Below are 57,671 nucleotides of genomic sequence, written 5' to 3'. Positions count from 1 at the left end.
ATGTTTACGCTTCATATGTTGATTGGAGCGAAAGATGTGGAAAATTCCTGCGGGAACAGCGGGCAGACGCAGGAACTGCAAGTGGCTTAGTTTTTCTGAACCTTTACCCCCTAATCATTTTATGCTTTTGAATGTATAAAGAAATCGCCTCCCGGGTGCTGAAGCACACCTGTAAGAAGGCGATACCTGTTTCAATCTTTTTGTATTTCCTGCTTACTTATCCTCACGCTTTCTCATTAGAGGGAAAAGCAGTACATCACGGATTGATGATGAATCGGTCAGCAGCATAACCAGACGGTCGATACCTATCCCGAGACCACCGGTCGGCGGCATACCATACTCCATTGCTTCCAGGAAATCCTCATCAATAACCTGTGTTTCATCAAGGCCGGCTTTGCGGTCACGCATCTGATCTTCAAAACGATGACGCTGATCAATCGGATCGTTCAGTTCACTGAAGGCATTCGCGTATTCACGACCAACAATATACAACTCAAAGCGGTCACTGAAACGCTGATCTTTCGGATCCTTTTTCGCAAGGGGCGAGATCACAATCGGATGACCAAAAACAAAGGTTGGCTGAACGAGTGTGTTTTCTACTTTCTGTTCAAAGAATTCATTGACTACATGTCCATAAGTCATGTTTTCCTGAACCTTGACACCATTATCTGCAGCCAGTCTGCGTGCCTCTTCATCTGACATCTTCGGCCAGAGATCTACACCGGTTGCTTCTTTGATTGCATCGACCATGTGCACTCTCCGCCATTTTGGCTTAAGGTCTATCTCGTGACCTTCATAAGTAATGACTGTGCTGCCAAGTACTCTACTGGCAACTGACGATATCAAATTCTCCGTCAGTGTCATGATATCACGAAGATCATCATATGCGGCATAGAGCTCAAGCATGGTAAACTCCGGATTATGTTTTGTATCAATACCCTCGTTGCGGTAAACACGGCCAATTTCATACACCTTTTCAAATCCGCCGATGATCAGTCGCTTTAAATGCAGTTCAATGGCAATCCGCATATACAGATCCATATTCAGTGCATTATGGTGTGTAACAAAGGGCCTTGCTGCCGCTCCGCCCGGTATGTCGTGCATCGTCGGCGTCTCTACTTCGAGATAATCCAGTTCGTTCAGATAATCACGGATAGTCTGAACAATTTTACTTCTGAGTACAAAGGTCTTTCTTACATCCGGATTGACAATCAGATCCAGATATCTCTGACGGTAGCGCTGTTCAACATCCTTCAGTCCGTGAAACTTGTCCGGAAGCGGGCGCAGCGATTTAGTCAGGATGGAGAAATGGGTTACCTTAACTGAAAGTTCACCGACGCGGGTTTTAAATACCGTTCCCTCAACCCCTACAAAATCACCGATGTCTATATGTTTAAAAAGATCATATTGCTCATCACCGACATTGTCCTTACGGATATAAAGCTGTATTTTCCCTTCGAAATCTCTGATATCTGCAAATCCTGCTTTTCCTTTACGCCTTTTTGCCATCAGCCTGCCGGCAGTGACAACATGTACTGCTTTTTCCTCCAGCTCTTCTTCGCTGAAAGTATCGTAAAGTTTGTGGATTTTTTCCGTATTATGCGTCCGTTCAAATCGTCCGCCAAAGGGATTAATCCCTTTTTCAATTAAAATCTTCAGCTTTTCCCGTCTGGCCTGAAGCTGATCAGTCAGATCCACTTCCTGACTCATATGTTATTCAACCTCCAGTCGATTCTCGTGTCATGTCATGATTTCTGATGCGGATTAGAAAATGACTTCCCGCCGGATCCATTACCCGCAGATTCGTCCCGTCGCGTCATATTCCCGATTCATAAAGAAAACTGCCAGCGAACACCGGCAGTCTGTTATCTATCCGAATTATAGAGAATTTAAGAAATACTGTCAACTTTGTCCGACAAGTGCAGATTCCCGGACGTATGTTTCCAGCAGTTCGCGGAATTCCCCGGCAGTATTGCAGACATTGATCTTTTTCCCGACTTCGTTACCGCTCCGTAATCCCTTAACATGCCAGGCCGCATGTTTACGCATTTCGAGAACAGCCGGATGCTCTCCCTCAGTTGGTGAACAAAGAGCCTGTTCATCGTCCTTTTATTATAATGGATCATGCCGTGGCCGGCTACCCTTTCTGCACAGACCAGGCCGATACCAAAACGCCCGGCAATCAGGCGGAAAAAGCGTTGCGTGCTCCTGCCATCGGAGAGAGAACTACCCTGTTTTTCAATTCAACTCGTCCAATTTAAACATCCGTCCACCTCTTATAACTCTTTCATTTCAGAAACCGTTACGCCAAGTTTATCACATATTCGCTGAATCAGTTCAGCCTCAGGCACTCTGTTTTCCCTTTCAATTTCTCCCAGCAGCGTCAGAGAAATACCAAGTTCTTTTGCCAGCGCTGTCTGAGTGTATCCCTTCAGTTTACGGAATGCCCGTATTCTCCTTCCCCATTGCCCGTCCTTAATCATCAAATCGAACTCCTTCTTATTTCTTCGTCCACAAATCCGGAGTGTAAACGCGCAACTTGCCATCCCGACAGAGCCTCTCATGCACGGCCCTGATCCGATAAAAACAGTATAGCACAGACTTCTCTCTCATACGTTATCCGGCACCGGACAGAGAAAACGGGGGGGACAGATGATCGTTTCTGTCCTCCCCCGTATTTTTTCGCTTTTTCAGCAAATGTCAGTTAATCCTCGGTCTGATAAAGCGGTGTACTCAGATATCTTTCTCCATTATCCGGTACGATAACTACAACTTTTTTACCCTTACCGAGTTTCTTTGCTACCTGAATGCCGGCATAGATCGCAGCGCCTCCTGAGATACCCGCCAGAACGCCTTCTTTTCTTCCGGCCTGACGGGCGTACTCGAACGCCTGTTCATTGGAGACATCAATGACTTCATCATAGACCTTCGTATCCAGAGTATCCGGAACAAATCCTGTACCAATACCCTGAATTTTATGCGGTCCGCCCTTGCCGCCATTCAAAATAGCCGAATCTTTCGGCTCAACAGCATAGACCTTAATGTCTTTAAACCGCTCTTTCAGCGCTTTACCTGCACCGCTTAATGTTCCTCCGGTACCTACACCGGCAACGAAAGCATCCAGTGAATCAAAGGCCTCAGCCAGCTCCTTGCCTGTTGTCCGGTAATGCACTTCAGGATTTGCCGGATTCTTGAATTGCTGCGGCAGAAAATAGCCTTTTTCCTGAGCCAGTTCCTGAGCCCTGGCAATAGATCCCTTGATCGCCTGGGCACCCGGTGTAAGGATCACTTCTGCTCCATAAGCCTTAAACAGCTTACGCCGTTCGATACTCATCGTCTCAGGCATCACGAGGATAGCCCGGTACCCTTTGACTGCAGCTACAAGTGCCAGACCAATTCCGGTATTCCCGCTTGTTGGTTCGATAATGGTATCATTCGGCTTCAGTTTGCCATCCCTTTCGGCAGCTTCAATCATCGACAGAGCAATACGATCTTTCACACTGCTTCCGGGATTGAAGTATTCGAGTTTGGCATATAATTCAGCGTCATTTTCCCCGGTCAGGTGGTTTAAACGTACGACAGGCGTATTTCCAATCAGTTCTGTTACTGAGTTAGCTACAGTCATCTTTATCTCTCTCCCTTGTCCTAAATTCGTAGTAATCATGTATGATTTATATACTATATTATCAACCCTGCACCGTGAGGTCAACTAATTAGATATAAGTTGAATAAGAAATCATTTTTTCATCCCTGGCTGGGGTGAAGCATGGCTTTTAATTCTGCTTCGGTGTAGTGATAACTGTTCTGGCAGAACCGGCATGTCGCATCCGCTCCATGATCCTCTTCAATCATTTGCCTGATCTCCGCTTCACCCAGGTGGGCTATGGAGGTACCGAACTTTTCTTTAGAACAGTCACAATGGAATCTGACCGGCATCTTTTCAAGAATTTTGTAGTCTTTTTCAGGGAAAAGATCCTGCAGAAGATCTTCCGGCGTTCGGCCACTGTCAATCCGTTTCGATATGGGGGGAATTACCTTCAGCCGATCCTCAACCTGAGTGATCACATGATCCTCTGCCCCGGGGAGAACCTGGATCAGGAAGCCGCCGGATGCCCGGACGGTATGATCCGGATTGACAAGGACACCTGCTCCGACTGCGGAAGGTATCTGTTCTGAACGGGCGAAATAGTATGTAAAATCCTCACTGATTTCACCGGACACCATCGGAACACGTCCTGTAAAATTATCTTTAAGACCCAGATCCCTGACGACGCTCAGAAATCCATTTTTACCAACTGCCCGGGCCACATCCAGTTTGCCGTGCGGATTCAGTTCGAAGTGGACCCTGGGATTGGTCACATACCCCCGGACGTTACCGGCGGTGTCTGCATCGGCGACAATGACACCGATCGGACCGCCCCCCTGAATAGTGACTGTCAGTTTTTCATCACCTTTCATTTGGGCCCCCATCAACAGGGTTGCCGTTATCGTTCTTCCGAGCGCTGCCGATGCGGTCGGCCATGTGCCGTGACGATGTTGCGCCTCCCGGACGGTATCTGTCGTCACTGTGGTCATGACCCGTAATCTACCCTTACAGGCCAGCGCTTTAATCAAATAATCGCTCATCTTATGAACCCCTTTCCATCTGACGATTGCGCTGATAAATAAAATTAAGGCCCCTGAGAGTCAGCAGCTTGTCTACATGATCAATCACCTTCGTCTCACCGGAGATCAGGGTGCACAATCCACCTGTAGCAATAACGACAGGCTTCTTTTTCGCCTGCATTTTCATCCGTGAAACAATACCTTCAACCTGCCCGACATAACCGAACAGGACGCCGGATTGCATCGCATGAACGGTATTTCGCCCGACAATATGCGGCGGCTTGGCAATTTCTATTCTTGGCAGTTTTGATGCCTTTTGATACAGAGCTTCTGTCGAAATATTAATCCCGGGTGCAATAGCACCACCGATATAATTGGCATGTTCATCAATATAGGAGTAAGTGGTCGCTGTGCCAAAATCAATGACAATCATAGGGGCCTGATAATCATGAACAGCGGCAACTGCATTGACAATCAGATCGGCACCAATCTCCCTTGGATTCTCATATTTCAGATTCAATCCTGTTTTTATCCCCGGCCCGACGATCAAAGGGGTGAGGTGAAAATACTTTTCACACAGGCGTTCCAGAGCAAACAACACCGATGGAACGACCGTTGATACGGCCACGCCGTCAAAATCCTGAAAAGAAAGTCCGCTGTATTGAAGCATATTGTTTATGAGCATGGCAAACTCATCTTCCGTTTTCTCCGTATGTGTTGAAATTCTCCAGTGATTGATCAGTTCACCCTCATTAAAAGCGCCCATAACGATATTTGTATTACCCACATCACATACAAAAAGCATTTTCTCCACCCCGCATCCGTATCATTCTTCGCTTTCTAAAAAAAAGAAGGCACCTCCTGTTTGGAAATGCCCTCTTTATCTTATTTTCCATTATCCCCGATCAAATCTTCTTATCATCCGGAGTATCCGGAGCGTCTGTCTTTCTCGGTTTGTTCTTGTCCGGCGTCTCCTGATCACGGGAATGAATATTCACTTTCATATCCCCATCCCCAGGGTCTGTGGATTCAGAGCTTTTATCGGGCTTTGTCTTTTCCTGGTCTTCATCCTGAGAAGCATAACGGTTCTTGCTCGGCTCGATGTATTTACCTGTTTCATACAGCGATTTAATCTGACCTTCATCCAGCGTCTCATATTTAAGCAGATTCTGGGCAATACTTTCGAGTTGATCACGATGCTCAGTAAGCAGCCGTTTGCAGCGCTCATGCTGTTCCTTGATGATTTGCTGCACTTCAGAGTCAATCTCAAAAGCAATGGTGTCGCTGTAATTCTGGTCGTTCTGCAGGTCACGTCCGAGGAAGATCTGACCGTTGTTATTATTTCCGAACTGCATCGGACCAAGTTTCTCACTCATGCCAAATTCGGTCACCATACGGCGGGCCAGATTGGACACACGCTGCAGGTCATTACTTGCCCCTGTCGATACTTCACCGAAAGTGACCTCTTCAGCCACACGGCCGCCGAGCAGACCGCATATTTTTTCCAGAAGTTCCGGTTTCGTGAGCATGCCCCGGTCTTCTTTCGGCAGGGATACGGTATATCCGCCTGCCTGACCACGCGGAATAACCGTGACTTTATGCACTTCATCCGCGCCGTTCAGGGCAAGACCGATAATGGTATGGCCGGATTCATGATAGGCCACAATCCTCTGTTCCTTTTTGGAAATGACGCGGGATTTTTTAGCCACACCGGCGATGACGCGTTCAACCGCTTCATCGATATCTTCCATATTGATGACTTTCTTATTTGCCCTTGCGGCAACAAGGGCTGCCTCATTAAGCAGGTTTTCCAGATCGGCACCGGAAAATCCAGGGGTCATTCTGGCCACTGTTTTTAAATCAATATCTTTTGCCAGTGGTTTATTCCGTGCATGTACATGCAGCACGGCTTCCCGGCCTCTTAAATCCGGACGCCCGACCGGTATCTGACGGTCGAAACGGCCCGGACGCAGAAGTGCAGGGTCAAGAATATCCGGACGGTTAGTTGCTGCAATAATAATAATGCCCTCATTAGCACCAAATCCATCCATTTCAACAAGCAGCTGGTTCAGTGTCTGTTCGCGTTCATCATGCCCGCCGCCAAGCCCGGCACCTCTTTGACGGCCCACGGCATCAATTTCATCGATGAAAATGATACAGGGCGAATTCTTCTTCGCCTGTTCAAAAAGGTCACGGACACGGGAAGCACCGACCCCGACGAACATTTCCACAAAATCCGAACCGCTGATTGAGAAGAACGGCACGCCGGATTCACCGGCAACGGCTCTTGCAAGTAATGTTTTACCAGTCCCCGGAGGTCCCTCAAGCAAGACCCCTTTGGGAATTCGTGCGCCCAGGGCAACAAATTTTCTCGGATCCTTCAGAAAATCAACGATCTCCACCAGTTCCTGTTTTTCTTCATCTGCACCCGCAACATCTTTAAAAGTGACTTTCTTCTTATCCTGTGAATAAAGTTTTGCTTTACTTTTTCCAAAATTCATGACACGGCCGCCGCCGCCCTGCGCCTGATTCAGCATGAAAAAGATCAGGAAAAAGATAATGATCAGAGGAAGCAGCGAGGTGGCCAGAGTAATCCACCCGTTCGTCCGTTCCTCCGGTTTTACATCGAGATTGGTTTTCACCATATCAGTAATCTGGTTAACCGCTTTTTCGCTTGCCGGAATATAAGCCTTAAAAGTTGTATTTTCATCATAACTTTTCAGGCGGCCGGTTACTGAATAAACACTGCCTTCAGGCTGCAGTGTTGCACGTTCCACATTGCCGTCCGCAAGATTCTGCTGGAGGGCGGTGAAAGTCATCGGCTTTACGCTTTTGTTGGACCCTGTCAGCCAGCTGACAATGCCAATGATCACGACGAAAATAAATAAGTATATCAGGATATTCTTAAAAAGTCGATTCATGCCTTACCTCCTCCCGCTCTAACCAAACCATAGATAATAGTACCACAGACCGATAATTTCCCTCAACAAATTAAACTTTTTCGAAAATGTCCCGCGGCCCTCCCGAAATGAACCGGCAATCTGGAAGGGTCAGTCAACTTTCTCGTGGCGGAACATCTGTCACTCATTCACGGATTTATAAATTTCCGGTTTCAAAATACCAATAAAAGGAAGATTGCGGTACTTTTCCGCATAGTCGAGCCCGTAGCCGACCAAAAAGGCATCGGGGACGGTAAATCCGGATAAATCGGGCCTGATATTATTTTTTCTGCCTGATGGCTTGTCCAGGAGCGTCACTATTTTTATGCTTTTCGCCTTTCTTGTTTTAAACAGTTTCACCAGATAGCTCAGCGTCAGGCCGCTGTCTATTATATCCTCTACGATGAGAATGTCACGATTCTCCACCGATGTATCAAGGTCCTTAAGAATCTTGACTTCACCTGAAGAGACCGTGGAATTACCATAGCTGGATACATCCATAAAATCAATCTCAATCTGTATGGGCATGTGCTTCATCAGATCCGCCATAAAAGGAAGAGCACCTTTAAGTACACCGACGACAAGCGGAAAACGTCCCTCATATTCTTTTGAGAGCATCTCGCCGAACTCATGCACTTTTTTCTGGATTTCCTCTTCTGTAATTAATATTTCCCTGACATCTTCCTTCATCCATCTGTCCTCCCAAAATCTTCAGCCGGTACAAAAGTCAGCTTCAGATATCTTTTCCTGTTTCCGGGAGTTCCAGGCTCCAGATCCCTTGCCCGTTTCAGTAAGGGCATCCAGATTATGGAACCCTTCCCGTCAACGACCAGCGGCCAAATCGAACGCTGCCTTCGATCAATCTTTTCATTAATAAAGATCCGCCGGACTTTCTGAGCATGCTCCATCCCATTGGGAATCATACGATCTCCCTGGCGCGGGGACCGGGCGGTCAGTGGAGCATCGCTCTCTGACCAGTTCAGAATCATATCTGCAGGTCCCGGCACACTTTTCCCGTACTGCTCCTGATTGAGAAATTGTGCACGGATCGTTCCCGCCGGAATTTCTGTTCGTCCGGGAATATTCAGAACAGTCTCATAACTATCCTCCTTGACAGGAGGGATAAGACCGACCAAACAGGTCGTGTAAGATTTTCTCGCAGTAAGCTGATGAGGAAAATAAGTGCTGCCCGAAGGCTGACTGGAACGCAGCAGCTGAAGTAAATGCTCAATATGTATAGATTGATGCAATGGCTTACTATGCTGGTTCATGTAAAGGTAATTTAATATTAGATGAATTAGCCTCCTTTGTAAAGGAGATGGCAACGACAGTAAAACAGGAATGGACAGTTTTATGGAGTCATCCGACTTCTGAAGAATGACTTTCTGAAGATGCGCTGCAGCCTGTTGGTTCAGATAGGTTTCATCCTCTGATATACATTCGCTCTCATATTGAAATTTCAGGTGTACCAGTGGATTTTCCCTTTTCAGAAAGGGAAGCACATGCTTCCTGAACCGGTTTCTTGTATGATGTTCCGACTCATTGGTCGTATCGTACCGCGGGTGAATGCCCTTTTCTCTGCAGTAAGCTTCCAGTCCTGCCTTCGTCTGCGTCAGAAAAGGACGGATAATCTCTGCTCCGGCAAATGGCCGGCGGACAGGTATGCCGGCCCGTGCTCTTCCCGCACTCCCCCTGACGGCACGCATCAGCATGGTCTCCACCTGATCGTCTCCATGATGGGCAAGGACGAGCGCGTCTGCGTGAAATTCGCGGATCACTTCGGCAAAGGCCCGGTATCTGAGTGCCCGTGCCGCGGCTTCCGTACTTAATCTTTTCCTCTGGCTGTATGAACGGACATCGACTGTTTTCCCACGGAAAATAATACCGTTTTCCCGGCAAAAAGCAGCCACATATTCAAGATCCGCCCGGCTCGCTGCACCTCTGAGTCCATGGTCGACAGAACAGACGGCCAGCCGGAGCGACCAGGCTTTTCTTCTGCTCAAAAGATAACAGAGCAAAGCCATGGAATCCGCACCGCCACTGACTCCGGCGACCAGACTTTCACCGGGCGCGATCAGATGACGGGCACGTATAAATTGTGTCACACTTTCCTGTACATCCATGATGCCGTGTACTCCTCATTCCGTCGTTTTCTCATGTTTTGCTGATCACTTATAATACGTACAGAATGACACAAATCACATAAATTGTCACCATTAAAGCGGCAGAAAATCCCGCACTGATCCATTCACCTGCCGGACTCTCCTTCTTTTTTCTCTGCAGCTTCCGCGGCTGCCCGGCACGGCTGATCTCCATTATTTGCTGCATCAGCTCACTTCGCATCCGGCCGGCTGAATCATATCGGCTGTTCAACGCGGAATAAAGAACTTTTTTAAACGGAAACAGCTTCGGGTTACTTTCTATAAGCCTGAAAAGCTGTCGATCCGGCTGCCCGTTTCTGTTTATTCGCCGGCCGAGGGCAGCGTAAATCATGATCATGGCGCAGGCAAATAGGTCGTAACCGGGATCCGCTTTGCGGGTGCCGAGGCCCCAATAACCGCGATCATAAAACTCAGTATATTCCCTGACTGACCGCCCCAGACGTGTGGCTCCTCCGAAATCGAGACAGCGGAGCGAGTAACCGGGATCAGTCAATATCAGATTTTCCGGCTTGAGATCTCCAAATATATAACCGCGGCTGTGCAGGTTCTGAAGCTGGCCAAGCAGTTGAACAAGAAAAACCGTCACCCATTCAAAGGATTTCCTTTTTAATGCCCTGTCCAGAGGTTCACCCGATAAATATTCCATGACGCAGAAAGCGATCGTCTCTCTCCCCGGTATCACCCAGTCATCGCTGTCATACAGTTCCGGCCCCGGTGGCGTTCCCGGAAAACTCTGAAACGTTTTCAGTACATTGATCTCAGAAATCAGGGAAGCTCGATCCCTGGCCAGTTTCACAGCAACCTTCTTCTGCTTCCCGGAAACAGCCAGATAAACCGTGCCCTGTGCTCCACTGCCCAATTTTCGAAGCAAATGATAAGTCTTCCCGTGCCATTTTCCGATCATGCGGGTACCCGCTGTAAAATTCAGGTCAGCGCGGTCCATCGTCATACAGTTCGTCACGGAATAATTGATTCTTCTTCGACAGGACGTTGAAACTTTTCATCGCCTCTTTAATAGCCGGTCCCGTCGGCGTGATACCGTGAGTAGTGATTTTGTCGAAAACTTTTTCGATATGATCCAGCTGGGGCGTCCAGGAAATGACCTTATTGACCACTTTTCTTTTCCCGGGAAATAAATAAAGACAGAATTGATTTGCTCCCATACGTGCTGAAAGGCTCAGTGACAGGTCGGTCAGGGCTTCCCGCACCGTCGGCAGTTTCATCTTCATACTCGCACTTGTATCTACAAGCAGGCACACCTCAAGACTGACCGTTTCACCCAGTTCTTCCACAACTTCCATGACTTTTCCTCTTTTTTCGGGAGGCAGATCCTCCATCGTCCCTGAATCCCCGAGGATTTCCTGCAGCTCTTGATTGACAACACCCTGAATCGTCTGTGTCATGGCCTGTTTCGTGACCATCTGGACAGTCTGAACAAGCTGCCGGGTCTGTACAATACGGCTGATCCCTCCCCCGGCACGCGCAATGCCCTCAATTTCCTGAGATCCTCTGCTGTCCTCGCTGTCAAAACGGTCCAGAACACCAATGACGTTGACAACAAGTCCATGTTCCCTTGCAAGAGCGGCCATTGCAATCGGATCTTCGCCCTGATTGGAGCAGCCGTCCGTGATTAATAGAACTTGTCTGATTGTCGCTTTTTTCATTTGCTCTGCTCCTTCCCTGAATCTAGCATTATCATAGACAGGAAAGAGAGTTTCTATACCGCCCGCCGTAAAAGAATGGAGCTTCCCGATTACTCTGCACGGCTGAGCCTTTGTTTGTTTCCACCCGCCGGAATGGAACTCCATTTTGGCAGATAGTGACGGATCCTGGCCACGATGACGGTCATATCATCATCGATCCGCCCGCCCGTCAGCCGGATCACTTCTTCAAGAATCAGATCGGCGACTTCCTGGGGATGATCGGTCTGTAATTCCCTTATCTTTCTTTTCAGCCAGAGTTCTTTGTTTTCAATGTGCTTGGGTGCATCAAAAATGCCATCACTCATCATAATCAGCAGATCTCCGGACTTCAGCTGCTCTGTTTTAACATCGACATCAAAGTCTTCAATCATGCCGATTGGCAGGTTGCCGCTGTCCTGAATCCAGATCTTGTTTCCCCGTTTAATAAAACTCGGATTTGAGCCGATCTTCAGGAACTTCGATTTGGCATTCTGCAAATCAATCAGTGCAAGGTCAAGGGTCGCATAAATCTCTTCTGTCGAGCGCAGAGACAGGATAGAATTAATAGATTTGATCGCCAGTGTTTCGTGGATTCCCGATTTCAGAACCTTGGCCAGAAGCTGCAAGGTATCTTTACTCTCCACACCCGCCCGCTCGCCGCTGCCCATTCCGTCGCTGATTGCAAGGGCATATTTTCCCGCACCCGCTTCGAACAGTGCATAATTGTCTCCCGAGACCAGCCCGCCGCCCCGTGCCGCGGTTGCCACTCCGGTTTCTATCTCAAAAGCCCGGGCAGATGTGAACACGGCACTAAACGGGGCACCTGTGATTTCGCCTTCCTGTTTTTTTGATACAACAATATTTTCGCCGAGAATATCTGACAGAAGCGGTGCAATAACCTTTTCACAGGCACCATAATCGTCATGCTGGAGGACCACCTCTATATCGATCGACCCGGACTCCAGATTGTAGATTTCCACACTTTCTGCGCGCAGACCGACAGCATGAAGCCTGGCGAGAATTATCTCCTCCTGCCGGTCATGGAGCCCGCGTTCACGTTTCATCTCACTTGCAAAATCCCCCATGACGCGTGAGACGCCATGAAGCTGGTCTGCCACAAGGCGCTGGCTTTCCTTGACCTTATGCCTCATCAGTTCCTGAATCTCCGATACACGCTGTTCTCTTGCAATTGCACCAAGGGTCTGATCCGGGATAGAACAATACGCCCGCCATTTTCGTTCTGCCGACGAATGGACCCCTTTCCGGTCTGACCGGGTTTCTTCTCTCAGCTGAAGCATCATTTTATGGGTCTGATCAAAATTTTTAACCCAGCAGTATTCCTTTTTATAGCAGTTCTGGCAGGTATTCGCCGTCACCTTGCTTAAAAAGAGATCATCTTCATGTTCCGTATCCGGATCCGGTGCATGAAAGCTGCGGGCAAGGGTCTGAAACAGGCTGGAAAACTGTTCCACCCGGCTGACCGTCACATCTCTGAGTTTCCGGACATACTGTTGCTGCTCTTTCTGATACTCCCTGGTACCGGGAATGAGAGAGGCAAGCCTGTCCATCAGCCCTTTTGGGGTCAGCATGAAGAGAGAAACGGCAATCAGCGAATCCAGCATTTCCGGAACCAGACCACTGTAACCTCCTCCATAAAGCCCGATAAGAAGCGTCGCGATGAACAGGCCTGCCGCGACGCCGGCTTTTCCTGTTTCTTTCAGGAGACCGCCAAGTACGCCCGAAAAAGCGAGGAGACTCATCTGGTACAGACTGGAGCTGCTCGACATACCGAGTACTAGACCCATGATAACACCCACCGTTGATCCAATGGCTGCTCCTCCAGCCAGTGCGAACAGGAGAACGACATATCGGGCCAGAACATGCTCAATCGAAACATCCATGATCGCCCATCCGGTTGTTCCCGCAAGAATCGAAGATAAAAGGATAACAAAACAAATAATCTCTTCATTTTTATATAACCTGCGACCCATTCTGCTGGACAGAAGTGGCACACTCTGGATGAAAATTAATGTCACCAGGATGGCAAGCGAAGCTTCAACAGCAGCGGTCATCAGGTCGGTCCAGACAAGGTTCAGTGTAAACGCAGCCTGATAGAGGAGCCGGACAGACAAGGCGGAGATAAACACCATAACAGGCAGCCATCTGACTTCATTTTTTTTACTGATCAGTCTCGCAATATGTCTGACAAAAAGAAATACCATCAAAGCCATCAGACTGTAGAAGGCCAGTCCGACCGAAACAGTCAGTGCACCGAATATCGCCATCATGGAGGCCTGCCATCTTTTTTTCCTGTTCAGCCAGAACACTGTTGCAAAAAATGGCAGAATAAACGGGGTCAGACTGGACAGGATCACAGCGCGTCCCAGCAGAAACCCGGCGATCAGAAAGAATAGATCCGTCTTCAGAATGGTTTTGATTATGGCTTTCCGTATCGACCGGCCGATCTGCATCTGTTTTGAGGAAATGCCGGCTCCTTCAGCCAGCGGATCTGTACCACGTGCAGCAATACTGCCAATTCTCTGAATCATACCTTTCGCCACCTTTAACCTGATAGTGTATGATTCATTAAATCACAACAGAAGCCCATAATTTGTCATAATAAAGGATCGTGGTTAAAAAAAACTTCGACGGAATTCACCGGCCTCAGTCATAAGAAGTGAAGATCCGGCGACGGGTGACCCGGCGCCGCTGCCCGGTGGCTCAATAAATTAGACGGAAAAATTCCGCTTAATTTAGTAAAAGAGATAAAGGCGCGCTTTAATAGACGGAGGGATTTCGCCTATTGACTCAAAAAACATGAAAAGGGGGGATTTTTCATTGCCTGATCGGAATTTCTCCGCTTATTAGATTCTGAAGCCCGTTCTATTTTGCATTTAAGCGGAAAAGCTCCGCTTATTAAGCCAGAACGACCATATTTAAAAATAATGGAAGGCATTTATCCCCTGCCTGAAGGCACAAGATTTCTGCCGAATATTTTCATTAAAACAAATAAAAAAGAGCACCGGTCCTGTTCCGGATGCTCTTCTGAACTTTATCTTATCGATGAACGGGGGATCAGCCTCTTCGTGCACCTCTGCCGCCCCGTTTTGATTCTGTCTGACGTTTAAGTGTGGACAGGCGGTCTTCACTGTCTTTCAGATAGCGGGAAATTTTATCTTCAAAGCTCGGCTCCCGGGTAAAACGTCGGTTGCCTCCTCTTGGTCCTCGGTATGAGGTCGCCTTCGGTTTATCGACAGCTTTGCGAATGGACAGCCCGATTTTTCCGTCAGGTGCCACCTGCAGTACCTTTACCGTTACTTCATCTCCAACCGACAGAACGTCGTGAATATCTTTAACATACCGATCTGCAACTTCACTAATGTGAACCAATCCTGTTTTGCCGCCCGGCAAATCAACAAAAGCCCCGAAGTTGGTTATACCTGACACTTTACCCTTCAGCTTGCTGCCCGCTTCAATTGACATAAAAAAAGGCTTCCTCCTAGTTTAGTATCTCTCAACATCTTATTATACATAGCAAAAAAAGAGCCTGTCAATGTTCTTCCTGTCCAGGCCGGGAAAAAATGATTTCATTTTTATCCTGATCAGACATCAGATAATCACGTCGCGCGATTTGACCAATGTAATCGTCATCATGAAGGAGCGTAATCTCCTTCTTCAACTGACTGATATGTTTATCGGAAGTATCAATCTGTTTTTCCAGTGCCGCTTTATGCGCAAGGGCCTGATCCATCTGATGCCCCTGGGCAACAAGGGAGGCAGCCATCACCGTACAGATCACAGTAAACACAACGGCAAACGCCGCCAGCCGGCGTATCAGTCCTCTGCGGCGTTTCTTCTTTCGTTTTTCGGCAATCTCCCGGGTCTGAACATATTCTGTCCGGAGCCGCGTCACACGCTGTGATACCATTTGATCCATAGGTTGTCCTCCTTTATTTGCCGACTTTCCCCTTCAGGAATGCCAGGCCTTTCATTAAAATACGGGAAAAACGAACCCACTCTGTCCTGAAACGAATCAGCCACTTGTCCGGCAGAATAAGATAGAGGAGACCGCGGATGATCTTCAGAGGAACATTCAGCAGTAAGAGCAGAATGCGCAAAATGGTGTTCAACGTCATTTTACACAATTTACAGACAACCTTCAATAGGAAAAAGAGCGGACGCAGCAATAAAAGACGGACAGTCTTTGCGGTAAATTGCCACAATTGGACAATTTGAGCAACCAGACGGATGAACCCGTGCATAAACGGCCCTTCCAGCAACGCTTTATAAACTGAATACCCAAGCAGAATGCCCAGGAAAAGATAAAGACGAAGCTGTCCATCATTGACCGGGAGCAGCAGGGAAAACAGCAAAAGAGCCTGCATGATCCAGAACAGGGGGTCTGCGATCAGGAGCAGTATCCGGCGCTGTTTCCCTTCAGGTCGGATAAAAAAGTGATAAACCGAAAAGGAGGCGCCGATCCAGATCCCCATCAGAACCATCAGGCCAAGAGATTGAAACTGATCTTCCAGTGTCATCGAAACAGTTTGCCGAAAAAGCCTTTGGACGCTGCCCCATTCTGATCGTCCAGATAACTGATTTCAAAAATCCGTCCTTCGATCACGACTACGCCCTGTTCCACATTCAGATTCTGCATCTTCAGTGAGGAACCTTTAACTGCAAGAAATCCCATAACAGTCTCCAGAAGGAACTCTTCATGATCGAAACTTTCGACATGTTTAACCCCTGTTATTTCAATCGTCTTCCGGCTTTTCAGAATAAGATCATGATTTTGTACCGGCTTGTCCTTATTCGGAAGCTGATTTCCATAAAATTGAACCATCGGACTCCCTCCCTCTTCCACTAGATTATGAGGGGGTCGTCCGGGTTAGAACCGACTTATTCCGATCTGCTGCTTCTTTCAGGCTGAAGGCTTTTCATCAATAATTTCGTACAATGAAGCGGCTTCTTCCTTCTTTACCGTTTCTTTCAAAAGGGTAATCCGTATAGTCAGCTTTTTCTGGCCGAAATGCAGGACCAGCACATCACCGGTCTGGACATCACTGCTCGCTTTCCCCGGCCGACCGTTGATATCCACGCGGCCCTGATCCGCCATCTCCTTTGCAACCGTCCGTCTCTTAATCAGGCGAGAAATCTTCAGAAATTTATCCAGTCTCATTTTTTTACAGCATCCTTCAATTTATTACCTGCCCGGAATCCGGGTACCTTTGTTGCCGGGATCGTGATCGACTCCCCGGTTTGCGGATTCCTGCCGGTTCTGCTTGCCCGCCTGCGCACTTCAAATGTCCCGAATCCGACAAACTGTACTTTTTCCTCATGATCCAAAGCTGAAATGATCTCATCAAGCAGACTGTTTACAATCGTTTCAGTTTCTTTTCGGGTAAAACCGGTCCGGCCGGCAACCCTCTGAATCACTTCATTTTTATTCATCTTCTATTCCTCCAATTACGGCTTTCATTCCAGTTTTACGCGTACAGGAATGCTTTTTCGTTCATTTTATCATATCCGCGGGAAGGATCACAGTATAGCCACCCTGAGAAGTGGCACAGGTCATCAGCAATGTTTCCTTCTGTTCTGAAAATGTTTACCGGCCAGCGGGAGACGGATCAGATCAGTGGGACTGAAGTACCTGAAAAGAAGCAGCAGAACCAGAAACAGGAGTCCTCCTGCTATGCTGCCGCTCACAGCTACAACAGCCGCCGATCCACGCGTCTGCGGCATCAGCCCGCCGATGCCGCTTTTCCAGAGCCACACGGTCAGCACCATGATAAAAACAGCCCCAACCAGTCTGGCCAGACGGGTGACCGGAAGGTTGTCCAGAAGCGCAAAGCGACGCAACGCCCAAATGTTCAGCCATGCCGTGAGCGCTGTAGCAAGCAGGGTCGCGACGGCTGCACCGGAAACAGAGAACAGGGGAACGAGCAGCAGATTACTGCCGCATTTTACGATCGCCCCGGTCAGCAAATGCCAGAACGGCAGCCACGGCCGGCCGGACGCCTCCAGAATTCCTGAACTCGTCAGAACAACGGACAGGGTCATCATGACAAAAGCAATCAGCATAAAGGTCGGCGTTCCTTCAGCATTTCGGAACAGCATGATATTGACTTCTTTACCTAAGGAAGCGAGTCCTGCGGCGGCTGCCAGTCCGAAAGCAAGACTGAGCCGCAGCGCAAGACCCGCCTGTCGCTGCATTTCTTTCCGGCTTTTCAGGGCAGTCAGCCGGGCGAGTCCGGGAATCATCGTTGCCGTCAGCGAAGCGGCAGCAATCAGCCCAAACTGAGTGAGCAGGTACCCCCGGTCATAAACCCCCTTCGCAACCCGTGGATCCGGGACGCCGGCTTCTCCAAGCAGCGGGATCAGCGTCAGCGCATCAGCCAGCTGGAATGCGATGAGAGGCATCGCCAGAATAGAGAACAGGCAGCCCGTTTCAAGTATTTCTCTCAGTAGTTTCCCGTCGAATGTTTCTCGCGTGCTGCGCCGGATCACCAGGCGTGACAATGGCCGTGTACCGGCAAAACACATCAGAATGACCAGCGCCGAAACAGGTGCAATGACCGAACCGGCCGTCGCCGCCAGTCCGAATTGATAAGGCGTCCCGTGATGCAGAAACAGGTACCAGGACAGGCCGATGATCAGCAGCACACGAACCATTTGTTCGCTGATCTGTGAAACCGCTGTAGGCAGCATATTTTCATGTCTGCCCTGAAAATAGCCGCGTAAAACGGCAATCAGCGGAACAAACAGATAGACGGTTGACGTGAACCGGATCAGCGGTTCAAGACTTTTATCACCCATCGCCTTTGTCAGAGGCCCGGCAACAAAAAAAAGCAGAAAAAACAGCAAACTGCACAATATAAGAAGCGCAATGAGGGCATGATGCAGAATCTGCTGTTTTCTCCACCCGCCTGCTTCAGACTCGGCCAGATACTTTGCGATGACAATGGGAAATCCAGTCCCGCCAATAGCTACCGCAATCGCATAGAACGGATAAATTTGCTGATAGACGTAAAAACCGACATCCCCGGCAAAATTCTGATACAGGAGCCGGTAGGTCACACTCATGACCTTGACCAATAGAGCGGCGGCGGTCAGAGTCATCGCTCCGCGCCAGATCCGGCTCCCTTTATTCCTGACTTCACGCACAAATGCGTCCACCTTTATCGATCCTTCTTAAAGTGGATTATATCATAGTCCGCTTACTCGCTGCATGAATAAAAGAGGGCGACAACGTGCCTCCCTCTTACGATCATATTACAGTCGCCGCACAGCATGCAGGCGGCTCTAGTGTTCCATTTGCCTGCCGAGAAACCCGGCGGCTGTTTCCGCCAGTTTTATTTCCACGTCGGTAAGCGTTCCGTCATTTTTTTCGATCAGCATCACGGTTCCAATCGGATCTCCGCCGGCAATAATCGGGGCGATGACATAGGGCCCCTTATACTCATCCTGACCATCGATCAGCTGCTCGCCCCTGTTTTTTTCATGTAGGGTCTGCCTGAGCTCCATTGCATGTTCGGGAGCCGATGCGATCCTTTTATCCATCAACGCTTTCTTCGGTCCGCCTGACACGGCGATGACTGCATCACGGTCGCTGATGACTGCCAGTTTACCCGAGTGCTCTGCCAGCGATTCCGTAAATTCTTTGGCAAAATCCCCAAGCTCACTCATCGGGGAATACTTCTTCAAGATCACTTCACCGTCATGATCGACAAAGATCTCCAATGGATCCCCTTCCCGGATGCGCAGTGTGCGGCGTATTTCCTTTGGAATGACAACCCGCCCGAGATCATCAATACGGCGGACAATGCCAGTTGCTTTCATACAAGGATGTCCTCACTTTCGTTATAGAGGTCGTTCAACTCCTCCCCGAATGAATGGCAGCGGATCACTCCGCCCCAACTCGCCCGTTCCGGTCTGAACGCACAGGATAAATCATGTATTCCTTGCGTTATTATTCGCGCCGGAGTCCAAAGTATACATGCCACGCCCAAATTATCCGGCTTTTTCCGGGGTCCTCTGAAGGGGCAGCATCTCCTTCAGAAATTTGAGAGCATCATCAAGAAACTGATTTTGCCTTCGTACATGCTCCCTTAACGTTAATTTCATTTTTGCCCCTTCAGAAGCAAAGCCGATATCCAGATTCATTTTACTGATCGACTTGAACAGTTCTTCTCTGTCCAGCCTTCTCCAGCCCATTTCCGAAAAAATGACCGTCAGGCCGGTATCCTTCCTGCTGACTTCTTCGATCATCAGCCTGTCGGCCATCACGCGAAGCGATGCAATCCGGAAAAGATCGGCAACTTCATGCGGGTAATCCCCAAAGCGGTCGATCATCTCATCCTTAAGGTCGTCCAGATCCTGGAGACTTTCTGCCCCTTTAAATCGCTTGTACATATCAATTTTCTGAATGGAATCCTCAATATAGGCATCAGGAATATACGCATCCGCTTCAATATCGATGGTGGCTTTTGGAGGAAGCGCCTCGCGTTTCTGACCGCTTTTCTGGCCGCTTTTCCGCTCCTCGACAGCTTCTTTAAGCATTTGCGAATACAGATCGTAACCCACAGAATCAATAAATCCGTGCTGCTCGGCCCCAAGCAGATTCCCGGCACCGCGGATGGACAGATCCCTCATCGCAATTTTGAACCCGGATCCCAGTTCAGTGAACTCCTTAATCGCCTGAAGCCGTTTCTCTGCGGCCTCGTTCATGACCTTATCGCGCTGATAAGTAAAATAGGCATAAGCCACACGGTTAGATCGGCCGACACGGCCACGCAGCTGGTAAAGCTGTGCCAGCCCCATCTTATCGGCATCATAAACAATCAGCGTATTCACATTCGGAATATCGACACCGGTCTCAATAATTGTTGTACTGACAAGCACATCATCTGTTCCATCGAGAAAATCGATCATGGAAGCTTCAAGCTCCGATTCCTTCATTTGTCCATGAGCATAGGTCACGTTGGCATCCGGAACAAGCTGTGAAATGATCTCAGTCATCCGCTGTATGGTTTCAACTCGGTTGTACAGAAAATAGATTTGCCCGCCACGGGCCATCTCACGCTCAATCGCCTCGCGAATCAAGGCCTCATTGTATTCCATAACATAGGTCTGCACAGGAAATCGGTTTTCCGGCGGCGTCTCAATGATTGACAGGTCGCGTACGCCGAGCATCGACATATGCAGTGTCCGCGGAATAGGCGTCGCTGTCAGGGTCAGGACATCAATATTTGCCTTAAGTCGCTTGATTTTCTCTTTATGCGTGACCCCAAAACGCTGCTCTTCATCGACAATCAAAAGACCCAGATCTTTAAAACGGACATCCTTCGACAGCAGACGGTGTGTACCGATCACCATATCAGTGGTCCCGTTTTTCAGCCCTTTAATCGTCTCCGTTTGTTCCTTGCGCGAACGAAAACGACTCATGACGCCAAGCGACACGGGAAAATCTTCAAATCGCTCACGTGCTGTCTCATAATGCTGCTGGGCAAGTATCGTTGTAGGGACAAGAAAGGCCACCTGTTTACCGCCTTCAATAGCCTTAAAGGCAGCTCTCAGCGCCACTTCGGTCTTTCCATAACCGACGTCACCGCACAGGAGGCGGTCCATAGGCTTCTCACTTTCCATATCTTTCTTAATTTCTTCAATCGCCTGAAGCTGATCGGCAGTTTCCTGGTAGGGAAAAGCGGCTTCAAATGCTTTCTGGGCCGCCCCGTCTTTCGGAAAGGCAAACCCCCTGCTTGCTTCGCGCTTTGCATACAGCTTAATCAGATCATCGGCTATGTTCTGAATGGACGATTTTGCTCTGCTTTTAACCTTCTTCCATTCCCCGCCGCCCAGAGAATAGATTTTCGGTTCTTTTCCTTCCGAACTGACATATTTCTGTACCTGGTCAATATGTTCAACAGGGACATATAACTTGTCGTTCCCTTTATAGATAATCTGAAGATAATCTTTATGCGTTCCATTGACTTCAAGGGTTTCCGTTCCTGCGTAACGCCCGATACCGTGATCGACATGAACCACATAGTCGCCGACTTTCAGCTCATTGTAATTTTTCAAACGTTCCGCATTGGACAGCTTACGGCCTTTATGACGTTTTTTCCCTGCTTTTCTGGTAAAAACTTCTTTTTCTGTAATCACAGCCAGTTTCTGAAGCGGCATTTCAAACCCATTATCAAAATTGCCAATCATAATCTGGTTCCGTCCGAACTCCGGCAGTGCCTTATCCGATGCCTGTTCCGCATCGATTCCATAATCCTCCAGCACTTGTTCCAGCCGCTCAGCACGTTCCCTGCCGGAAGCAAGAAACACAACGGCAAAATCACTGTTCATCCACCGGTCGACTTCCGTTTTCAGCAGATTGATCTGTCCATGAAAATTCTGCATGGACCGGCACGTTAAGTGGATGACATTCTGGGGCTGAAACGGCCCGTGATAACGCAAAAACAGGGACAGAAGCAGAATCGGCTGCTTCAGTTGTTCCTCAAGTGACGTCCAGTCACGGGTAATCAGTAAATCGGCTACAATAGCCCCTTTTTGCAGCATATCGACCTGCCACTCTGCCTCTTCATGATCAAGCCGGGCAGCCATTTCCTGAATCCTGCTGACCTCATCAAACACGACCAGCGCATCAGACGGCAGATAATCGGTCAGTGTCTCGGCCTTGATATAGAAAAGCCGGGTGTATTTGGCGATATCCGGAAAGGTCTCATGCTGTTTCAGTGCTTCCAGATCGGCTCCGATCCTTTCACTTAAAAGCGCTTTCACCGAAGAATCCGTGACCTTATTCAATGTTTTTGCCAGCATTTTCTCAAGAGCCGCTGCCGCACGTTCATAACTTTCATCATACAGAAGAAGCTCCCGGGCCGGGCCGATCACCGGGCTTTTTTGCACGGTCTCAAGGGAACGCTGCGTCTCACTGTCGAAGTAGCGAATGGAGTCGACTTCATCATCAAACAACTCAATACGCAGAGGGTGCTCCTCGGTCAGTGGAAAAATATCGATAATGCCGCCTCTGAGGCTGAATTGCCCAGGGCCAGTGACCATCGGCTCGCGCTCATATCCGATTTCCTCAAATCTCTTGAGCGTTTGATCAAGATCAACCTGCGCCCCTGCCTCAAAACGCATCATCCCTTTTTTCCAGACGTGCGGAGGAGCCAGAAGTTTTTTCAGTCCGGCTGCAGGTACCACAATCAAACACTTTTTCCCAAGGACCAGATGATTCAGTACATCAATCCTCTGTGCCAGAAGTTCCGGGCTTGCCGTGGCAAACTCCGAGGCAATCAGATCATTGGCCGGATACATGAACAATTCCTCTGAATCTATCAGTTCAGACAAATCATTAAACAGCTTCTGGCCCTGGTACAGATTATGGGTCACAGCAACAACCGTTCCAGGTCGCTGCCGGTAAAGTGATGCTATCCAGAGCGCTTTCGCCCCTCCGGACAATCCGGATACGAGCTGCCGCGTCATGCCCTCTGCATATCCTTCAAGTACGGTACGAATTTCACTTACTTTTTGATTATAGAGTGTGCTCAGGCCAAGCATGGGCCAACCTCTCTTTCTTTAAACCGAAAAACGCTTTGACGCCCGGCCAAAGCTCCCGCAAACATTCTCCCCTCCGCCGGTTAAGCGTTGGATCATTGTAGCTGGAAAAACCCGGAAAAATGAGGAGGAAGTCAGGATGTATTATTCCCCCATCCGGGTCCCGTTATTCGCATTATACTTATTCATCAACTGCTGAAAAGGGGTGTCCACCCAGTCTGCCGCCGCGTCTGCCGCCCGTTCAATGCTTGCGGCGATCCATTCTTTTTCTTCACCTGAAAATCCGTTCAGTACATAGTTCACCACAGCCCGTCGTGATCGTTCGGGATGCCCGATGCCGACCTTTATCCGGGCAAAGTCCTCAGTATGGAGATGATGAATCAGCGATTTGATGCCATTATGTCCGCCTGCACTTCCCCTCTGCCTCAACCTGATTCTGCCGACAGGAAGGTCCATGTCATCCTGAATGACCAGCAGATTATCTGCAGTCAGTTTATAGAAACCAAGGAGCGGTCCGACTGCTTCTCCGGAAGCATTCATATAGGTCAGCGGCTTAACCAGAAGAACATCTTCACCACAGATCACTGTTTTAGCAAACAGGGCATGAAACTTTGTTTTTGTCAGTTTCGTGCTGAAGCGTGCTGCCAGTTGATCTATGACTTCAAAACCTATGTTATGTCTTGTATGCTCGTATTCAGAACCGGGATTACCCAGTCCGGCGATAACTTTCACACTATTCCCTCTCTTTCGGGATGAACGATGCCGGTCCGTTATTTGTCCGGTATGAAAAAAGACGTAACCCAGGTGTGTGTTACGTCCCCTTCCATTTTATGCCGGAATTGTATCTTTATTCAGCCGGATTTTCCTCAGGAGCAGCTTCCTCAGGGGTTTCTTCTGCTTCTTCATTCGCATTCTTTCCGCTGTAGGAAACAGAAACAACAACTTTCTCGGGGCCCCCGACAATCGTATAGTTTCCTGCAGGTTTAATATCACTGATACGGATACTGTCACCAACAGAAAGGCCGGACACATCGACTTCAATCGCCCCCGGAAGATCATTCGGCAGTGCACGGACAGGCAGTTCGGTAATCTGATGGTTGACAACAACTTCTCCAACTTCAACCGCTTCGGTGCCCTTGAGGACGACAGGAACCACCGCTTCTATCGTTTCATTGACATTAATTTCCAGAAAATCAACATGCTGAATGCTACCTTTCAGATAATTAAACTGCAGTTCATGTGCCATAACCGTGCACGGTTTCTGATCTGCAATATTCAGTGTAATAATCGCATTTCTGCCTTCTTTTCTCAGCAACTTGTTTAACGCGCTTGCATTTACGCTGATTGATTCATTGTCGATCGTCTTACCGTAGACAACCGACGGAATTTTTCCTTCTCTTCTTAATGCTTTGGTGATCGACTTTTTCGAATCGTCACGAATGGCTGCATCTAACGTCGCCATGTCTTGCACATCCTTTCAAGATCTATAATTTGCATTTTTTTCGGCTGATTGATTCAATAAGCCGCCTCACCCTGTCCGTGACAGCGTGTCCATCGAAGAGGTCAGTTGAACAGCCGGCTGACCGAAAGCTTCTCATGAATGCGGATAATCGCTTCACCGATGAGCGGGGCAACCGATAGCTGGACAATCTTGTCTATCTGTTTTTCTGCAGGCAGGGGAATCGTATTGGTCACAACCAGCTTACTGATTGCCGATGCCTGTATTCTTTCAATGGCAGGGCCTGATAACACAGGGTGCGTACAGCAAGCATACACCTTTTTCGCTCCACGCTCAACCAGAGCGTTTGCTGCCAGTGTAATGGTACCCGCCGTATCAATAATATCATCAATAATAATCGCTGTCTTACCCTGAATATCCCCGATAATGTTCATCACTTCGGAAACATTCGGACGCGGACGCCGCTTGTCAATGATTGCAATTGGTGCTTTAAGCCTGTCCGCCATTTTGCGTGCCCGTGTCACGCCACCATGATCCGGGGAAACAACCACGATATCCTCAATCTTTTTACTCAGAAAATACTCGGACAAAGTTGGCACACCCAGGAGCTGATCAACAGGAATATCAAAGAATCCCTGAATCTGGGGAGCGTGAAGATCCATAGTCAGAATTCGGCTTGCCCCCGCGGTTTCCAGAAGATTGGCAACGAGCTTCGCTGTGATCGGCTCACGGGCACGGGCTTTCCGGTCCTGCCTGGCGTAGCCATAATAAGGGATCACAACGTTGATCGTCTTGGCGGACGCCCGTTTCAGAGCATCAATCATGATCAAAAGTTCCATCAAATGCTGGTTCACAGGATCGCACGTGGATTGAATCACGTATACTTCACAGCCACGAATACTTTCTTCAATGCTGATTCGAATTTCACCATCACTGAATGAAGTGACCACACACTTCCCCAATTCAATACCGATATGATCCGCGATCTGTTGTGAAAGGTCGGGGTTGGAGTTGAGGCTGAATACTTTAAGATTCGGATCTAAATAGCTGCCCATGCTAATGGTTCCCTCCTGTTAATCATTTAACCTGTAATTCAGTTTTAAGGCATATTTTTCCTTATTGGTCTGTCTTGACCGGGCGATGGCAAGTGCGTCATCATTGACAGAGTCAGTGATCGTTGAGCCCGCGGCCACAAAGGCGCCATTGCCAATAGTCACCGGAGCGACCAGGTTGGCGTTGCAGCCGATAAAAGCCCCGTCCCCGATCTGTGTCGTATATTTATTTTTTCCATCATAATTAACTGTAATCGTTCCGCAGCCCATATTCACATCTTTACCCAGAACGGCGTCTCCAAGATATGTAAGATGAGAAGCCTTGCTCCTCTCGCCAATTTCAGACTTCTTGACTTCAACAAAATTGCCTACCTTTACCTGATCGTGAAGCTTCGACAGCGGACGGATGTGAGAAAACGGACCGATCTGTACATGATTGCCCACAAAACTGTCCTCAAGGACGGACTGATCGATACGGGTGTCTGAACCAATCCGGCAATTGTGAATCCTTGTCTGCGGCCCAATTACGCAATCTTCACCGATTTCTGTCTTGCCCGAAATCAGGGTTCCGGGATAAACAACCGTATCCCGGCCAATCGAACAGTCCGCAGACAGATAGGTCGAATCAGGGTCGATCAGGGTGACGCCGGCCATCATATGCCTGCGATTAATCCTTTTTCTCATGTACCGCTCAGCCTCCGCGAGCTGTACACGATTATTTACGCCAACCGTCTCTTCAAAGTTCTCCGTACGGACGGCCAGCACTTTCTCCGATCGTGCGGTCATCAGTGTGATCACATCAGGGAGATAGTATTCCTTCTGAACATTATGGTTATCAACCTTGTCCAGAAGTTCAAACAACAGACGATTATTAAAACTGTAAATGCCAGTATTGATTTCTTTAATCTGCTTCTGACGCTCTGTCGCGTCCTTATCTTCAACAATCCCGACAAATCGGCCGGTGCTGTCACGCAGAATCCGCCCATAACCTGCCGGATTCTCCAGGTTTGCTGTCAGGACAGCTGCTGCGGCATGCCCGCGTTCCTGCTCCTTAACCAGTTTTTCAATTGTACTGTGCGTAAGCAGCGGGGTATCTCCATAAAGGACGACGGTCGTCCCGTCCAGCCCTCTGAGTTTCTCCGATACCTGAAGTACAGCATGCGCCGTTCCGAGCTGCTCCTTCTGAAGCACGCATTCGGCGTCTGATCCGACACACTTTTCGACTTCTTCTGCCCCATGACCTACCACAACAAATATTTTCGAAAAATTGGCTGATTGCGCCTGATCAATGACATGACGAATCATCGGTTTCCCGCAGACCGGATGCAGCACTTTATCTAGTTTCGACTTCATTCTGGTCCCCTGTCCGGCAGCCAGAATCACCGTAAATCGGTTGGACATATCGTGAATAGCCTCCATCTTTCTCATCTGAACCCATCTATCCTTTTTAGACTATAGCTTAAAAGTCTGCTATTTTCAAGGAGACATGGGATTTCTTTGACTGTCCGGTCAACCCGGCCTTTTTCTTTTCCTGACATGAAAAAAGAGCCGGCTTTCGGCTCTCACATAAAAATCATACAATTTAACGCTTTCATGATGCCCCGGCCTGCTGGAACGAAGGATCTTCCGCACACGCCTGCCGATATTCATTCAAGACAGCCGTTTGAATTTTCTCCCGTGTACCTGAGGTGATCGGATGAGCAATATCCCGGAATTCACCGTCAGGCGTCCTTTTGCTGGGCATGGCTACAAACATGCCGTTATTTCCGTCGATCACCCGGATATCATGAACAACAAATTCTCTGTCAATGGTGATTGAGGCAATGGCCCTCATTCGGCCGTCCGTATGTGTCAGCCTCAGTCTGACATCTGTTATTTCCATCGAAACGACACCACCCTTTTCCCTCGAAGTTCGGAACGCTTACATAGGAATTTCAACAGAAAAGGGTAAAAATCCTGCACCAGTCAGAAAATTAACACGAAAACTTCACAGAATGCGCATAAGAAGCCTGCAGTTATGTTTAGCTGTTCCTGACCCGGTTCTCAGATTGATCAAGTGAATCCATAATATTTCCGTCCTCAATAACCGGGCAGCTCTCCGGTTCCTTCATTGAAAGCTTCAGCAGTGAAGTATAGTGATCGACAAGCTTCGTCTGCTCATCTTTTTTCTCAACAAAGACAGCCATACCGGCAACGACCGCACCGAATTCCTTCGTCATGTTGATCATGCCTTTCATTGTCCCGCCGGCTTTCATAAAATCGTCGACAATCAGGACATGGGCGTCCTCCTTCAGACTGCGTCTGGGCAGCACCATCGTCTGAATCCGCCGTGACGACCCGGAGATATAGTTAATACTTACCGTTGACCCTTCCGTCACCTTACTGCTGCGGCGAGCAATGACTACTGGCACATTCCGCTGGGAAGCAACGGCATAAGCAATCGGAATACCTTTTGTCTCCATTGTCATGACAACGTCAATCTGTTCATTGATAAATGCCGATGTAATCAGACGCCCGAGTGCATTCACAAGTCCGGGATCGCCAAGTATATCTGTCATATATAAATAACCGCCGGGTAAAAGCCGGTCCTTACTGGCCATTGTTTTTTTCAGGCCATTCAGAAGACGGCCTGCCTCTTCGGAACTCATACAGGGCATATAGCTGACGCCGCCTGCCGCTCCGGCAAGCGTATGAAGTCTGCCGACACCGGTGGATTCCAGATTTTCCTTAATAATCGTCAGATCTTCACTGATTGAGGATTTGGCAGATTCATACCGCTCTGAAAAACAGGATAGCGGAACAATCTGATAAGGATGCTGCAACAGATAACGGGTCATGTCGACCAGTCTGCTGCTTCGCCTGAGTTTCATTTTATCCCTCCAAATCCGAATATTTTATATGCTATTTTACACCATTATTCGTATTTAGACAAGAGCAAGCGGTTTACAGGGCCGGACGGCATAGACTTCGGAGCAATATCCTTTCATACTGTTCACCAGGCGCTGCATTCTCGATTCATGCTGCGTCAGGCCGAAAACGGTCGGACCGCTCCCACTCATCAGGATCCCTTCCACGCCGATGACACGCATATTTTCTTTAATTCGCCCGATTTCAGTGACCTGTTTCATGGTGACGGCTTCCAGTGCATTGCCAAGCGCTGCACATATCGATGCAAAATCTCCCTTTTTAACGGCTGATTTCATACGCATGACATCAATATGCTCGGTTTTCTGACTGTCCCACGCCTGATAAGTCTTTGCCGTTGATACAGAGACATCCGGCTTGACGAGAACGACCCAGCAGGGCGGCAGTGGCGGCAACGGCTCAATCTGCTCGCCGCGTCCGGTTGCCAGTGCTGTTCCGCCGCGGACACAGAAGGAGACATCCGACCCGATCATTCGGGCGACCTCCAGCATATCTTCATAGCTCATGCCAATGTTCCACAGGCGGTTCAGCGCCCGGATCGTTGCCGCCGCATCGCTGCTTCCTCCCGCCAGACCGGCAGCTACAGGGATCTGTTTCTGAATAAAAAGATCAACACCCTGGTGGATTGCATATTTTTCTTTCATTATCTGCGCCGCCTGAAAAGCAAAGTTCCGCTCATCCTCAGGAACATAGGAAGCTGAGGTTTCTAATACGATCTTGTCATCTGTCCGCTCATCGCATTCTATACGGTCTGCCAGATCGATGGCCGCCATGACCATGCATACTTCATGGTAACCGTCTTGCCGCTGTCCGAGTACGTCAAGCGACAAATTGATTTTTGCCGGAGCTTTTTCAAGTACCTTCACTGTCTCCCCCGCCTCTTTTGTTTCGTACTCTCATCATAATCGAAACGGCGTATAAGAAAAAGGGGTTCCGCATCAAACCTTCGGATACCCCTTTTCATACTCAATCATTGCTTTTACCGGCAGTCATGTTCTGTTCTGCCTTTTCAATGGCCCGCCGTACCATGTTACCCGCATCGCGGGCACGGATGCCGCCCCATCCTTCTTTCTGGACCGTATCGTAAAAACCCAGCTCTTTAGCAAGTTCTACTTTAAACGACTCAGACATGATGCCTCTCCGTCTGGCCATGATCGGCACAACCCCTTTCCAATGGTCGAGCAGCTATATATTGTGCAAAGGGACTTCCTTCTATGCGTCAAACGTGATACAATGCCCTTGAAAGGGATTGCAGGCAGCATAAACGCGCCTCACCGGTCAATCCGGTGTGCGCGTATCCGCCAGATCATATGAAATTACGTTCTTTCATGCAGGTTGAGAAGACAGCTGCCCTCTTTACTGACCGCTTGCCATCTCGCCCGTAAAGGTGAGTTCTACCGAGTCCGTCAGTACATCCGTGTAGCTGTAAGAAACACGGTCATAGGCACTGGAATCTTTATCCAGACGCACGGTAAAGACAGACGGATAGGTACCTTCCAGAACACCAATGCGATGAATCGTTTTGCGCCTGCCTCCGTTTGCCTTGAGGGTCAAACGTTCGCCGACACGCTCATCTAAAGCGCCTTTGATATCTTTAATGGTTTTTCCCATCTCGACAATCCACCTCGCTTAATTATAAGTGTAACACAATGGACGTCAGAAAGCAAATAGTTTGAATTATATCAGGAAACCATCTTTATTGTCAATGATTTTGCTGATGTATTCCGCCCATTTTTTCATACATTAGCTTGCGCTTAAATTGACAGATCATTCCGGAAAAAATATTTTTTTACATGATCCGCATCATTCGGAGGGATACGGCAGGCCCGTCCGCAGCATACCACGGCTTTCCACGCCGCCCAGTCCGCCGGCGCCGGTTAAGGTATTGCGCAACACTTCCCAGACATTTACGCTGTCAAGAAACGAGGTAAAACTGATTTTCGCTACCAGATAGACCGGATCAAGCGCATGAATATTCACCCGGTCCGGTGAACTGGCAAAATTGGATCCCGCTCGAATCAACTGCTCAAAGTTGGACTGGCAGGCTCCCGCAAAAATAATCATCTGATCAAGGCTGGAAAAACGGCTTCGCACTTCCTTTACCGTCCGGACAAAATGGCCGGAATGGCGATACGCTTTGATTTCTTCTGCGGTTCCTTTGTTTTTCAGAAAAGCATCGTGACCAGTCAGAACAAGGATATCCGGACGAATCCGTTCAACAAGCTGCGGGACCCGATCGGGCATCTCAGACTCCGGCATATGCTTACCGATGACCGGAACCCGAAGCTTTTCATAAACCACCAGACATTTTCTCATGTACCAGGAATCACCGTCGATGTGGAGCACGCGTCCCGGCATCTCAAAATACGAGCTTCCTGATCGATAGCCGCTTGTTGCCGTATACTCCCTCCTCATGCGCATTTGTCGGTAATCCTGACGAAACAGCTTATACGATTCTGCTTCGCGCATCTTCAGGGTTGCTTCATGCTTCTCACGGTCATCTTCGCTCACCAGAACCAAATCATCCATCGGCGCATCTGCACAAAGCCGCATATCATGGCCGGTCAGCTCCGCAACCCCGGCTTCTTCACTGATCCGTACGACACGAAACAGTAAATCGCACTTATAGGAGATCCGCGCCACTATATCGCCAGTCTGAATCATTATGCTTTTCCCCACTTTCGTATCTGCATCCGCAGATCAAGCCGAAAAAAAGAGGGCCATCCGTACCACTCTATGCCCTTTTACTACAGTTTATTCCTGATCACCCGGCCTCGCAGGCAGCAAAAAAACAGCTGACCGGTGCAGCTGTTTTTATAATCACGTCATGTGTTTCCGCAAGGCGTCACTCAACCGGGCAAATTCCTCGATGGAGAGTGATTCGCCACGGCGCCCCGGGTCAATACCCGCATCAGCCAGGGTTTGAATCAGTTTCTCTTTTCTTTCTTTAGAAAAAAGATTGTTCACCAGATTATTGATCAGGGTCTTTCTTCGCTGAGCAAAGCTGGCACGGACCACTTTAAAAAAGAACGTTTCATCTGTAACAGCAACCTTCTTCTTCGGGCGTATATCCAGCCTGATCACCGCAGAATCTACATTAGGCTGTGGTACAAATACCGTTTTCGGAACAGTCATCACGACTTTCGGATCGGCCTTATATTGAACGGCAATTGACAAGGATCCGTAGCTTTTTGCCCCGGGATCGGCTTCCAGACGTCCGGCCACCTCTTTCTGGATCATCACGACAATCCTTTTGACCGGCAGATCGTCCGACAACAGTTTCATCAATATCGGGGTCGTCACATAATAAGGCAGGTTGGCAACCACCGTTACGGATGATCCCGGGGGACATACCCCGGCAAGCAGCTGCCGGAGGTCCATCTTCAGCACGTCACCGTACCGGATGGAAACATTATTGTGGTTTTGCAGCGTTTCGCTCAAAATCGCCTCCAGCCGCCTGTCGATCTCCACGGCAATCACCTTTTTCGCTGCATCGGCCAGAAGTTGCGTCAGTGCACCGGCGCCCGGACCGATTTCAAGAACCAGATCATCTTTTGAAAGTTGGGCACAAGCCACGATTTTTCTTAATATATTTTCATCAACAAGAAAATTCTGCCCCAGACTTTTTTTCAGCGTCAGGTGGTGACGCCGGATGAGATCGGCCGTCCGTTTCGGTGACGAAATATATTTATCCAACGATTCAGCCTCCCCGGGTTATGGCATCTATAGCCTGCTGCAGTTCATCAGGCGTAATCTGAAACATCTTCAGCCGTTTATAAAGCTGTTTGCCATTTGTATAACCCATTTTCAACTGCTCGCCCAGCCTCTCGCGCAGCCGTCTTGAGTCCGATCCGCCAAGGAGGCCGTATGCACGCAGCTGGTCCATGGAAATCTGTTCTTCCGGCTCTTCGATCACGGAATGCACTTCGGCAAGTGCTGAGCGAATCGCTTCCGGTGAGGCATGCTCGATACCCAGACTTTCGCCTTCTGCACCCTTTCCCTCTTTCCGGGTGATAAAGGCATGTTTGCAGCCGGGAACTTCCTGACTGATGATCTTACGAATACGTTCGCCCGGATAATCCGGATCCGTCATGACGATCACCCCACGCCTTTTCTGAGCGTTCCTGATCGTTTCAATCGTCCGGCGGCTGACGCGCGAACCGTTCGTTTCAATCGTATCGGCATGAACGGCTCTGTTGATGGCCGTTGTATCACTCTTTCCTTCCACAACTATGATTTCTTTTATAAACATCATTTTCCCCTTGTCTGATCATTTCAATGATTGCGGGATATGAAAACATTTTTCAGCATTCCCGGTTGTAATCTGTGCGATTTCGCTGAGGGAGAGCCCTCTGATTTCCGCCAGCTTTTCAGCAACGAGCCGGACCCGGGCCGGTTCGTTCCGCTTCCCCCGAAAGGGATGCGGGCTGAGATACGGGCAGTCCGTCTCAATCATCAGGTGGTCGAGCGGTACTCTGGCGGCCGTCTCACGCTGCAGTGCCCCGTTCTTAAAGGTCAGCGGGCCACCAAAGCTGATATAAAAATTTAATTCAATGAATTTCTCGGCCCATTCCAGGTTATCACTGTAACAGTGCATCACTCCGCCTGTCGTTTCGGCATGCTCTTCCTTTAAAATACGCCAGGTATCTTCTGTCGCTTCACGATTATGAATAATCAGCGGCAGTCCGGCCTCCTTTGCAACACGAATCTGCCGCCGGAACACGGTATGCTGCACCTTTTTCGGTGATTTATCCCAGTGATAATCAAGGCCGATTTCACCAAGGGCGACTATTTTCCGATGGACCAGTTTCCCTTTGATCCAGTTAAGATCATCGTCAGTCATATCCACTGCGTCCTCCGGATTCCAGCCTATCGCTCCGTAAATCGACGGATAAGCATCAATGATCGGAAAGACGCGTTCCATGGATGGACGGTCAACCCCGATGACCATCATCCGGCTGACGCCCGCTGCATGCGCACGCTCCAGAACGGGATCAAGATCTTCCTTAAATGCATCGTCATTTATATGTGTATGCGAATCAAACAGCATGGACAGCCTCCTCATCCTGATTTATGCCCTCTCCGGGGAAAGGTCCTGCGAGAGTGAAAAAAAGCGGGAAGCATGCACCACCCGCGCATCTTCCCATCTGCTGCAGCGCCGGCCTTTCGGTCAGCCAATCTGTTCACCGTATTTTCGCACCATTCGGAAGCGATCCGGCCACCGTCGCTACTTTCACCTGACCGTCACCTTCCCCGGCCAGAAGCATGCCCTGTGACAGTTCGCCGCGCAGTTTGACCGGCTTCAGGTTGGCAATAATGATGATCTTTTTACCGACCAGGTCATCAGGCTGATAATATTCAGCAAGTCCGGAAACAATCTGTCTCTTTTCGTAGCCGAGATCAAGCTGCAGTTTCAGCAGCTTGTCTGCTTTCTTTACTTTTTCAACCTTCAGTACTTCTGCGACACGCAGATCGATTTTTTGAAAATCAGTCAGTTCAACCTGATCTGCAGCGGCTGCTTTTGATTTCTTTTCTTTGTTACCATTCGGTTTCGTTCCCGCTGCTCCGCGCATCCGTGATTTAATGTAGGCGACTTCCTTGTCAATATCCAGACGGGGGAAAATGGGATCTTCTTTATGGACATGCCAGTCACCGGTATTCACAGCCGGATCAGTAAGCGACTCCCATGCCTGATCGGAGGGATCCGTAACACCAAGCTGGCTGAAGATTTTTCCCGGTGTGGATGTGAAGAATGGCCGAATCAGTATAGAGACCGCGCGAATGGTATTGATCAGGTGAGCAAGAACAGAATCAAGATCTGCCCTTTTCGTCTCATCCCGGGCAAGCGTCCATGGCTGCGTCTTGTCAATATATTTATTAGTCTGTCCAATCAGTTTCCATATGGCCGAGAGCGCAACGGAGAACTGCAGATTTTCCATCTGGTCCTGAACCGTCCCGACGGTATCAGCCAGCACATTTTCCAGCGGGCCGTCAAACGGTGTCACCTGTCCGGTATAAGCAGGCACTTTGCCGTCACGGTACTGCTCAACCATCGCCACCGACCGATTGAGCAGATTGCCCAGATCGTTTGCCAGATCGAAGTTAATCCGTTCAACAAATGCTTCAGGCGTAAACAGTCCATCCGAGCCGAATGGCACTTCCCGCAGCAGATAATAACGCAGAGCATCCAGTCCATAGCGGTCGATCAGTGGCTCCGGATCAACGACATTGCCTTTCGATTTTGACATTTTCCCGTCCTTCATCAGCAGCCAGCCATGCCCGAATACCTTTTTGGGCAGGGGCAGACCGAGCGCCATCAGAATGATCGGCCAGTAAATTGTATGGAAACGAACAATCTCTTTCCCGACCAGATGTACATCGGCCGGCCAGAATTTCTTAAACTTCGTCTCATCGTCCGATCCATAGCCGAGGGCGGTAATATAATTCGTCAGCGCGTCCAGCCAGACATAAACAACATGTTTCGGATTGCTCGGAACTTTGATTCCCCAGGAGAAGGAGGTCCGTGAAACAGCCAGATCTTCCAGTCCAGGTTTGATGAAGTTGTTGATCATTTCCTTTTTCCGCGATTTCGGCTGGATAAAATCAGGATGTTCTTCATAATACTTCAGCAGCCGGTCCGCATATTTGCTCATTTTAAAGAAGTAGCATTCCTCTTTCACCCTTTCAACTTTGTGACCGCTGTCCGGGCTTTTCCCGCTGATAATTTCTCCTTTGTCGTTCTTTTCTATATCAACAAGCTGAGATTCGGTATAATAGGTTTCATCAGGAATACTGTACCAGCCCTCATATTCACCCAGGTAGATGTCGCCCTGATCCAGCAATTGCTGAAAGATCTTCTGAACGACCCTGGTATGGCGCGGCTCAGTCGTGCGAATAAAATCGTCATAGGAAATATCAAGCTTCTTCCACAACTGCTTAATCTGCGCAACCATCCCGTCCACGTAATCAATCGGTGATACGCCCTTCGCTTTTGCCTTCTCTTCGATTTTCTGACCGTGTTCATCCGTTCCGGTCAGAAACATTACATCGTAGCCTCGCAGTCTTTTATAGCGGCACATCGCGTCACCGGCAACGGTTGTGTACGCGTGGCCAATATGTAATCGTCCGCTTGGGTAGTATATCGGTGTCGTCAAATAGAATGATTTCTTTTCAGTCATACAGCATCACTGCCTCCTTAAAAAGCACTCCTCCGAAAATGAAGATACTAAAAAAACTATACGGTTCACTGTGTGTAATGTCAAGAATACTGCCAAAGCCGGATCCGGACAGGTCATCCGCTTTTGTCGTCGGTATGATGGTAAATCCGGTACACGTCCCGCTTCGGCACAGAACGGTCGACAGCCGTCTGTTTAATGGCATCCCGGACTGTCATATTTTTATCCTTTACATAATGGTCGACATGTGCAGAGACATCAAGTATCCGCCACCACAGGTCATCCGTCTGTTTCTGCGCTTCCTCCGCGCCTGCAACAATCAGGCAGACTTCACCCTTCACTTCCCCTTTTTCTTCAAGACTGCTGAGCACATCAGTGATTTTCCCTCTGAAAAAGGTTTCAAACCGCTTGGTCAGTTCTTTCGACAGTGAAATCTTCCGATCGCCAAACGCTTCATGCAAATCCTTAAGTGTATGAAGAATTCGCCGCGGCGATTCATAGAAAACCAGCGTGTACGGGAGTCCGGTCAGAGCCTGTAGCGCCTGAGTCCGCTCTTTTTTCTGTCGGGGGAGAAAACCGTAGAACAGAAAATGATCAGTGGACAGGCCGGAAGCGATCAGACCCGTGACTGCAGCGTTTGCTCCCGGGAGCGGGACAACCGGGATCTTCTGACCAATACAGGACGCGGCAAGATCTGCTCCCGGATCAGATATACCCGGTGTACCGGCATCGGTCACCAGTGCAACGGTTTTCCCGGACAACAGTTCTGCGATCAGCTTTTCACCGCTTGCTCTTTTATTATGTTCGTGATAACTGACAAGAGGCGTATGGATCTCAAAGTGTGCACAGAGCTTCATAGTATTACGCGTGTCTTCGGCAGCCACAATATCAGCTGTCTTCAAAATCTCAAGCGCACGAAACGTGATATCATCAAGATTGCCAATTGGCGTAGGCACAAGATATAGCGTCCCCTTCCCCTCATGAGCCGTCTGAAAGCTGATCTGTTCTTCCATTTTGCACGCCCCTTCGGATTAATGCTTCTTTTTTTTGCCGCGTCAGATGCTTGATCGCCCACTCTCGGCGCATGGCAGCCGATTTATCCGGGAGGGTCTCTTCGTACACGATGCGCAGCGGTTTATGGCTGCGTGTATATTTGGCCCCTCTGCCGCTCAGATGTAGAGCAAACCTCTTTCTTACATCTGCTGCATAGCCTGTATAAAAACTTCCATCCCTGCATTCAAGGATATAGACACTGTACGTCTTCATTTTTCCGGCCACACATCCTCTGTATAGTGGCCATTCCTGTCGTAAACAACGATCGGTGGCAGAACAGTAAGTCCCGGCCGGCCACCTGCCGTCCCTTCTATGAGCAGCATGTTTGCCTGCCTGCCCTTCCGCGGATGGATCATCTGCAGCTTTTTCGGTTCAATACCTGATTCCTGCATCACAGATAGAATTTCAGCCAGGCGTTCGGGCCGATGAACCATCGCCAGTCTTCCGCCCTGTTTCAGCAGAAGTGCGGCCGTACGCACCACATCTGTGAGCGTAATCAGAATCTCATGCCGCGCAACCGCCAGATGCGGATTCATTTTCGTATCCCGTGCGGCTTCTTTCGTAAAGTAAGGGGGATTGCATGTGACGACATCACAGAGGTGCCGGCCCATTTTTTCCGGAAGTTTCTTAGCATCCCCGCAGATAAAATCAACCTGATCTTCAAGGCAATTCAGTGCCGCGCCGCGAACAGCCAGATCACACACTTCAGGCTGAATTTCAACGCCTGTAATCCGGCCTCGTGTCCTCTGTGAAAGGAGGAAGGGTACGGCACCATTTCCTGTGCACAGATCAACCAGCCGGCCCTGCCGGATGGGGACATACACAAACCGGGAAAGCAGGACGGAGTCCAGTGAAAACGGAAAAAGATCATCAGATTGAATAATTTTCAGACGGGTCTGAAACAGAAAATCCACACGCTCATTCTTTTTTCCGGCTTTGCTGTGCATCGGGATCCTCACTCTTTCCCATTATTTTGTTACGGGTCACAGGCTATTTAATTAAAGCCCGTTGGTAAAAAAAAACCGCCTGAAACAAAACAGACAGGCAAGTCGATGGGGTTTATCGCATGAACGGGCAGTAAGACCCCCACCTCAGGGTCATGTGGGTAAACAAACAGACCCGGGCGCGGGGAGAACCTGCCCACAACGGCCGAATGGAATCAACGAACAATCAGTGAGGATGGGCGCAGGCTAAAAACGAGGGCGTCCTGTGCACCCGAAAAACCTCCACTGATTGAAGTTTCACTCTATTTAGCCGGCCGAACGCGGGACCCCTATTTCTTGTTCAGAAACGACAGACAGAACAGGCAGTCTCCGTCCTTACGCACACTGCCGTAATGCAGATTACAGATATGAAACCCTTCCTTATACAGTCTGGCCAGATTATCATATCCTTCACCCACATCCGGACCCTGTGACCGGTCATCTCCGGAATATTCGGCTACCTGCTGCTTTTTTTCGGATTCTATCCGTTTCCGCAGATTACGGTTTTCAAGCGTCAGATTATTATTTTCCTCCAGAAGTGCGGTCAGTTGTGCCTTCAGGTTTCCGAAGTCCACATAAACCTGGCCCAGCTGCTCTTCCAAATGACTGACTTGCGAGAAAATGTCCCTTTTCTCCAAGTTCATCCACCTCTATTTAGCAGGAGATATAGCTCCTTCTTCAATCAGTTCATCTAATGTGTATTCAACAACCTTGTTCTGTTCTTTCAGTTCGATCTGAACAAGCCGCTCCAGAATATTGAGACCGACCACGCGTCCCGGTCCATAATGGATACGAATCGACTGGCCGATATCCGGTAAAGCCTGTTTCGCCGATTCATATTGATCATTTTCATATTTAAGGCAGCACATCAGGCGCCCGCAGACGCCGGATATTTTAGCCGGATTCAGCGACAGATTCTGATCCTTTGCCATTTTAATAGAAACTGGCTCAAAATCGCCCAGAAATGTCGAACAGCACAGCATCCTTCCGCACGGGCCAATACCACCGAGCATCTTCGCCTCATCACGTACGCCAATCTGACGAAGTTCTATTCTTGTTTTGAACACGGAAGCCAGATCCTTGACCAGCTCACGAAAATCTACCCTGCCATCGGCTGTAAAGTAAAAGATAATTTTATTTCGATCAAATGTATATTCAGCATCCACCAGCTTCATTTCCAGATGGTGGTTGTAAATTTTCTGCAGGCAGATATCCATGGCTGCTTCTGCATCCTCTTTATTCTTCTGAACCTGAAGTCTGTCAGAATCTGTGGCCACCCGAATAACTTTTTTCAGGGGGAGTACAACATCTTCTTCATCTACTGTCTTTCTTCCAATGACTACCCTGCCGCATTCCACACCCCGGGTGGTCTCCACAACGACCTGTGCCCCTTCCGGGATAGCCAGCTGTTCCGGGTCAAAATAATATATTTTACCGGCCTTCTTAAATCGAACGCCGACAATATCGTATTTCATGCTGAATAAATACCTCCTAATTTGATTACAAGCCGTTCCATGACACTGAGTCCGTTAACATGTGCATCAAGCTGTTTTCCGGCTTCAAAAATCAGGGTCATCGCCTGGATGGTCTGATCCGGAGAGATTCGGATCATCTGTGCATTCAGTGCTTCAGACTGATCCTCATAGATTACCTGCTCCGGACGCCCCGTCTGAAAGGACAGAAGATCCTTATACCAGAAAAGCAGTAAATCCAGACCGACGGCCAGTTTTTGAGCATCATCAAATTCAGGAATAAATTTTTCATAGATAAAAGGTAAAACCGGTTTTGCAGTATTGCCCAGTCTTTGTGTTAATTGTAGCACTTGCGAACGTGCCTTCGCAAACCATTCATCATGGCACAATTTCTGTGCCTCGTTAAAATCATGCGTCAGCTGCGCCGCCGGACGAGCCAGCCGGCGCGGCTGATCATCTTTTTCCAGCTGCTCTGCAACAGCCTGATCCGACAGCGGAATAAAGCTTAGAACCTGGCAGCGGGAGATGATCGTGTCCAGCAGCTGGTGAACATGATCGGTTGTCAGCAGGGCAAGTGTCCCCGGATGGGGTTCCTCTATAAATTTCAGAAGACTGTTTTCCGCCTGAACAGTCAGTTTATCTGCATCTTCAATGATAAAAATTTTTCGTGAAGACTCTGCGCCTCTGTAAGAAAACTCCTTCAGCAGTAAAGCAATCTGATTTTTCTTAATAGACTGGGCGCCCTCCCCCGCACGGATCCGGATCACATCAGGATGATTACCTGAAGCAATTCTCCGGCAGTTGCGGCAGGACAGACACGGTTCCCCTTCTACCGGGGACTCGCAGAAAAGCGTCTGGGCAACAAGCAGGGCCGTCTCGCCCTTACCGGTTCCGGCTGCCCCCTCCAGCAAATAAGCATGGGCCAGTTCGTCCCTTTTGATGGCATGCTGAAGGACACGTGCCACTGTATGCTGCTGTTTCTGTAATTTTTTCCAGTCCATTTGCATCACCCACTCTCCCGTCTTACACAACCCGGCGCGGTCAGAAGTTAAATGTATAAATTTATCAGCATCCCGCGGATCTCGTCGAGACGATCCAGGAGATCAAGCTGTTTTTTGTTTTTATCTAGCAGGTCATGCGTCAGTTCCATCAGTTTTTTGTCCACTGTCCTGACAAGGGTCTGCCTCGCGCCGCCATTCTGCCAGGAACGGAATCGTTCGGTATCGAGCCCCTGGCGTACAGCTTCCTGCATGAAGGAACGCACAAGCTTCTTATACAGCTGCAGATCATGCACCGTCCGGGACCCGGAAACACGGGCAGCCTGTTCATCTACGTGACGCATCAGTGTTTTCAACGCTTCAGCATTCAGGTGTTCTTGTCCTGCAGCGAGCGTGCGGCTGAATGAACCGTTCAGCTTTGCTGTTATTCTCCCCCGACCGGCTGCTTTCTCTGTCACCCGGTTTTCCTGACCGATCTTAATCGACACCTTAGACGCCTCCTTAAAAATGCCTGAACTGGTCGACATCCAGCACAAACACAGTGGCGCCGCCAACTTCTACTTCAACCGGTTGCATCATGTACCCGTCCGTGATGCTGTCTAATGAAGAAATTGGCGACATGATCTGCATTCTGCTTCGGCAGTGATTATGAATCAGCTCCAGAAGTCCTTCAACTTTCTCATCGTCTGTCCCAATCATAAACGTGGTATTTCCGGCACGCAGGAACCCGCCGGTGGAAGCAAGCTTCGTGACATGAAAGTCAGCTTTAACAAGTGCTTCCTGCAAACCCGAACTGTCCTTTTTCTGAACAACCGCCAGCACCAGTTTCACCAGAACCACCCTTTCAATCCGTTTTTTTGAATTGTGTCCATAAGGAGCGGAAATCCTCCCATATTTCATGAAAAACCTCATTTGCCGCCTGTTCACCGTTTATTCGGCAAATGCGTTGTTCATTTTCCTGAAGGATCTTCTGAAATCCTTCCCGTACACGCTGGTGATAGGCAAGTGACCGCCTCTCGACCCGGTCCAGCTCATCAGCTCTTTGCGTCGCACCGGTCTCCGGTGCCCCGCTCCGCTGCTTCATCCGCTTTCTGCCTGCCTCCGGGGATACATCAATCAGATAGGTTCTGTCGGGAGTCAGACCCCCTGTTGCAAATCGATTGACCTCGCGCACCCATTTCACCGGCTGACCCAGTCCGTAAGCCTGGTAAGCGATGGAGGCATCAACAAACCGGTCACTGAGAACCACCTGACCGGATTTCAGAGCCGGAATAATTTTTTCTTCAACATGCTGACTGCGTGACGCGGCGTACAGCAGAATCTCTGTCCTGTCTGTAAGCGCCTGATGAGCCGGATCAAGGATCATGGACCGGATTTCGTCGCCGATCGCCGTTCCTCCCGGTTCACGTGTCAGAACAAACGACACCCCCTGCGTCTCAAGCATTCGGGCCAGTTTATGAATCTGTGTCGTTTTTCCGGCTCCGTCCGGTCCTTCAAAAGTAATAAAAAGTCCCTTGTCCCTGCTCATAATACCCCTGCTTTATAGATCTTTATTTTGCCTTTTGTGATGCCATCATTCTGAAAAACAGTACCTTCACGAACCAGTCGTTCGACCAGTTCCCGTTGTGCCCGGGTAATCCGTTCACCTTTTATGATCACCGGTATACCCGGAGGATAGGGAATGACATATTCCGCCGCAACCTGTCCTTCGGCAAGATTCAGAGCGGTATCCTGCTTCTCAGTCTTTGAAAGTTCACTGTATGTCCCGGCAAGCGTTGAACATAGCTGGAACCGTACGGGTTCAGGATCTTTCCTCCGATGAAAAGGATGCAGCTCCTCAAGGCTCTCACGAATGCCGGTAAGTGCGGCATCCAGGGGGATCCGATCGGTCAGACCCAGTGTCAAAAGAACATGCTCTGAATCAGCCATCTCAGGATAAATCCCGGACTCAATCAGCCGCTTCTGCCAGTCGTATCCGTTCACATCCGGCCCTGCATCAAGTGTAATCTTAAACGGGTCAACCCGATAATAGCCCGGATCAGCCTTAAGGACATGGACCTTCCCGATCTTCTCAAGTCCGCGGACGAACCTGTTTCGGCATTCAAGAATATGATCAAGTCTCAGTCTGTCCAGATTAGCCAGTACGTATCTGGCCAGATCAAGAGAAGCCATAATCGGATAAGAAGGGCTGGACGTCTGCAACGCTTCTCTTGCTTCCCGTACGCTCTCTGTCGATACACGCTGTGAACAGACATGCAGCCAGGCGCCCATCGTCATCGCCGGCAGCATTTTATGGGCAGAGTGAACCACGAGATCCGCGCCCAGATCCAGTGCACTTGGTGGCAGAGGATGACCCAGGTGAAAATGTGCGCCGTGGGCTTCATCAACCAGCACGGTCATGCCATGCGCGTGGGCCTCCCGGATCAGACCCGCGATGTCCGGGGCCATACCATAATAATTCGGATAGGTCAGAATCACTGCTTTTGCCTGGGGATACTTCCGAAGCGCCTCTTTCCACGCCCGCGGATCAACACCTGCTGTAAGCCCTGATTTCCTGTCTCGAAAAGGAGCAAGAAATACAGGCCGGACATGGCCCAGACGGAGCGCGTGGAAAACTGATTTATGGCTGTCCCGCTGAACCAGAACGGTATCTCCTTCGTGACAGGCCGCCTGAACCATGATCAGATTCCCGACAGTAGACCCGTTTACAAGAAACAGACTCGCCCGGGACTGATAATATTGGGTCAGAAGCGCCTCCCCCGCCCGAATGATCCCCTCCGGATGATACAGATCGTCGAGACCGGCCACCTCTGTTGCATCTAAAGCAAGGAGCGGTCTGAAATACGGCGCCGCCTTCTCCGGGAAGATCAACCCATCTTTGTGACCGGGAACATGAAAAGAAAACGCCTGACGGGTATGATATTGAAGTAAGCCATCAAATACAGGCGTACATGTCTGATCCATATTTTTGCCTCTAAAAAGAATATATTTTTATCCATCTGAAATGCACTTTTTTCATACGTTTATTCTACCATAACAGACAAAAAGCCAGCCACCTGCAGGCAGGTGACCGGTGCACGAAAACAAGCATTCATTTTTTACTGCCCGGACCCGGCTGAGTCAGGAATTCGGCCCGGGCGATGACCAGGAGGCCGAAGATAAACAGCAGAAAACCCCAGGCCTGGCTGGAGCGGTCGATTGTCATCCATAACAGTCCGCAGCTGAACAGAATCAGGCCAATAAGAAACATCAGGATTCGTTTCAATGGGCGTCACTTCCGATCGATGAAATTTCCGGTATATGCCTTCGCTTTTCTGTCATCCTCCTGCCATGACATGATATCGGTGATATATTGCCTCATCCAGGCCTGCCGTCCAAGAATACGAAACGCGGAGGTACCGATCAGTACACCGCAGGCATTCAGGATGAGATCATCGACATCAAAAGGATGGACAGGAAACCGCGGGATGCCATTCAGCAGAAAAACCAGGATCTCAACACCCAGGGAGGCTGTGAAACCCGTTATCATCAGTTTAAAAAAAGTCAGACGGCCACGCGTCGCAAAGCCGGTGAAAAAGATGAACGGGATCGGAAGAACGATTTGCCAGAAAAGAAGCCAGTGCCCCCCGGCGCTGTGAAGAGAAGATGAAATGGTCAGAAAGGGCCGCCATTGATACCATGTATCTGTTCCGGACGAAACCGGCTGAACGGTAAGCAGAAACGTAAACACCAGGTAACCCGCAAGAAGTGACAGAAAGATCCCGCGGTTAAAGGTCAGATGTTTTTTTGTTAATTTTTCCCAGAGGAGGCATACACCAAGGACTGTACCGTAACCTATAAAGAAATCAAGAATATCAGGTTCAAGAAGATGTCTCAGGATTCTCCCCCCTGCCTCTCAAGGAAACTTTCATGATTATCTGCAGTCATCACTAATCACTGCTCCTGTTTTCATCATAATACAGATCCGTCCGCAGCAACCCGCACACTTCGTGCGGAATAGCGCAAAAAAGATGCGGGATCACGCATATCCCGCATCTTGCTCTTTTCTTGTACGTCTATTAAGATGTTCTCCCTTTTATCCCGCCTGAACGAGCACCACCTCAGGGTCATGAAGGTAAACGAGGCCAGAGTGGGGGATCACTGCCCGCAGCAGTCCGATGGGTTCAAATCATTAGAATCGATTCAGATGCATGTCCATTTTCCCCGCATTAAACCGGACGTGATTCTCTTCACCCCTTCACTGTAAAACTTACCTCTTCTATACCTTGCCGGAAAGTATGTTATACTAAACGTAAATTCATCTGTTAATCTCGCTGGGGGAGCTTTCATTAGCTGAGATCGGTATCGCCGAGACCCTTTGAACCTGAACCAGATCATACTGGCGTAGGAAAGTGGCTAAACTTGCATTCTATTTTTATATCTACGTTACGATGCATATTTGTAAACCACTTTCTGCTTATGAAAGTGGTTTCTTTATTTTTTATTCATTTATTACATGGAAGGAAGGGATCCTATGTTATTTTCAGAGCGGTTAAAACAAAAGGCCAAACCCATTTTACATGAGATTTTTGACCATCCTTTTGTGAAAGGCATTGCAAGTGGAACATTGCCAAAAGAAGCCATTACGTTTTATGTGCAACAAGACTTTCAATACCTTAATGCCTTTGTGAAGCTTTATGCTTACGCCATTATCAAGTCTGAAACGCGTGAAGACATGGATTTTTTTAAAGAGCAGATTGATTACACATTGCATAGTGAAAACATGGCTCATGAAAATTTATGCCAGGTCGCAAACCTCTCATATGACACATTGAAAGAAGGTAAAATCGCGCCTGTCACTCTTCTATATCAAGAGCATATGCTCGACCAGGGAGTTAACGGAAGTTTACTTGATATTTTAGCCTGCTTAATCCCTTGTCCCTGGACGTATTGGGAAATCGGGAAACGGTTGGTGGAGCAACATCCATCTCTGGAAAACCATCCGTTCAAAGACTGGATTACGTTCTATGGCACTTATGGAAATGGTGAACTGGCCTTTGCCGAAGAACTGTTCCGACGCCTGAATGAAAAAGCCGGGAAAGCATCAACAAAAGCATTGGATCAGGCAGAACACGTCTTCTTACGCAGTTGCGAATTAGAATGGATGTTCTGGGAAATGGCTTATTATCGGCAACACTGGACATTTAACGATCGCATCAAAATTTAATGCACCGGGCAGGAGTGAGAAAAGCCTTCATCTCACGATGGACACCCTTGGCCTTTGGCTCGCAGTTCCTACGTTCAAGGCCTGCAGCGGACTTTCACCACCTGGCTGCCGCCCGACGCACCTTTAATCAGTGGGGGATGAAGACACCCCACTGATTAAAGGTTTCACTTTATCCCGGGCTCCTTGCGAGGGGTAAGCAGGATACCTTCCCGATTAATCTTCTCCGCGGCTTCAACCCGTGAATGTACACCCAGCTTCTGAAAAATGCCGGTCAGATACTTTTCTACCGTCCGCTGGCCGATCAGAAGAGACTTCGCAATTTCCCGGTTGGTCTGCCCGCTGATTACGGCAGACATAATATCTTTCTCCAGATGGTTGAAATGGACTCTTGTCGCGCTTTCTATGGCCTTCTCACTGATTGCAAGTTTTCTGAAAAGCCACATCGGCATCAGCACTTCATCACGGAGCGCGGCCCGAAGTGCAGCGACGAGAGATTCAATAGAGGCCGACTTACTGATCACGCCGGACACCCCGCGGTCAACCATTTCTTCAAATAAAGGCTCAATTTCATTTTCATAACCTGTATATATCAATACTTTAGCTTCCGAATCAAGATCCAGTATCAGATCTGTTGCTTCAAGGCCGTCCATCTGCGGCATATTCAGGTCTATCAAATATAATTTATAATAATGCCTTTTGACTTCAGCAGCCAGATCGCCCGATGGCGGCAGCGCCACTACGTTAAATCCCGCCGCTTTTAACACCGTTTGCGTCCCTCTTGCTACAACAGCATGATCATCCATGACTAATACCGATGTCATCTTTCACACCTCGTTATTTATTATCATTACCCGCCGGCAGATCAATCCGGACAGCCAGTCCGCCCGGCGCCGGCTTTTCCTGAGCCTGCGTCAGCCTGATGGATCCGCCCAGCCCTTCTACTCGGCTGATCAGACCCGGAAGGCCCATCGTACTGAAGGAAGGATCAATCTGACTGTCATCGATACCGGCTCCATCGTCCCGGTAAATCAGAAGGACGTGCGCTCCATCAAACCGGACAGCCAGGAAAACATGCCGGGCACCAGTATGAGCTGCCACATGATCTAATAACTCCTGCGCCGCGCGATAAAGGCAGAGGGCCCCTTCTCTCTTCAAACCTTTCGGGATCGGGTCGATATGGGTCTCCAGAAAGAAGCCTGCCGACAGGCTGACCTGTTCAATAAGTTCGTTAAGAGCCGGACCAGGTCCTTTTTTTAATGCGGGTTCAGGATACCAGGCGCGGATGATTTTTCGCAGATCTCCGGCAAGGTCCAGCACCCGCTCCCGGGCATAGGTGAGCATGCCCTTTATTTTCGCATCCTCCGTCTTTCTTATTTTCATATCAATTTCACGGGCAATAGCCAGCTGATCCTGGACGGCGGTATCATGTAAATCTCTTGCCAGCTGCTTTCGTTCATACTCCGATAATGAAAACAGAAACCGGTTCATTTCAGGCGGAATACGTGATCGGTCCGTTTCCATCCTGCGGAGCGCATGCAGCAGCCGGTCCGTCTGATCCAGATTTTCAATCACAACTTTCGCATAGTTCAGCAGGGTCTCCAGCCACATGCGCTCCTCCAGGTTGAGCATTTTCACCGGCTTTCGCCAGATACAGACAAGCAGCAGATTTTCATCCTTTCGCTGCTTCAGTAAAACAGCCATACCGGAAGGGCTTTTCCACATGCCACTGACTGGCTCTGTATGATCCTGCAGACGGCTGGTCCACTCCGTTATCCGGTTTTTATTCCCGTTTAGCGTCCGGACTTCCTTGTCACTGCCGATTCTGACCACCTCCGCATGCAGCGCGGGAAGATGGGAGGTCACTATTTCCCTGAGCATAAGGGCCACATGATCCAGCGTGTATTCTGTTTTCGACCATTGCAGAAAACGGTTCAGGCTCTCCTGCCTCGCTCTTTTTTCGGCACCTTCATGCTTTCTCAGCCAGTGATCCAGATACTCCCTGACATAAAGAGCCAGAATCCCGGTACTGAAAACAAGGATCCCGAGACTCATAATCTCTCCCGGATTGCCTGCAAGCTGCTCCCTTATGAATATGAGAAAAACACTCAGAGTCACAAGCGTCATGCAGAAGCTGAGCAGGCTGTAATAGCCGAGCCGGCTAATCTCAAACGACATATCAATAAACACACCGGAGAGAACCGGAATGCATAAGGTCAGAGGAAGAAGCAGTGCAAAAGGTGTGGTCCATTCAACAGGAAGCGGCGACGTGCCGGTAAGCATGTTCGGCAAAGCATAGAAAGCAACAAAGGGAAAAAGGGTGAGAAAAAATCCTGCCATCAGCAGCTGAATCATCCGTCTGTATTCCGATCCTTCGATCCGCCTGTACAGCCTTGCCAAAAGGACGCACAGCAAAAGAAAAACAAAAACCGAAAAAATCAGTTCCTGAGGATAATAGGCACTGACCGACCTGTCCTCGATAAAAATACTGTGAAGAACAATTAATCCGCCACACAGATACAGACAGCCCAGCAGCCATCGAGACAACAGGAAAAAGCCAAAAGATCCGAAATAAACACGCATAAAATGAACCAGGAGAATCAATGTAAAAACCAGGGAAAAGCTGGTGACTTTCAGACTCCAGCTGTCATGTCGCGCATTAGCCGACATCTCAAGCAAAAGCGGTGAGACAACGATCAGAAGGGCGATCAGTACGGGTACCGCCGGATTTATCTCCTTTTTCATATGCAGAAAACAGGCGAACGAAAAACAGATAAGGAAAAAAGCGGCGGGAATGACCAGAAAGAAAAACATTGCCGATTTCGAAACCGACTGATCAACAGACAGGCGAATCACCTCATTCTCCCGCAGAAGATCGATATGTCCCGCCTGTCCGATCATCTCGTATGCGGTCATACTTTTTACTTTTGAAGGTAACTTTCCGTCAACGGACAGTATCCGGTCACCCGGCCGGATATGGGCGGAACTGCCCCAGCTGAAAGGAGCGACGCTTTGAACTGTATACCCCTGATCAGTGTGTTCTGTATAGACACCTATATAAGGCTTGTCAATAATACTGATCGTAAAATGCAGAACAAGTACGATGACTGTGATCATACTGATAAAAAACAAGTGCTTTTGCAGCTGACGGCTGATCTCGTTTTGCATGCTCCCGCCTCCCTCGTATCAATCTGCCGGCCAGCGTATTTTTACTGAAAGCCCTTTGCCCTTCTGAGACCGGATCACGATCCGGCCGCCTATACCCTCCACTCTGCCGATCATCCCGGGGAAACCCATTGTACCAAAGGACTGACCGACTTTTGATACATCCATGCCCACGCCGTCATCTTCATAATACAAGCCAAATTCGTTTCCTTCTTTACTCAGGCGCAGGGTCACCCGTTTCGCCCCGGCATGTTTCATGGCATTATTTAACAGTTCCTGAACCACCCGGTACACAGTCATTTCAAATTCTTTCGGCAGCATCGCCGTCCGATCATCGATAAACGTTTCCAGAACAAAATCCCCGCGTAAATTTACTTTTTCAAACAGTTCATCAAGTGATTTCTTCAAACCTGCCCGATAGATAAATTCAGGGTGGATTTCATAAATGACCTGGCGGAGGATGTAAACACTGTCCAGGACCTGTTCCCGGATGTAGCCGAGAAAGTGCCCGAGCTTCCTGTCCTGAGTCCACTCCCTCCAGCTGTCCATATCACGGGCGAAAGCGAGCTGATCCTGCAGATTATGGTCATGGAGATCTTTGGCAAGCTCCTTTCGCTCCTGTTCAGAAATGCGCACCATCATTTTCTTCACCGTGATCGGCAGGGCCCTGCCTTCCCGGACCGGCTGTCTGAGTTCAGCAAGCAGCTCTTTCGTATTTTTCAGGTTTTCAGTGGCAATCTGAGCATAACTGATCAGTGTCGCCAGCCATGAGCGCTCGTCGGGATTCAGCCGGGTTCTCGGTCCGCTCCAGCTTCCTGCAAGTGTGATGTCTTCCGAATGTCCGGCTGAAAGCAGAGCCGAGAATCCTTTTTTACTGAATGCGATTTTTCTGTCCGGTTCGGTGAACAGGGAGACCCTGTTTCCATCGATGACCGGCGATTTTTCGCCAGTTAGGCCCTCTCGAATCAGCCTGACGTTCTCAAAGGGAAGACATGCCTCAATTTCTTTTTTCAGGATTTTCCCAAGTCCGCTGGTGTCCGGATCCATCTTCATCCACTGCAGGAAGCGGTTCAGGCTGGTCTGGTAATCCTGCCGTTTAGGATACAGTCTTTTTCTCAGTGAATAATCCAGGAATTCTTTCAAATAAAGCGTCATCGTAACAATCGTCCAGACAGCAAACGCCAGTCTGATCCAGTCCATGGAGCCATATGCACTGCCGTTCTGCGCCATCATGGAAAAAACACCCGACACAAGCACTGCTGCACCCGCACCAATCGTCCCGCAATAAACCAGCCTGCCCGTTACAAAGGAAACATCTATAAATCGGTCAGACACAGAAAGATAGAACCACGTCAGAGGAATCAGGGAAAGAAAGGGCATCGTCCACTGCCATGTGATCACTTCCTGCTTCAACAGCAGCGCTGGCAGCCCATAAAATATCACGAACGGCAGCAGCGCAGCGGTCACCCCGGCAGCCGGCACCTGAAGCAGTATCCGGGATGCTTTAGTTTCAGCCGTGAAGAGCTGATAAAACAAGGGAACAAGCAGGAAAAGAAATAAGGCAGCACCCGCTGTGAGCACAACAGACAGCGGATGACCCGCTGGCATCAGGACGGCAGCCACTATAAAAGCTGCTGCGGAAAGCACATACTGGATCAATAAATAACGGTCAGAAAACAAATGAAGATGCCGGGACTGGCCGTACTGATTCAGATAGTGCAGCATCAGCGTCGGACTGATCAGGAAGGAAAAAAGAATAAAGAGATGCACGGGCCCGTTCTCCCTGAGTCCGGAAGCCGCACTGATCGCCGTAAATACCGGCCCGATGAGCGAAAGAAAAATGATCAGGACAGATACACCTGCCCCCTGCCCGCGGGCGAGCATAAAGGCAGCCAGGACCAGACATAAGGCAAAGAACAGGACGGGGAAAAGAAAGTGGATGATCAATCCTTCAGGGGAGCCGGCCGGGCTGAAGGAAAGCGTCTGCCTCTCCCCGTTATGCAGCCATTCCAGATGCTGTGCATGACGGATTTCACCGTTTCCGGATTCCTGCCCTCTGTCTGCTGCTGCCTGTCCGTCCACAGAGAGCAGACGATCCCCCTCCTGAAGCCGGCTGCCTGTCCATCCAAGATGATCACTGCTTTCTACCAGCACGCGTCCGTCCGACGACTTCACATGAATGCCGGCATAGGGGAACTGAAACATCAGGAAAATAAAATACAGAAACGCCGCAAACGAGAGGATCAGACAGATGAGGCGCCTATGAATGACAAATACATGATGAAATGAACGGGACATCAGCAACACCTGCCTTTAGCACCGCCCGGAAGGAAACCGGCCCATCCGGTAATCTTTGGAATCTTATTTTAAGTTTATCAAAAAATACACACTTTCGGACATATCTGACAAGATTCCCTCCTCTTTTCCTTCTGATAAAGAAACCCTTCGCCCGGTTCTTCTGATCCTTTTTTCAAAGTAAAAAAGAGAAGCCTTTTGTTGCGGGGATGCTTCTCTGTTACCGGATCATTTTGTTGTTTCCTTTGTCTGATCAATCAGGTTCAGCTGAGACAGTTTTTTAATCAGAAAACCGTATTTCCAGTCCGTTACATCCGTCTTCACAATCGTTCTCCGGCAGGAATCACAGATTAATTGATTTCCGATATGCAGACCTTCCGACTTCAGTTGATTACAGATCATACATGTTTCATGAATCGGGGCGTGTGCCTCTTCTGCCATAGTTGATGCCACCTCCTGTCACAGGATAACCTGATTTCTCGTAATCTATTCATCCTGATCCTTACTTGCATTCTATGGTGCATTTTCAGTCAGGTGCCTGCCCGGAAAAAACACATCAGTCTCAGCGGTACAAATTGAAGAAAAGCGGTCGGAAGTTCCGACCGCTTTTTCTGATTATATCCGATTGATTTGCCCCAGAATATTTTCAATACCATTCGTTGCATTTGCTGCCCGCATCATCCGATCTCTGTATGCGTAGCGGTTTTTGTATACGTCAGTGAGGGTCCGCTGCAGCTTCTCAGGAGTGAGCGTATCATTATCAAGCACTTTGCAAAATCCTCTTTTTCTGAATGATTCAGCATTCAGAATCTGGTCGCCACGACTCGCCCTCAGGGGCAGCGGTACAAGGATCATCGGTTTTTTTAAAGCGAGAAATTCAAAAATCGCATTCGAACCGGCCCGGGATAAAATAATCGTTGAGGCGGCCATCACGTCGGGCAGCTCTTTATCAATAAAAGCAAACTGTCTGTACCCCGTCATGTTCAAAGAATCATCGACATTCCCTTTCCCGCAAAGATGGACAATCTGATAATCTTTCAGCAGGTCAGGAAGAGAGGTGCGTACGGCGTCATTGATCGCCCTTGCTCCAAGGCTGCCGCCCATGACAAGTAACACCGGTTTATTCGACTGAAACCCGAGAAAACGGAAACCTGCTTCCCTGCGCCCCTTTTTCAGACTGTCGCGGATGGGTGCACCGGAGTAGACCACTTTACTTGCCGGAAAATGTTTGCCTGCTTCCTCAAATGTCACAAACAGTTTGGTTGCGAACCGCATCGCTATACGATTAGCCAGCCCGGGCGTTATATCCGATTCATGAATGTAAACAGGAACCCGGTTCATCCAGCCGCCGATCACAACCGGGACAGAAACAAACCCGCCCTTTGAAAAAATGATATCCGGCCTGATTTTCCTTATGATAAAATAGGCCTGCATGACACCGGCAAAAACCTTGAACGGATCCTTGAAATTTTTCATATCAAAATAACGGCGCAATTTTCCGCTTGAAATGCCCCGGTAATCAATGCCATGCGCTTCAACCAGTTTTTTTTCAATACCGTTTTTTGATCCCATATAGGTAATCGACCATTGATCCTTCATCCGGTCAATCAGCGCCAGATTCGGTGTAACGTGACCTGCTGATCCGCCACCTGTAAAAATGATTTTCTTCACCATTTTATTGTCTCATTCCAATCAGCCTTTTTTCACCCGTTAAAAAGTGTAATACAACTGATGTCATTGTAAACCACTATTTTAAAAAAAGCAGCGGGATTTTTCAGCCTGGAAACTCTCTCTTCATTTATTATCCGGTAATCTGCTTTTGATCATTGTTTTCAAACTGGCTGTTGTACAGATCAGCATAAAACCCGCCTTTGTCAAGTAAAGTGGTGTGCGTACCCTGTTCAACAACATGTCCATGGTTCATGACCAGAATCAGATCGGATTCTCTGATCGTCGACAGGCGATGTGCGATGACAAAGCTTGTACGGTTTTTCATGAGAGTCTGCATGGCTTTCTGTATATGGACCTCCGTCCGGGTATCAACACTGCTCGTGGCTTCATCAAGAATCAGGATCACAGGATCCGCAAGAAGTGCCCGGGCAATCGTCAGCAGCTGTTTCTGCCCCTGCGACAGATTTGAGCCTTCCTCATTAATGATTGTGTCATAACCATCAGGCAGTGTCCGGATGAAATGGTCGGCATGCGCGGCAGCGGCCGCACGGACAATCTCCTCTTCTGTAGCTTTCTCGCGTCCGTAGGCAATGTTCTCACGGATTGTTCCGCTGAACAGCCAGGTATCCTGAAGGACTATCCCGAACAGGTGGTGCAGCGCATCCCGTTGCAATGTCTTAATATCCACACCGTCAATAGTGATTCGCCCTGCATCGCAGTCATAGAAACGCATCAGCAGATTAATCAGCGTCGTCTTTCCGGCACCTGTAGGACCGACAATGGCAATGGATGAACCGGCAGCTGCATCGATGTTCATTTGTTCGATCAGCGGCTGATCGGCTTTGTACCGGAAAGAAACCTGTTCAAATCGGACGTGTCCTCTCGGTTCCGGCAAAACTGCCGGTTCCGGCAAATCGGGGGTATCCTCCTCTTCATCCAGGATTTCAAAAATCCGTTCCGCTGAAGCAATCGTCGACTGGATAATGTTCGAGATATTCGCAATCTGATTCAGCGGCTGGCCGAACTGCCGGGCATATTGAATAAATGCCTGGATGTCGCCAATCTGAATCGTACGGTTAATCACGAGCATACCGCCGACCACAGAGATCAGCACATAACCGATGTTTCCAATAAACATCATCATCGGCATGATGATTCCTGAGAGGAACTGGGCTTTCCATGCTGAGTGGTACAGGCTGCCGTTGATCTCTTTGAACGTGTTAATCGCCTGCGGTTCGCGGTTGAATGCTTTGACCACCTGGTGACCGGTAAACATCTCTTCGACATGCCCGTTCAGTTTGCCGATTCGTTCCTGTTGCTGTTTGAAATAGAGCTGCGACCGGCCGGCGATCCCTTTTATACCTACAAGGCTGAGCGGGATCGTCACAAGCAGAACAACCGTCAGCAGCGGACTGATTGTCAGCATCATCACAAGCACACCGAGCAGGGTGACAATTGAAGTAATCGAGGTGGTCAGGCTTTGCGAAAGTGTATTGCTGATGTTCTCCGAATCATTGACCGCCCGGCTGAGCACATCCCCATACGGATGCGTGTCAAAATAGCGAACCGGCAGTCTGGCCAGTTTTTCATTGACCTGCCTGCGCAGGGTGTAGACCATTTTCTGTGAAACGCCACTCATCAGATATTGCATCACATACATGAACAGAGAACTGAGTACGTACAGAACAATCAGGGTGACGACAATATTCCAGATATAATCGAAGTCCATCTGCGCGCCCGGTACGCCCCGGATTTTGTTCATCATCCCTTCAAAAAGCCGGGTGGTGGCATCACCCATCAGCTTCGGTGCAAGGATCGAAAATAGCGTGCTCAGGACAGCGGCGGCAAAAACAGTGATCAGAACCCCCACATGCGGCCTCAGGTAACCCAGCAGTCTGTTGAACGTTTTTTTGAAATGCTTTGGTTTCTGAAGCGGCAGGTGCATGGTCCCATGGCCACCTCCGTGGCGACGGCCGCCTGGAGACTGATTTTTACTCATGCCAGCTCCTCCTTATTCCCCTGCGATGATACAATTTCCCGGTAAACCGGGCAGGTTTCCATTAATTCCTGATGCGTTCCGATTCCGGCCACCGAACCCTCATCCAGAACGATGATTCGGTCGGCATGGAGCACTGTACTGATACGCTGTGCGACAATAATCAGGACAGCCGACTCCGTCATATGTCTCAGCTCTTTCTGCAGTTTTGCACCCGTCCGGTAATCGAGTGCCGAGAAACTGTCGTCCAGTAAATAGATATCGGTTTTTCTGATCAGGGCACGGGCGATTGCGAGCCGCTGCTTCTGGCCACCGGAAATATTTTTACCGTCCTGAGCAATGACCGAATCATATCCGTCAGGCATTTGACTGATAAATTCATCTGCCTGCGCTGCACGTGCCGCCTCCCTGACCGACACATCTGCCGCCGAACCGTCCCCATAACGGATGTTTTCTGCTACCGTTCCGCTGAACAGGACCGCTTTCTGCGGGACATAGCTGATCAAACTTCGCAGGTCCTCAAGCCGCATCTCGCGGACATCCGTCCCGTTTACTTTTACGCTGCCTTCCGACACGTCGAAAAACCGGGGGATCAGATTCAGCAATGTCGACTTTCCGGCACCTGTCCCGCCAATAATTGCCGTCATCTCTCCAGGCTGAGCGGTGAAAGAAATATCGGAAAGGGCCGGTTTTTCTGCTCCAGGGTAACGGCAGGTTACATCTTTGAATGTTACACCACGGTCACCGGCCGGCGCCGGATAGTCTTTCGTCCTGCCGGCATCACGGATGTCCGGCTGAATGTCCAGCACTTCATTGACACGCACAGCCGACACCTGCGCCCGCGGAACCATAATCAACATCATGGCCCCCATCAGGACAGAAAACATGATCATCATCGCGTACTGAATAAAGGCCATAAGATCTCCGACCTGCATCGCACCCTGGTCAATTCTCAGCCCGCCGAACCAGACGATCGCAACCGACGACAGGTTCATAATCAGCATCATCACCGGCAGCGCCGCGGCCATAATCTGATTAATCCGGATCGATGTTTGCATCATATCCCGGTTAGCCGTATCAAACCGTTTTGTTTCATGCTTTATCCGATTGAACGACCGGATGACGCGGATCCCCGTCAATTCCTCACGCAGCACCAGATTCATTCGGTCCATTTTTTTCTGAATCTGTTTAAAAAGCGGAATAGCCCATTTCGCCAGAACAACGACCCCGGCGATCAACAGCGGCAGGGCGACAATAAAAACAAGAGATAATTGAGCATCCTTGTATACCGCCATAATAATCCCGCCAATACACATCAGCGGTGCCATGGTCATCAGCTTAAGCATCATCATAAAGACCTGTTCGATCTGGGCGATGTCATTGGTCGTCCGGGTGATCAGTGAACTTGTCCCGACCTGATCAAACTCTTTCAGGGAGAACGTCTCGACATGTGAAAACATTTCATTTCGCAAATCACGTCCGAAGCCGTTTGCCGCTTTTGAAGCCAGATAATTTGAGACGACCGTGAACCCCCCGGCCACAAGCGTCACGAGCAGCATGAGGACACCCATCTTATAAATGTAAGGCATGTCCCCCTTAACGATACCGGTATCGACAATATCCGACATCAAAGTCGGCAGATACAGGTTAGCAAGGGATTGCAGAAAAACAAAAACCACGGAAAGGACCGCCGCCCGTAAATAAGGCCGGAAGTATTTTGATAAACGGATCAAATCCTGCATCTCCAATCTCTCAAAAAGCGGTAAATAATTTTATTGAATAAATCATATCTTAACAACTCTGTGTGAACAACAAATGAATGATCTGATACCTTCTGTGCCTGCGACTTTTCCCGGCAGATGATACAATAAACGTATCTTACCATCTGGAGGCTATTTGTGGTTAAACGAATGGGACTTGTCATTTTTTTCCTGTTATTACTCTCTTTCCTTCTCAAAATCTATCATGATACCCAATTTTTCAAAATGAATCGGGTCACTGTTCAGAGTGATAAAATACACTCAGGATCCGAGATCAGGATTGTTCAGATCAGCGACCTGCATGATAAAGTTTTTGGAAAAAACAATAAGTCCTTCATAACTGCAGTGGAAAAGACGCATGCTGACGCCATTGTCCTTACAGGCGACCTGATTAATACAAATACCCGTTCATTCACCCCTGTTTTTTCATTAATTGAACGGATCAGCACTAAAAATAAAAATATATACTTCGTCTCAGGAAATCATGACTGGACAAACCCGAAATACAACCTCCTGCTGAAAGGGCTTCAGGAGCGTGGAGTCAGGTTGCTGAACAATACACAGACGCAGATTGTGGCAAACGGTGTACCGGTAAACCTGGTCGGGGTCGACGATCCCTCAACAGATCATGAGGATCTGGATAAAGCCTTCAGGAATGTGGACAAAAGTCAATATACGATTCTCCTTGCCCATGATCCGGCCGTGACAGAAGAATACCCGAATATTCCGGCCGAACTGATTCTGAGCGGACATACACACGGTGGACAAATCAGGCTTCCATTGATCGGTGCTCTTATTGCCCCGAGCCAGGGCTTCTTTCCCAGACTGGATAAAGGACTATTCAAACTTCATCCGAATCAGTTTCTTTATGTAGACAGCGGGCTGGGTACCAGCGTTTTGCCTGTACGACTGTTCAATCAAAGTCAGTTCAGTCTGATTACCATCAGAGGAAAATAATAGCTTTCGAAAAACACTTACGAACATCGTTACTCTTACTTATCATACGGTCATCCGTAGCATTTCACACTTTCTATCCTGAAACTCATTCATGAACCTGAAAAAAGCAACTCAAAGGGATTCTGCACCTTTTATCATCCTCTATTTGGTGTTGCGAGGCAACATTGAGGTAACTGGGCCGTTTCATCGCAAAAAAAAAATACGCACTTTTCATTAGAGAAAAGTGCGTATTTTCATTTGCCTGGCAGTGACCTACTCTCACAGGGGGGCAACCCCCCACTACCATCGGCACAGAAGAGCTTAACGACCGTGTTCGGGATGGGAACGGGTGTGACCTCTTCGCTATGACCGCCAGACTGAAAATCACCCGGGGTCGGACGACCCCTCAAAACCGGTAACGAAAGATACAGCACGTCTATTTTCCTTCTGTCCGCTGACTTTGGGTTAAGCCCTCGGCCGATTAGTATCTGTCCGCTTCACGCGTCACCGCGCTTCCACTCCAGACCTATCCACCTCATCATCTCTGAGGGGCCTTACCAGCTTAAAGCTGTGGG

Annotated in this window: 56 protein-coding genes, 2 rRNA genes and 1 riboswitch; of the genes, 2 read left to right on the top strand and 56 right to left on the bottom strand. The window is 49.0% G+C overall.

Features of this window, described 5'->3' with window-relative positions; translation table 11 throughout:
* Window positions 1–213: 213 nt before the first annotated feature.
* From lysS to EWH91_RS10190, 47 genes are all read right to left on the bottom strand, one after another.
* Window positions 214–1,710, bottom strand: a complete 1,497-nt coding sequence (gene lysS, locus EWH91_RS10410; RefSeq protein ID WP_129929978.1) for a lysine--tRNA ligase — start codon at window positions 1,708–1,710, stop codon at window positions 214–216.
* 192 nt (window positions 1,711–1,902) lie between these two features.
* A complete protein-coding gene (locus EWH91_RS14495; protein WP_165364306.1) occupies window positions 1,903–2,049 on the bottom strand; it encodes a hypothetical protein in 147 nt (48 codons plus the stop codon).
* Between the two features lie 227 nt (window positions 2,050–2,276).
* Window positions 2,277–2,480, bottom strand: coding sequence for a helix-turn-helix domain-containing protein (locus tag EWH91_RS10405; protein ID WP_129929986.1), 204 nt, complete (start codon window positions 2,478–2,480; stop codon window positions 2,277–2,279).
* Window positions 2,481–2,704: 224 nt separating this feature from the next.
* Window positions 2,705–3,625: a cysteine synthase A gene (cysK, locus tag EWH91_RS10400; RefSeq protein WP_129929977.1), complete on the bottom strand. Its 921-nt coding sequence runs from the start codon at window positions 3,623–3,625 to the stop codon at window positions 2,705–2,707.
* A 119-nt stretch (window positions 3,626–3,744) separates the two neighbouring features.
* Complete coding sequence (hslO, locus tag EWH91_RS10395; RefSeq protein ID WP_129929976.1) at window positions 3,745–4,626, bottom strand: Hsp33 family molecular chaperone HslO; 882 nt, start codon at window positions 4,624–4,626, stop codon at window positions 3,745–3,747.
* Between the two features lies 1 nt (window position 4,627).
* On the bottom strand, window positions 4,628–5,410 hold the full coding sequence (locus tag EWH91_RS10390; RefSeq protein ID WP_129929975.1) for a type III pantothenate kinase: 783 nt from the start codon (window positions 5,408–5,410) through the stop codon (window positions 4,628–4,630).
* 100 nt (window positions 5,411–5,510) lie between these two features.
* A complete protein-coding gene (gene ftsH / locus EWH91_RS10385; protein WP_129929974.1) occupies window positions 5,511–7,526 on the bottom strand; it encodes an ATP-dependent zinc metalloprotease FtsH in 2,016 nt (671 codons plus the stop codon).
* Window positions 7,527–7,685: 159 nt separating this feature from the next.
* Window positions 7,686–8,234 (bottom strand): hypoxanthine phosphoribosyltransferase, encoded by a 549-nt coding sequence (gene hpt / locus EWH91_RS10380; protein WP_129929973.1) that lies wholly within the window; start codon window positions 8,232–8,234, stop codon window positions 7,686–7,688.
* The gene (gene tilS / locus EWH91_RS10375; protein WP_129929972.1) at window positions 8,231–9,667 is read right to left on the bottom strand and encodes a tRNA lysidine(34) synthetase TilS; all 1,437 of its coding nucleotides are present in this window, start codon (window positions 9,665–9,667) and stop codon (window positions 8,231–8,233) included. The genes hpt and tilS overlap by 4 nt, the downstream gene beginning before the upstream one ends.
* Window positions 9,668–9,716: 49 nt before the next feature.
* Window positions 9,717–10,610, bottom strand: coding sequence for a serine/threonine protein kinase (locus EWH91_RS10370; protein WP_240697336.1), 894 nt, complete (start codon window positions 10,608–10,610; stop codon window positions 9,717–9,719).
* Window positions 10,611–10,635: 25 nt separating this feature from the next.
* A complete protein-coding gene (locus EWH91_RS10365; RefSeq protein WP_129929971.1) occupies window positions 10,636–11,370 on the bottom strand; it encodes a vWA domain-containing protein in 735 nt (244 codons plus the stop codon).
* A gap of 89 nt (window positions 11,371–11,459) precedes the next feature.
* Window positions 11,460–13,937, bottom strand: a complete 2,478-nt coding sequence (spoIIE, locus tag EWH91_RS10360) for a stage II sporulation protein E (protein ID WP_206184322.1) — start codon at window positions 13,935–13,937, stop codon at window positions 11,460–11,462.
* Window positions 13,938–14,463: 526 nt separating this feature from the next.
* Window positions 14,464–14,871 carry a S1 domain-containing RNA-binding protein gene (locus EWH91_RS10355; RefSeq protein ID WP_129929970.1) on the bottom strand — a complete coding sequence of 136 codons (408 nt, stop codon included), beginning with the start codon at window positions 14,869–14,871 and terminating at the stop codon, window positions 14,464–14,466.
* A gap of 67 nt (window positions 14,872–14,938) precedes the next feature.
* On the bottom strand, window positions 14,939–15,325 hold the full coding sequence (locus EWH91_RS10350; RefSeq protein WP_129929969.1) for an FtsB family cell division protein: 387 nt from the start codon (window positions 15,323–15,325) through the stop codon (window positions 14,939–14,941).
* A gap of 13 nt (window positions 15,326–15,338) precedes the next feature.
* A complete protein-coding gene (gene yabQ / locus EWH91_RS10345; RefSeq protein WP_129929968.1) occupies window positions 15,339–15,926 on the bottom strand; it encodes a spore cortex biosynthesis protein YabQ in 588 nt (195 codons plus the stop codon).
* A complete protein-coding gene (yabP, locus tag EWH91_RS10340; protein ID WP_129929967.1) occupies window positions 15,923–16,231 on the bottom strand; it encodes a sporulation protein YabP in 309 nt (102 codons plus the stop codon). The genes yabQ and yabP overlap by 4 nt, the downstream gene beginning before the upstream one ends.
* A 78-nt stretch (window positions 16,232–16,309) precedes the next feature.
* Entirely contained in the window at window positions 16,310–16,567 is a 258-nt protein-coding gene (locus EWH91_RS10335; protein WP_129929966.1) for an RNA-binding S4 domain-containing protein, read from the bottom strand.
* Window positions 16,564–16,839 carry an HU family DNA-binding protein gene (locus EWH91_RS10330; protein ID WP_129929965.1) on the bottom strand — a complete coding sequence of 92 codons (276 nt, stop codon included), beginning with the start codon at window positions 16,837–16,839 and terminating at the stop codon, window positions 16,564–16,566. The genes EWH91_RS10335 and EWH91_RS10330 overlap by 4 nt, the downstream gene beginning before the upstream one ends.
* A 123-nt stretch (window positions 16,840–16,962) precedes the next feature.
* Complete coding sequence (locus tag EWH91_RS10325; protein WP_240697335.1) at window positions 16,963–18,564, bottom strand: oligosaccharide flippase family protein; 1,602 nt, start codon at window positions 18,562–18,564, stop codon at window positions 16,963–16,965.
* 126 nt (window positions 18,565–18,690) lie between these two features.
* A complete protein-coding gene (spoVT, locus tag EWH91_RS10320; protein WP_129929964.1) occupies window positions 18,691–19,227 on the bottom strand; it encodes a stage V sporulation protein T in 537 nt (178 codons plus the stop codon).
* A gap of 171 nt (window positions 19,228–19,398) precedes the next feature.
* Window positions 19,399–22,956 carry a transcription-repair coupling factor gene (gene mfd, locus EWH91_RS10315; protein ID WP_129929963.1) on the bottom strand — a complete coding sequence of 1,186 codons (3,558 nt, stop codon included), beginning with the start codon at window positions 22,954–22,956 and terminating at the stop codon, window positions 19,399–19,401.
* A 141-nt stretch (window positions 22,957–23,097) separates the two neighbouring features.
* Window positions 23,098–23,685 (bottom strand): aminoacyl-tRNA hydrolase, encoded by a 588-nt coding sequence (gene pth, locus EWH91_RS10310; protein WP_129929962.1) that lies wholly within the window; start codon window positions 23,683–23,685, stop codon window positions 23,098–23,100.
* A 115-nt stretch (window positions 23,686–23,800) separates the two neighbouring features.
* Window positions 23,801–24,415, bottom strand: coding sequence for a 50S ribosomal protein L25 (locus EWH91_RS10305; RefSeq protein ID WP_129929961.1), 615 nt, complete (start codon window positions 24,413–24,415; stop codon window positions 23,801–23,803).
* A 101-nt stretch (window positions 24,416–24,516) separates the two neighbouring features.
* On the bottom strand, window positions 24,517–25,467 hold the full coding sequence (locus EWH91_RS10300) for a ribose-phosphate diphosphokinase (RefSeq protein ID WP_129929960.1): 951 nt from the start codon (window positions 25,465–25,467) through the stop codon (window positions 24,517–24,519).
* Between the two features lie 18 nt (window positions 25,468–25,485).
* Complete coding sequence (gene glmU, locus EWH91_RS10295) at window positions 25,486–26,865, bottom strand: bifunctional UDP-N-acetylglucosamine diphosphorylase/glucosamine-1-phosphate N-acetyltransferase GlmU (RefSeq protein WP_129929983.1); 1,380 nt, start codon at window positions 26,863–26,865, stop codon at window positions 25,486–25,488.
* Between the two features lie 190 nt (window positions 26,866–27,055).
* On the bottom strand, window positions 27,056–27,346 hold the full coding sequence (spoVG, locus tag EWH91_RS10290; RefSeq protein ID WP_129929959.1) for a septation regulator SpoVG: 291 nt from the start codon (window positions 27,344–27,346) through the stop codon (window positions 27,056–27,058).
* Between the two features lie 139 nt (window positions 27,347–27,485).
* Entirely contained in the window at window positions 27,486–28,334 is an 849-nt protein-coding gene (gene purR, locus EWH91_RS10285) for a pur operon repressor (RefSeq protein ID WP_129929958.1), read from the bottom strand.
* A gap of 54 nt (window positions 28,335–28,388) precedes the next feature.
* Window positions 28,389–29,255: a 4-(cytidine 5'-diphospho)-2-C-methyl-D-erythritol kinase gene (ispE, locus tag EWH91_RS10280; protein WP_129929957.1), complete on the bottom strand. Its 867-nt coding sequence runs from the start codon at window positions 29,253–29,255 to the stop codon at window positions 28,389–28,391.
* Window positions 29,256–29,355: 100 nt separating this feature from the next.
* Window positions 29,356–29,541 carry a small, acid-soluble spore protein, alpha/beta type gene (locus EWH91_RS10275; protein ID WP_129929956.1) on the bottom strand — a complete coding sequence of 62 codons (186 nt, stop codon included), beginning with the start codon at window positions 29,539–29,541 and terminating at the stop codon, window positions 29,356–29,358.
* A 204-nt stretch (window positions 29,542–29,745) separates the two neighbouring features.
* Window positions 29,746–30,000 (bottom strand): Veg family protein, encoded by a 255-nt coding sequence (locus EWH91_RS10270; RefSeq protein WP_129929955.1) that lies wholly within the window; start codon window positions 29,998–30,000, stop codon window positions 29,746–29,748.
* Window positions 30,001–30,192: 192 nt separating this feature from the next.
* The gene (gene yabG / locus EWH91_RS10265) at window positions 30,193–31,056 is read right to left on the bottom strand and encodes a sporulation peptidase YabG (protein ID WP_129929982.1); all 864 of its coding nucleotides are present in this window, start codon (window positions 31,054–31,056) and stop codon (window positions 30,193–30,195) included.
* A 153-nt stretch (window positions 31,057–31,209) separates the two neighbouring features.
* On the bottom strand, window positions 31,210–32,085 hold the full coding sequence (rsmA, locus tag EWH91_RS10260; RefSeq protein WP_129929954.1) for a 16S rRNA (adenine(1518)-N(6)/adenine(1519)-N(6))-dimethyltransferase RsmA: 876 nt from the start codon (window positions 32,083–32,085) through the stop codon (window positions 31,210–31,212).
* 4 nt (window positions 32,086–32,089) lie between these two features.
* Window positions 32,090–32,641, bottom strand: a complete 552-nt coding sequence (gene rnmV, locus EWH91_RS10255) for a ribonuclease M5 (protein WP_129929953.1) — start codon at window positions 32,639–32,641, stop codon at window positions 32,090–32,092.
* Between the two features lie 18 nt (window positions 32,642–32,659).
* On the bottom strand, window positions 32,660–33,439 hold the full coding sequence (locus EWH91_RS10250) for a TatD family hydrolase (protein WP_129929952.1): 780 nt from the start codon (window positions 33,437–33,439) through the stop codon (window positions 32,660–32,662).
* Window positions 33,440–33,572: 133 nt separating this feature from the next.
* The gene (gene metG / locus EWH91_RS10245) at window positions 33,573–35,567 is read right to left on the bottom strand and encodes a methionine--tRNA ligase (RefSeq protein ID WP_129929951.1); all 1,995 of its coding nucleotides are present in this window, start codon (window positions 35,565–35,567) and stop codon (window positions 33,573–33,575) included.
* 113 nt (window positions 35,568–35,680) lie between these two features.
* Window positions 35,681–36,577: a 16S rRNA (cytidine(1402)-2'-O)-methyltransferase gene (gene rsmI, locus EWH91_RS10240; RefSeq protein WP_129929950.1), complete on the bottom strand. Its 897-nt coding sequence runs from the start codon at window positions 36,575–36,577 to the stop codon at window positions 35,681–35,683.
* Window positions 36,543–36,830 (bottom strand): GIY-YIG nuclease family protein, encoded by a 288-nt coding sequence (locus EWH91_RS10235; protein ID WP_129929949.1) that lies wholly within the window; start codon window positions 36,828–36,830, stop codon window positions 36,543–36,545. Before EWH91_RS10235 ends, rsmI begins: the two co-directional genes overlap by 35 nt.
* Entirely contained in the window at window positions 36,827–37,564 is a 738-nt protein-coding gene (locus EWH91_RS10230) for a tRNA1(Val) (adenine(37)-N6)-methyltransferase (RefSeq protein ID WP_129929948.1), read from the bottom strand. Before EWH91_RS10230 ends, EWH91_RS10235 begins: the two co-directional genes overlap by 4 nt.
* A 326-nt stretch (window positions 37,565–37,890) precedes the next feature.
* On the bottom strand, window positions 37,891–38,238 hold the full coding sequence (yabA, locus tag EWH91_RS10225; protein WP_129929947.1) for a DNA replication initiation control protein YabA: 348 nt from the start codon (window positions 38,236–38,238) through the stop codon (window positions 37,891–37,893).
* 12 nt (window positions 38,239–38,250) lie between these two features.
* Window positions 38,251–39,075: a PSP1 domain-containing protein gene (locus EWH91_RS10220; RefSeq protein WP_129929946.1), complete on the bottom strand. Its 825-nt coding sequence runs from the start codon at window positions 39,073–39,075 to the stop codon at window positions 38,251–38,253.
* The gene (holB, locus tag EWH91_RS10215; protein WP_240697334.1) at window positions 39,072–40,079 is read right to left on the bottom strand and encodes a DNA polymerase III subunit delta'; all 1,008 of its coding nucleotides are present in this window, start codon (window positions 40,077–40,079) and stop codon (window positions 39,072–39,074) included. Before holB ends, EWH91_RS10220 begins: the two co-directional genes overlap by 4 nt.
* Window positions 40,080–40,120: 41 nt before the next feature.
* Window positions 40,121–40,558, bottom strand: coding sequence for a YaaR family protein (locus EWH91_RS10210; RefSeq protein WP_240697333.1), 438 nt, complete (start codon window positions 40,556–40,558; stop codon window positions 40,121–40,123).
* 13 nt (window positions 40,559–40,571) lie between these two features.
* Window positions 40,572–40,901, bottom strand: a complete 330-nt coding sequence (locus EWH91_RS10205) for a cyclic-di-AMP receptor (RefSeq protein WP_129929944.1) — start codon at window positions 40,899–40,901, stop codon at window positions 40,572–40,574.
* Window positions 40,902–40,914: 13 nt separating this feature from the next.
* Window positions 40,915–41,598, bottom strand: coding sequence for a dTMP kinase (tmk, locus tag EWH91_RS10200; protein WP_129929943.1), 684 nt, complete (start codon window positions 41,596–41,598; stop codon window positions 40,915–40,917).
* Complete coding sequence (locus EWH91_RS10195) at window positions 41,595–43,034, bottom strand: aminotransferase class I/II-fold pyridoxal phosphate-dependent enzyme (protein WP_129929942.1); 1,440 nt, start codon at window positions 43,032–43,034, stop codon at window positions 41,595–41,597. The genes tmk and EWH91_RS10195 overlap by 4 nt, the downstream gene beginning before the upstream one ends.
* Before the next feature lie 127 nt (window positions 43,035–43,161).
* Window positions 43,162–43,335, bottom strand: a complete 174-nt coding sequence (locus EWH91_RS14490) for a hypothetical protein (RefSeq protein ID WP_165364305.1) — start codon at window positions 43,333–43,335, stop codon at window positions 43,162–43,164.
* Between the two features lie 6 nt (window positions 43,336–43,341).
* Window positions 43,342–43,800 carry a VanZ family protein gene (locus EWH91_RS10190; protein WP_165364304.1) on the bottom strand — a complete coding sequence of 153 codons (459 nt, stop codon included), beginning with the start codon at window positions 43,798–43,800 and terminating at the stop codon, window positions 43,342–43,344.
* A 575-nt stretch (window positions 43,801–44,375) separates the two neighbouring features.
* A riboswitch (TPP riboswitch) is annotated at window positions 44,376–44,477 on the top strand.
* Window positions 44,478–44,583: 106 nt separating this feature from the next.
* Here EWH91_RS10190 and tenA point away from each other — a divergent pair.
* Window positions 44,584–45,276 carry a thiaminase II gene (gene tenA / locus EWH91_RS10185; RefSeq protein WP_165364303.1) on the top strand — a complete coding sequence of 231 codons (693 nt, stop codon included), beginning with the start codon at window positions 44,584–44,586 and terminating at the stop codon, window positions 45,274–45,276.
* Between the two features lie 164 nt (window positions 45,277–45,440).
* Here the strand turns inward: tenA and EWH91_RS10180 are convergent, their stop codons facing one another.
* The 7 genes from EWH91_RS10180 to EWH91_RS10150 form a co-directional block, all read right to left on the bottom strand.
* Window positions 45,441–46,097 carry a response regulator gene (locus EWH91_RS10180; RefSeq protein WP_129929939.1) on the bottom strand — a complete coding sequence of 219 codons (657 nt, stop codon included), beginning with the start codon at window positions 46,095–46,097 and terminating at the stop codon, window positions 45,441–45,443.
* A gap of 13 nt (window positions 46,098–46,110) precedes the next feature.
* A complete protein-coding gene (locus EWH91_RS10175) occupies window positions 46,111–48,441 on the bottom strand; it encodes a histidine kinase (protein WP_129929938.1) in 2,331 nt (776 codons plus the stop codon).
* An 18-nt stretch (window positions 48,442–48,459) separates the two neighbouring features.
* Complete coding sequence (locus EWH91_RS10170) at window positions 48,460–50,736, bottom strand: ATP-binding protein (RefSeq protein ID WP_129929937.1); 2,277 nt, start codon at window positions 50,734–50,736, stop codon at window positions 48,460–48,462.
* Window positions 50,737–50,961: 225 nt separating this feature from the next.
* Window positions 50,962–51,174 (bottom strand): sigma factor G inhibitor Gin, encoded by a 213-nt coding sequence (locus EWH91_RS10165; RefSeq protein WP_129929936.1) that lies wholly within the window; start codon window positions 51,172–51,174, stop codon window positions 50,962–50,964.
* A gap of 174 nt (window positions 51,175–51,348) precedes the next feature.
* The gene (locus EWH91_RS10160; protein ID WP_206184323.1) at window positions 51,349–52,404 is read right to left on the bottom strand and encodes an undecaprenyldiphospho-muramoylpentapeptide beta-N-acetylglucosaminyltransferase; all 1,056 of its coding nucleotides are present in this window, start codon (window positions 52,402–52,404) and stop codon (window positions 51,349–51,351) included.
* Window positions 52,405–52,534: 130 nt separating this feature from the next.
* Window positions 52,535–54,403 carry an ABC transporter ATP-binding protein gene (locus tag EWH91_RS10155; RefSeq protein WP_129929934.1) on the bottom strand — a complete coding sequence of 623 codons (1,869 nt, stop codon included), beginning with the start codon at window positions 54,401–54,403 and terminating at the stop codon, window positions 52,535–52,537.
* A complete protein-coding gene (locus EWH91_RS10150; protein ID WP_129929980.1) occupies window positions 54,400–56,133 on the bottom strand; it encodes an ABC transporter ATP-binding protein in 1,734 nt (577 codons plus the stop codon). Before EWH91_RS10150 ends, EWH91_RS10155 begins: the two co-directional genes overlap by 4 nt.
* Window positions 56,134–56,298: 165 nt before the next feature.
* On the opposite strand from EWH91_RS10150, the gene EWH91_RS10145 reads away from it, so the two are divergent.
* Window positions 56,299–57,117, top strand: a complete 819-nt coding sequence (locus EWH91_RS10145; RefSeq protein ID WP_240697332.1) for a metallophosphoesterase — start codon at window positions 56,299–56,301, stop codon at window positions 57,115–57,117.
* A 239-nt stretch (window positions 57,118–57,356) separates the two neighbouring features.
* On the opposite strand, the gene rrf is transcribed toward EWH91_RS10145, so the two are convergent.
* Together rrf and EWH91_RS10135 are read right to left on the bottom strand one after the other, a co-directional pair.
* Window positions 57,357–57,473 (bottom strand): 5S ribosomal RNA (rrf, locus tag EWH91_RS10140).
* Window positions 57,474–57,557: 84 nt separating this feature from the next.
* A 23S ribosomal RNA gene (locus tag EWH91_RS10135) occupies window positions 57,558–57,671 on the bottom strand; the annotation flags it as partial.

The sequence above is a fragment of the Sporolactobacillus sp. THM19-2 genome, assembly GCF_004153195.1.
Lineage (GTDB): Bacteria > Bacillota > Bacilli > Bacillales > Sporolactobacillaceae > Sporolactobacillus.
Note: the sequence above shows the minus strand (reverse complement) of the source record. Positions and strands in the feature narration are given on the sequence as shown.

Bases quoted from the DNA above. Each gene is read 5' to 3' on its own strand.
- lysS (WP_129929978.1), bottom strand. From the start codon at position 1,710: ATGAGTCAGGAAGTGGATCTGACTGATCAGCTTCAGGCCAGACGGGAA.
- EWH91_RS14495 (WP_165364306.1), bottom strand. From the start codon at position 2,049: ATGCGTAAACATGCGGCCTGGCATGTTAAGGGATTACGGAGCGGTAAC.
- cysK (WP_129929977.1), bottom strand. From the start codon at position 3,625: ATGACTGTAGCTAACTCAGTAACAGAACTGATTGGAAATACGCCTGTC.
- hslO (WP_129929976.1), bottom strand. From the start codon at position 4,626: ATGAGCGATTATTTGATTAAAGCGCTGGCCTGTAAGGGTAGATTACGG.
- EWH91_RS10390 (WP_129929975.1), bottom strand. From the start codon at position 5,410: ATGCTTTTTGTATGTGATGTGGGTAATACAAATATCGTTATGGGCGCT.
- ftsH (WP_129929974.1), bottom strand. From the start codon at position 7,526: ATGAATCGACTTTTTAAGAATATCCTGATATACTTATTTATTTTCGTC.
- hpt (WP_129929973.1), bottom strand. From the start codon at position 8,234: ATGAAGGAAGATGTCAGGGAAATATTAATTACAGAAGAGGAAATCCAG.
- tilS (WP_129929972.1), bottom strand. From the start codon at position 9,667: ATGGATGTACAGGAAAGTGTGACACAATTTATACGTGCCCGTCATCTG.
- EWH91_RS10370 (WP_240697336.1), bottom strand. From the start codon at position 10,610: ATGATCGGAAAATGGCACGGGAAGACTTATCATTTGCTTCGAAAATTG.
- EWH91_RS10365 (WP_129929971.1), bottom strand. From the start codon at position 11,370: ATGAAAAAAGCGACAATCAGACAAGTTCTATTAATCACGGACGGCTGC.
- spoIIE (WP_206184322.1), bottom strand. From the start codon at position 13,937: ATGATTCAGAGAATTGGCAGTATTGCTGCACGTGGTACAGATCCGCTG.
- EWH91_RS10355 (WP_129929970.1), bottom strand. From the start codon at position 14,871: ATGTCAATTGAAGCGGGCAGCAAGCTGAAGGGTAAAGTGTCAGGTATA.
- EWH91_RS10350 (WP_129929969.1), bottom strand. From the start codon at position 15,325: ATGGATCAAATGGTATCACAGCGTGTGACGCGGCTCCGGACAGAATAT.
- yabQ (WP_129929968.1), bottom strand. From the start codon at position 15,926: ATGACACTGGAAGATCAGTTTCAATCTCTTGGCCTGATGGTTCTGATG.
- yabP (WP_129929967.1), bottom strand. From the start codon at position 16,231: ATGGTTCAATTTTATGGAAATCAGCTTCCGAATAAGGACAAGCCGGTA.
- EWH91_RS10335 (WP_129929966.1), bottom strand. From the start codon at position 16,567: ATGAGACTGGATAAATTTCTGAAGATTTCTCGCCTGATTAAGAGACGG.
- EWH91_RS10330 (WP_129929965.1), bottom strand. From the start codon at position 16,839: ATGAATAAAAATGAAGTGATTCAGAGGGTTGCCGGCCGGACCGGTTTT.
- spoVT (WP_129929964.1), bottom strand. From the start codon at position 19,227: ATGAAAGCAACTGGCATTGTCCGCCGTATTGATGATCTCGGGCGGGTT.
- mfd (WP_129929963.1), bottom strand. From the start codon at position 22,956: ATGCTTGGCCTGAGCACACTCTATAATCAAAAAGTAAGTGAAATTCGT.
- EWH91_RS10305 (WP_129929961.1), bottom strand. From the start codon at position 24,415: ATGGCGACGTTAGATGCAGCCATTCGTGACGATTCGAAAAAGTCGATC.
- EWH91_RS10300 (WP_129929960.1), bottom strand. From the start codon at position 25,467: ATGGGCAGCTATTTAGATCCGAATCTTAAAGTATTCAGCCTCAACTCC.
- glmU (WP_129929983.1), bottom strand. From the start codon at position 26,865: ATGTCCAACCGATTTACGGTGATTCTGGCTGCCGGACAGGGGACCAGA.
- spoVG (WP_129929959.1), bottom strand. From the start codon at position 27,346: ATGGAAATAACAGATGTCAGACTGAGGCTGACACATACGGACGGCCGA.
- purR (WP_129929958.1), bottom strand. From the start codon at position 28,334: ATGAAACTCAGGCGAAGCAGCAGACTGGTCGACATGACCCGTTATCTG.
- EWH91_RS10275 (WP_129929956.1), bottom strand. From the start codon at position 29,541: ATGGCCAGACGGAGAGGCATCATGTCTGAGTCGTTTAAAGTAGAACTT.
- EWH91_RS10270 (WP_129929955.1), bottom strand. From the start codon at position 30,000: ATGGGAAAAACCATTAAAGATATCAAAGGCGCTTTAGATGAGCGTGTC.
- rnmV (WP_129929953.1), bottom strand. From the start codon at position 32,641: ATGTTTATAAAAGAAATCATAGTTGTGGAAGGAAAGAGTGATACAACG.
- EWH91_RS10250 (WP_129929952.1), bottom strand. From the start codon at position 33,439: ATGCTGTTTGATTCGCATACACATATAAATGACGATGCATTTAAGGAA.
- metG (WP_129929951.1), bottom strand. From the start codon at position 35,567: ATGACTGAAAAGAAATCATTCTATTTGACGACACCGATATACTACCCA.
- rsmI (WP_129929950.1), bottom strand. From the start codon at position 36,577: ATGGAAGAACAGATCAGCTTTCAGACGGCTCATGAGGGGAAGGGGACG.
- EWH91_RS10235 (WP_129929949.1), bottom strand. From the start codon at position 36,830: ATGAAGACGTACAGTGTCTATATCCTTGAATGCAGGGATGGAAGTTTT.
- EWH91_RS10230 (WP_129929948.1), bottom strand. From the start codon at position 37,564: ATGCACAGCAAAGCCGGAAAAAAGAATGAGCGTGTGGATTTTCTGTTT.
- EWH91_RS10220 (WP_129929946.1), bottom strand. From the start codon at position 39,075: ATGAAATACGATATTGTCGGCGTTCGATTTAAGAAGGCCGGTAAAATA.
- holB (WP_240697334.1), bottom strand. From the start codon at position 40,079: ATGCAAATGGACTGGAAAAAATTACAGAAACAGCAGCATACAGTGGCA.
- tmk (WP_129929943.1), bottom strand. From the start codon at position 41,598: ATGAGCAGGGACAAGGGACTTTTTATTACTTTTGAAGGACCGGACGGA.
- EWH91_RS10195 (WP_129929942.1), bottom strand. From the start codon at position 43,034: ATGGATCAGACATGTACGCCTGTATTTGATGGCTTACTTCAATATCAT.
- tenA (WP_165364303.1), top strand. From the start codon at position 44,584: ATGTTATTTTCAGAGCGGTTAAAACAAAAGGCCAAACCCATTTTACAT.
- EWH91_RS10180 (WP_129929939.1), bottom strand. From the start codon at position 46,097: ATGACATCGGTATTAGTCATGGATGATCATGCTGTTGTAGCAAGAGGG.
- EWH91_RS10175 (WP_129929938.1), bottom strand. From the start codon at position 48,441: ATGCAAAACGAGATCAGCCGTCAGCTGCAAAAGCACTTGTTTTTTATC.
- EWH91_RS10170 (WP_129929937.1), bottom strand. From the start codon at position 50,736: ATGTCCCGTTCATTTCATCATGTATTTGTCATTCATAGGCGCCTCATC.
- EWH91_RS10165 (WP_129929936.1), bottom strand. From the start codon at position 51,174: ATGGCAGAAGAGGCACACGCCCCGATTCATGAAACATGTATGATCTGT.
- EWH91_RS10155 (WP_129929934.1), bottom strand. From the start codon at position 54,403: ATGAGTAAAAATCAGTCTCCAGGCGGCCGTCGCCACGGAGGTGGCCAT.